Origin of the sequence: Bradyrhizobium sp. ISRA442 (assembly GCF_038085055.1) — a bacterium.
Classification (GTDB): domain Bacteria; phylum Pseudomonadota; class Alphaproteobacteria; order Rhizobiales; family Xanthobacteraceae; genus Bradyrhizobium.
Genome location: NZ_JALGCN010000008.1, coordinates 1 through 57241, shown reverse-complemented (window position 1 = coordinate 57241; position 57241 = coordinate 1). Strand labels below are relative to the sequence as shown.

Sequence of the window (57241 nt, the reverse complement as noted above, 5' to 3'; positions counted from 1 at the left end):
GGCTCGCGCTCGGCCTTCTCCGGATACATCTCGGCGAGCACGTGGGCGATGCTGGAATGCAGCTTGCGCCGCTCGCTGTGCAACAGGCTCGCATGCGCGGCATTCTGGATCATCACGTGCTTGAACGAGTAGAGCGCATCCGGCGGATGACCACGCCGCACGATCAGCCCTGCCCCTTCCAGGTGATTGAGCGCCGCCTCGATCTGATCGGCCGGCGTGTTGGCGACCGCGTGAAGCGTCTCATAGGAGAATTCGCGGCCGATGGTGGCGCCGATCTGCGCGATCCGCTTGAACGGCCCCATGCGGTCGAGGCGCGCCATCAGCGAGTCCGTCAACGTGGCGGGGATCGCGAGCTGGCGCCACGGGCCCGACAGCACGTAGCGGCCGTGACGCTCGGTCAGCACGTTGGATTCGAGAACGGTCTTGGTCAGCTCCTCCAGGAACAGCGGCACGCCGTCGGTCTTGACGATGATCTCCTCGACCACCTCCTTGGGAAGCTCCCGGCCGGCGACGCGCTCGACCATGGTCGCGCGCAGCGGCCGGCTCAGGCGGTTCAGTACCAGCGTGGTGATGTGCGAATGCGCGTTCCAGCTCGGCTGGAATTCGGAACGCGCCGTGATGATGACGAGGATCGGCCGGTTCTGTGCGCGGTCGACGAGGAGATCGACGACCTCGCGGGAGGTCGGATCGATCCAGTGCAAGTCCTCGAGGGCGATCACCAGCGGCATGTCGCGCGCGAGGCCCAAGAGATGATTGACCAGCGCCGCGACGGTCGCGTCCTTCTGCTGCTGCGGCGACAGATCGAGCGGCGAATAGCGGTCTGCCGTGGGAATCGACAGCAGTGCGGCCAAAAGCGGCGTCACCTGCTCGACATCGCCATGGGCGGCGGCGATCGCGGACTCGAGGTTCGTCACCGTCGCGCCGGACGTGTCCTCGCGGTCGAGGCCGAGGGAGAATTTGAGCTGCTCGATGAAAGGATAGAATGCGGTCGAGGTGTGATAGGGCGAGCACTGGAACGAGACGTGTCCGTGCCGGTCGCCTGAAATCCGTTCGAAGATCTCCTGCACGATGCGCGACTTGCCGATGCCGGGTTCGCCGAACTTGACCACGACCTGGCCGTCGCCGTCCTTGACCTGTTGCCAGCGCCCCATCAGCAGTGCGATCTCCTCCTCGCGATTGACGAGCGGGGTCAGCCGCGTGCCCATGACGGCGGCAAAACGGGTCTCCACCCGCGATGCGCGCACCACATGCCAGGCCTGAGTCTTTTCCGAGATGCCCTTCAGCGCATGGACGCCGAGATTGCGGTAGTCGAATTTCCCCTTCAGCAGCGATTGCGTCGACGAAGAGATCACCACGCCGTTGGACGGCGCCAGACCTTGCAGCCGCGCGGCAAGATTGACTGTTTCTCCCACCGCGGAGTCGCGCTCCTCGGTACCCTGGCCAACGAGGTCGCCGACCACGACGAGGCCGGTCGCGATGCCGATGCGAACGGCGGGCGCATGGCTGAGTGCGCCGCGCGGCTCGATCGCGCGCGCGGTCGAGAGTACCCGCACGATCTCGAGCCCGGCGCGCACCGCGCGTTCGGCGTCGTCCTCATGCGCGGTCGGATAGCCGAAGTAGACCAGGATACCATCGCCGACGAAGCGGGCGGCAAAGCCTTCGTAATGCTTCACCACGCGGACGCAGGTCTCGCGGAAGCTCGCGATCATATCGCGCACGTCTTCCGGATCGAACTGGGCAGAGAGCGAGGTGGAATCCACCATGTCGCAGAACATGGTGGTGAGCTGGCGCCGCTCGGCGCCGACTTCGGCCCTAGCCTGCGGACCCGCCGCCGCACCCGGCTTCTCGGCCGTTTCGGCCTGAAACAGAGCCGTCATCGCCCGCTGCAGCCGCTTGCGATCGCCGAGCGGCAGTCCAAGCTCGGCCAGATCGGCCTCGGTCAGGTCGCCCATGACGTCGAGATCGAGGCGGTGCTGTACGAAAAGATCGTTGTAGTGGCCGAGACCAACGTCTTCGAGCCAACGCTTCAAGGCGCCTTCCGTCCCCCTGTCCAGCTCGTTCTCCAGCATGGTGATTCTGCCCGACCATCACTCCGTCGAAGCGCTTTAAGGCCCCTCAACCACAGATTTTGGGGCCTAAACTTCACCTCAGACTGGACGCATTGCCTAAGTTCTTGGAAGAATAGCCCAATCAAACCAAAAAGGAATGGCATTGTCGGAGGCTGCACACCCGGCGCCGGACCGGTTGGCCAGCACGCTGGCCGAAACGCGAAGCGTTGCGCATATCGGCGGCCTCCTCGAGGTGTACGCCCGGCAGACTCCGGCCGCGCCCGCCCTGCTCGCCCCGGACCGGCCACAACTCACTTATGGCGAGCTCGGCGCCCGGATCCAGCATCTGGTTCGCACGTTGCGCGGGCTCGGCATTGCGCCTGCCGACCGTATCGCCGTTGCGTTGCCGCGCGGCGCCGACAGCGCGCTGGCGCTGATCGCGGTCGCAACGGCCTGCGCCTGCGTCCCCGTCAATCCCGATCTGACGGCGGACGAGCTGCAGCGCTACTTCAGCGAATTGAAGCTAACGGCACTCGTCACGCGGTCCGACATGAACTCGCCGAGCCGCGATGTGGCCAAGGCGCTCGGCATCGCGGTGATCGATTTCGTGTCGGGTCCGGCGGACAACCTCGGCGGCTGCGAGCTGATCGGTCCGACCGTCGGCCCTGCCAACAGCAGCGGCGTCTCGCGCGCTGATGACGACGCATTCATCTTGCTGACCTCAGGCACGGCGGCGCGGCCGAAGATGGTACCGCTGACACACCGCAATGTGTGCCTCTCCGCCGAAAATGCCGGCCGTGCGCTGTCGCTCACCGCGCACGACCGCCTGCTCAACGTGCTGCCGCTGTTTCATGCACATGGACTGATCTCCGGCCTTTTGACCGCGCTCGCCGCAGGATCGAGCGTCATCTGCACCAACGGCTTCGACGCAGCGTCGTTCTTCGGCTGGATGCGGGCGCTGCAACCGACCTGGTACACGGCGGTGCCAACGATTCACCGCGCACTGCTGACGGCGGCGGAAGTGGACCCGGACCGCGCCCGGTCGTCGCCGCTCCGCGTGATCCGCTCGGCCTCGGCTTCGCTTGCGCCTGCCATCCTTGAAGGGTTGGAGGCCACCTTCGGCGTCCCCGTACTCGAGACCTACGGCATGACCGAAGCGGCCTCGCAGATCGCGGCCAATCCGTTCGAGATGCGCAAGGTCGGCTCGGTCGGCCGCGCCGCGGGCCCGGAGATCGCGATCATGGACGAGGCGGGCCGCATGTGCACTAGCGGCGTGCAGGGCGAGATCATGCTGCGCGGCGCGAACATGACCCGCGGCTATTACAATGACGATGCGGCCACACAGGCAGCATTCCGCAACGGCTGGTTTCGGACCGGCGATCTCGGCTATCTCGACGCCGACGGCTATCTCTTCATCGTCGGCCGCATCAAGGACGTCATCAACCGCGGCGGACAAAAGGTCTCGCCGCTCGAGGTGGAGGAGGTGCTGCTCAGCCATCCGGCTGTGCTGGAGGCCGGCGTGTTCGCCATTCCGCATCTGAAGCTCGGCGAGAACGTCGCGGCCGTTGTGGTGCTGCGGCCGGGGTCCAATGCGACGTCCGATCAGCTCCGCCAGTTCGCGCGAAAGCGGCTCGCGGCCTACAAGGTGCCGAGCCTGATCCGCAGCGCGGCGGCGCTGCCAAAGGGCGCCAGCGGCAAGGTCAAGCGCAACGCACTGGCCGGACTGATCGCGATCGATGCCGACGGCGACGAGGCGCGGTTGCCGCGCAACGCGCTGGAAACCCAGCTTGCGGAAATCTGGGCCGGCCTCCTCGAGCTTCCGCAGGTTGGCATCGATCAGGACGTCTTTGCGCTGGGCGCGGACTCGCTTGCGGTAACGCAGATGCGCTCGCGCCTGCGCGAACGTTTCAACGTCGATTTCTCGTTCGAGGACGTCTTCGATTGCGCCACCGTGGCGGCGCTTGCGGCCCGGCTCGAAACCGCCACCACCAACCGCGAGATGAGGCTGCCGTCATGGCACCGCGCCGCGGAAGGCCACGCCCCGCTGTCGTTCCAGCAGCAGCGGATGTACCTGCTCTCGCGGCTCGATCCGACGCGCTACAACTACAATGTGGTCGAGGTGGCCCTGCTCACGGGGCAGATTGACGTCACTGCGCTTCGGGCGAGCATTGCCGCAATCTGCGAACGCCACGAGGTGCTGCGCTCAGTCTTCGTCGAACAGCGCGGTGAACCGATGCAGCGGGCCGTTCGATCGGCGCCCAGCTTCGAACGGATCAAGCTCAGACCATGCCCGAAAGACAAGCGGATCGCGACCATCAGGCGCGAGGCTCTCAAACTTGCGCAATATCCATTCGATCTCGCGCGCGAGGTGCCGCTCAAGGTCATCCTGCTCTCGTTCGACAAGTCCGGCCACGCGCTGGTGATCAACATTCATCACCTCGTCACAGATGGGTGGTCGCAAAGCCTGTTCTGGGAGGAGCTAGCCGCGCATTATTCCGCCGCGCGTAAGGGAAGTGCGGTGGCGCTGCTCCCACCCGCCTTCCAGTACCGCGACTTTGCGTTCTGGCAGCAAACATGGGCGCAGTCGCCGGCCGCGAAGGAGCAGCTCGATTATTGGCGGACCCAGCTCGACGGCGTGACCACGCTTCCGCTGCGGACCGACCGGCCGCGACCGCAGGTCTGGAGCGGTCACGGCGCCCGCCATTATCTCGACTTCTCGAAAGCCCTGTCGGCCGATCTGCGATCCCTGAGCCAAGACCAGGGCGTCACGCCCTTCATGACGCTGCTCGCGGCCTTCCAATGCCTGTTGTTCCGCCACACCGGGCACGAGGACGTCGCGACCGGCTCGCTGATCGCGAACCGCAACCAGATCGAGAGCGAGCGCCTGATCGGACTGTTCGCCAACACGCTGATCCTGCGCAACGATTTTGGCGGCGATCCGAGCTTCGGCGAAGTCTTGCGGCGCGTTCGCCAGGTCACGTTGGATGCCTATCGCAATCAGGACCTTCCGATCGAGGAAGTGTTGCGGGCGCTGCAGATCACACGCCGGAGCGACGGCAATCCGCTGTTTCGGATCATGTTCATCCTTCAGAACGCATCGATCGAGGCCGCACGCTGGCCCGGCCTGTCGACGCGCCGGCTGGAGGTCGACCCAAAGGTCGCGCGCTTCGACATCACGCTCGAACTGGTCGAGGTCGACGGCCGCTTCGCCGGCTTCTTCGAATATGCCACCGACCTGTTCGACGCCGACACCATCGCAGAGATGGCCGCGCAGTTCAAAACCCTGCTCAAGGCCGTCATCGCCAACCCGGAGCAGCGCGTCTCCTGCATGCCGCTGCTGACGGCGCCCGAGCTCCGGCGGTTGCTGGCGATGGGCCATGGCATGCCGGCCAACTTCACTGCGCGCGGCAATCTTTGCGACCGCTTCGACAGGCAAGCCAAGAAAACGCCGAACGCCGTGGCGGTATCCGACGGGAGGGTATCGCTCAGCTATCGCGAGCTCGCCCGCCGCAGCCAGGCGGCCGCACGCTGGCTTGCGCGTGAAGGCGTCGGCGCCGAGACAGTCGTCGCGCTGCTTGCGCATCGCGGTCCGGACCTGCTGGCTGCGATGATCGCCGTGCAGCGCGTGGGCGCGGCGTTTCTCAACCTCGATCCCGACCAGCCTCCGACGCGGCTCGCGACGATCCTCGGATCGAGCGGCGCCCGGATGCTGCTGACGGCGCGAGCGCAATCCGCCATGGTCGAACCGCTGCTCGAGCCGCTGGTCGAGCGCATCCCGGTGGCCGAGCTCGAGGACGCGCTGGCGCAGGGATCGACGAAGCCGGCCCGCGCGGCGCGGCGTCCGGCAGCGAGTCTCGCCTATCTCATCTACACGTCCGGCTCGTCGGGTGCGCCGAAAGGCGTCATGATCGAGCAGCGCGGGCTGTCGAACCATCTGGCGTCCCTCATTTCCGAGCTCGGCCTGTCGGACAAAGATGTGATCGCGCAGACCGCGCCGCAGAGCTTTGTGATCTCGGTCTGGCAGTTCCTTGCCGGCCCGATGATCGGCGCGCGCGTCCATATCTGCGGCAATGAGATTGTGCAGGATCCCATCCTGCTCGCGCGCGAGATCGAGCGCGAACGGATTTCGGTGCTCGAGATCGTTCCCTCGCTGCTGCGCGTCATCGTCGAGCGGATGGAGGAAGCGCCCATCCTGCACGCCTTCTCGAAATTGCGGCTGTTGATCTCGACCGGCGAGCCATTGCCGGTCGATCTCTGCCGTGCCTGGTTCGCCCGCTGCCCGAGGGTGCCGCTGATCAACGCCTATGGCGCGTCGGAGTGCTCCGACGACGTCTCGCTGCATCGCCTGACCAAGGCGCCGGCGGCGGTGACGACCAACGTCCCGGTCGGCGTACCGCTGCCCAACACCCAGCTCTACGTGCTCGATGCGCATCTCGAGCCGCAGCCGGTCGGCGTGGTCGGTGAGCTCTGCGTCGGCGGCGCCGGCGTCGGCCGCGGCTACATCAACGATCCCGCGCAGAGCAAAGCACGCTTCCTGCCCGATCCCTTCGCGCGCCAGCCCGGTGCACGGCTGTACCGAACCGGCGATCTCGCCCGCCGCCGCGCCGACGGGACGATCGAATGCCTCGGACGCGCCGATCACCAGGTCAAGATTCGCGGCTATCGCATCGAGCTCAAGGAGATCGAGAATGCGCTCGCCGATCATCACGCCGTACGCGCCGGCATCGTCGAGCCGCGCCGCGACGGAAGCAGCGATGTCAGGCTGATCGCCCATATCGTGGCCAAGGCGGGCACGCCGATCAGCGCCAACGAGCTGCGCGACTTCCTGAAGAGCCGGCTGCCGGACCATGCCGTCCCGTCGGCATTCCTGTTCCTGGAGCAGGTGCCGCTCAACGCCCACGGCAAGATCGATCGGTCCGCCTTGCTCGCGTCAGCGCAGCAGGAGCCCTCCCGCGCGGATATCGCCGTGCCGGCGCGCCGGTTCACCGAAAAGGTGCTGTCAGACATCTGGATCGACTTGCTGAAGGTCGAGAGCCTCGGTGTCACCGACAATTTCTTCGATCTCGGCGGCCATTCGCTGCTGGCGGGCAAGGCAATGGCGCGTGTCGCCCGCGCGCTCGGCGTGTCGCTGCCGATCAAGACGATCTTCGAGGCGCCGACAGTCGAGGAGCTCGCCCGGCGCGTCGACGAGGCCCTTGCGACGAAGCCGCCCAAAGCTACCGCAAGCGCCCCGCGGCTCACGGAAAGCGGCCCTCCCGCACCGTCGATCGCGCAGGATCAGATGATGCGTATAGAGCAGAACCTGCCGGATCTGCCGCTGTTCAATCTGCCCTTCGCGTTCCGCCTGCAGGGGCCGCTCGATGCGGTCGCCCTGGCGCAGGCGCTCGATGACGTCGTCAGCCGGCACGAATCGCTGCGGACGGCATTCGGCTGGAACGGCGATGAGCCGGTCAGCCGCATCGCCGCGTCGGGCAAGTTAGGCCCGCTGCTTGCCATTGAGACCATCGGCAATGGACGGCGACAAAACGACAAGCGGCTCAAGGCGCTCCAGCTCAGGAAAGTCAAGCTGTTGGCCGGGCAGGAAGCCGTCACGCCGATCGACACCACACGAGCGCCGCTGTTGCGGGCACGGCTGTTGAGGCTTGAGGCCACCGATCATGTCCTGCTGCTGACGCTGCATCATGCCATCGCCGACGGCTGGTCGATCGGCGTGCTGTTCGAGGAATGGTCCATCCGCTATGCCGCGCGCTCCGGACGGCCGTCCGGTTCGCTAGCGAAATTGCGCCTCGCCTTCTCCGACGTTGCGCGCTGGCAGCGCTGGTGGTGCGGCACCGATGCGGCGCGCCGGCAGGCCGCGGAGTGGACGAACCATCTGCGCGGCGCGGCTCCTGTCTTCGACGGCGAGGCAAGCCCCGGCGCGTCCACGGGCCACCAACCGGTCAACCTGGAGCACGAGCTGATCGCGCGGCTCACCGCGTTTGCAAGCCAGCACAACGGCACGCTGTTCATGGCTCTCCTCACCGGAGTGAAGGCTCTGCTGTTGGCGCGGACCGGGCGCACCGATATCTCGGTCGCCACCGCCATCGCCAATCGCACCGAGCCGGACACCGACGGGATCATCGGCCCGTTCGAGAACACGGTGATCATCCGTACCAGGATCGCGCCTGATCTATCGTTCGTGCAGGCTTTTGCGCGGATACGCCAGAGCGTGCTCGACGCGTATGCCCGGCAGGAGCTGCCATTCAACATCCTTGCCGACCATCTGCAGCAGGAGGGGATCGATCCGGCCTCGCTGATCCAGGTCTATTTCACGCTGCAGAATCCGCTGCGAAAGCCGCTCGATCTGACTGATATCGGGGTGCGATCGATCGGAAACATCGCGCGCGAGGGCCAGCCGGTGCTGCCGATCGACCAGACATTTCTGTCGTTGATGCTGAAGCAGCGGCCGACCGGCATCACCGGGTCTTGCAATTACAAGGGCGAGCTGCTCGACGGCCGGATGGTTGGTGAATGGATGGAAGATCTCGTCGCGCTGCTGACAGCGGCCGTCGCGCAGCCAAACGCGTCGCTCGGACGATTGCTCAGTCGCAGGGCGGCCTGAAACATTCCGCTTCTGCCGGAGGAAAAACCCGCTCACTCGCCAAAGCTGTGAGTGCTCAAGTTGCATCTTGATTATTTGGCGCTACCGCGCAACATTATTCCCGCGTTGCTATTTGGACTATTATTTTCAAACGGGGGAGTGCGTTATGGGTTTCATCAGATTTACCAAGGGCGCCTCGCTGAGCGACAAGGACCGCAAGTCGCTGCAAAGGCTGCTGACGGACGAGAAGAAGAAGCTTCAAGCCGCCCTGAAGGACGTCGACGCCAGCCTTACGATGCTGGGCGCCAAGAAGAAGAAGGCCAAGAGGAAGAGATAAGATTCGGTCGGCACGGACGCCGCACGGTTCTGCTGACTTCTCTCTTCGACAAGGGCGGCTCGCCTGTCGAGCTATGGGCTCGTGCAGGCTTGCGCCCGAAAAGCCGGCCGGCAAGATCGTCAAGAATATGCCTGGGTGAACCGCTAGAAGCGGCCCGCTCATTTGATTCTTGCGTCTTGGCTGGAGATTCGAGCCTCCGCCTGACGCCAAGGGCCCAATTGATTGATGGCAGACGACAGAATTGAACTGTATGTCGGACTGATCGACACCATCGATACGCCGGGAGCGGTGGATGTGTGCCGGCGATTTCTGTCGGTGAACGAACGCACGCGCGCCGATCGCTTCATGTTCGAGCGTCATCGCCGACAATACGTCTTCGCGCACGCGCTGCTGCGCCTGGCCTTGTCACACGCCGCGCCCAATGTCGCCCCCTCGGATTGGTGTTTCGGCACCGGCCGCTACGGGCGGCCCTTTGTCGCATCGCCCGCGACCGCGCTGCATGTCAGCCTGTCCCATGCCGACGGCTGCGTCGCCTGCGTGGTCTCGAGACACGAGGCCGTCGGCGTCGACGTCGAGACCGTGTCGCGGCGTGTCGCGCCGCTGTCCACGGCGCTGCGCTTCTTCGCACCGGAAGAGGTCGAGGCGCTGCGCGGATTGCCGGAGCCCGATGCCACCCAGCGCTTCTTCGACTATTGGACGCTGAAGGAAGCGTATCTGAAGGCCAGGGGTTTCGGGCTCGACCTGCCGCTCGACGGATTTGCGATGCGGGTGTCGCAAAAGACCATCGAGATCAGCTTCGCGCCCGACATCGCCGACGATCCCGATGGTTGGCGCTTCTCGCTCAGCTCGCCCTCGCCCTCGCACCGGCTGGCGATCGCCGACGGCTCCCGGGCGGCCGGCGGCCTTCCGATCAGCCGTCATGCCTGGCCGCTGCAGGGTGCGGCTGAATGATGCCTTCGAGACTTCGCATCTTTCCGGCGATCTCGCGCAATCGCGATCCGCAAAAATATGTCGACGAATTGATGCGTGTGGCGCAATTCGCCGAGCGCAACGGCCTCGCGGGCATTCTGCTGTTCGAAGGCAACGACGTGTTCGTCGAACCCTGGGCGATGGCCCAGCACATCATGGGACAGACGAGGCGAAGCTCACCGCTGATCGCCGTCAATCCGGTCTACATGCATCCGTTCACCGCGGCAAAATTTGTCTCGTCGTTCGCGCAGCTCTACGGCCGCAAGGTCTATCTCAACATGATTACGGGGACTGCAGTCAGCGACCTGCAGGGGCTCGGCGACGATCGGCCGCATGCGGACCGCTACGTCAGGCTCGGCGAATTCGTCGCCCTGATGCGTCAACTCCTGGAAAGCCCGCGCCCGGTCAATTTCAAAGGGCGGTTCTATCGCGCGAGCAATTTGCAGCTCCATCCGCGCCTAACGGCGGAGCTGATGCCGGAATTTTTGATCGCTGGCCAGTCGGAGGCTGCGCAGCGCGTGGCGAGAGAGACCGGCTGCATCAAGATGCAGATGCTGCCGCCCGATCTCGATCACCGCCTCGACGCGCCCGGGATGAATTTCGGCATCTTTGCGCGCGAGACCCGCGACGAGGCGCGGCAGGCGGCGAAGTCGCGTTTTCGCGACAATCCCGACGACCGCGAACTGCTCTCGCTGACCATGGAGAACACCGACTCCGCGTGGAAGCGGCACCTCTATGACGGCCAGAGCGGCGAGCTCCGGGAGAACGGCTATTGGCTGTTGCCGTTCCTGACCTTCCAGGCCGACTGCCCCTATCTCGTCGGCAGCTACGCCGAGATTGGAGCTCGGCTCAAAGATTTTGCGGCGAAGGGCCTAACCACGATCATGCTCGACATGGTCGCCGACGAGGCCGAGATGCAGCACGTCCGCAAGGCGCTTGCGGCCAGCGGGGTGTTTTAGAGTCCTCTCCCGCGGGAGAGGCGAAGAGCGGCCTCAGCGCGCTTCCTCAAAACCGGCCAGTACTGAGGTCAAATTGGCGCCGAGGATGTCGGAGAGATAGCCGCCCTCCTGCACGAACACGGTCGGCAGGCCCATCCGCGCGATCGCCTGGCCGATGCGGCGGAAGCCCGGCGTGGTGACGGCGAAACCGCGAAGCGGATCGTGCTCGGAGGCGTCCAGACCAAGGGCAATGACGAGGGCGCCCGGCGCGAAGGACTCGATCGCCTTCCGCGCCACATCCATCGCCTGAATGTAGCCGTCATCCCCGGTGCCGATGGCTAAGGGGATGTTGAGATTGGTGCCGAGGCCGGGACCTTCGCCACGCTCGTGGGCATAGCCCCACACGAAGGGATAGTAGGCGGTGGGGTCGGCGTGGATCGACACCGTATAGACATCAGGTCGCGCGTAGAAAATGCCTTGCGTGCCGTTGCCGTGGTGGACGTCGACATCGAGGATCACGACGCCCTCGTGCTTGAGCCGCAGATGCGCTGCCGCGATCGCGCTGTTGTTGAGGAAGCAGAAGCCGCCGGCCATGTCGCGATAGGCGTGATGCCCGGGCGGACGGCACAGCGCGTAGGTCGCGTCCTCGCCGTCCATCACCATCTGCGCCGCCGTGACGGCCACGTCCGTCGCCGCGCAGGCCGCAGCCCAGGTGCCGGGACCGATCGGCGCCGCCGTATCGGCGGTGTGCCAGCCGAGCTTGCCGACGATGTGGGTGGGATAGGTTGCCGCATGCCGGACCGGATGGATGTTGCCGATCATCTCCGGACCGGAATCGCCGAGCGCGGTCCAGGCGTCCCAGGCCTCGCTGAGGAACGACAGATATTCCGGGCTGTGAATGCGTGCGCGCGGCCCCTGCCCAAACTTGGTCGGCTCGACCAGTTGATGCTTGCCGTCTTTGAGCCCCTTGAGCAGACGGTCGGCGCGCTCGGGCTGTTCGGTGGTGCGCTTGACGACGCCGCGGACCAGGAAGAATTGCGGATCATGGCTGCGATGCAGCTCGGTATAAACGGCTTTCACTCAAACACTCCGTGGTCGCATGCGCTTTGACGTGCAGCAGATGTCTTGATCGCTGCCGCGACGAGATGCAAGCAAGAAGAATGCCGGCCGCGCAGCACCGCTCTGCGCCGGGAGCAGACCGCCTTTGAATCGTTTGAGCTCAGCAGCGTCCGTGCTGGAGGCAGTGCTCGCGGCCCTGCTGGTCGGTGCGGAAGGACTCGATGAAGCCGCCCTGGCGCTGTGTCACGAAGACGGTCTTGCCGTCGGCGCCGCCGAAGGCGAGATTGGTCGGCTCCTTGCCCTTGAGGAGTACCTCGCGCTCGACCGCGCCGTTGGGCTTCATCAGCGCGACCGTGCCCTTGAGAAGGCGTGCGATATAGAGGCGGCCGGTGACGTCGGTGCGCAGCCCGTCGATGGTGTCGGGCTGGAATGCTTTCACGAGCTTCGCATCGGTGAGCGTGTTGCCGCGAACGGTGTAGGACCAGACTTGGCCGCTGCTGGATTCGCCGACATAGAGTGTCTTGCCGTCGGGGCTGAGATCGATGCCGTTGGTGGTGCCCATTGAGCGTTGCGCCGCCATGACCTGCCCTTGCACCGAGCCATCCGCTGCCTTCGCGATGCGCCAGATGTGGCCTTCGCGGCCCTTCCAATTCGGATCGCTCGCATAAATGGTGCCGTCGCGCGCGATGGTGATGTCGTTGGGCTGGCTCATCTCGTCCGAGTGAAACCAGACGGCAGGCTCGATCCCGCCTTTCGCAATCGCGAAGATGTTGTGCTTCTTGTAATCGGCAATGAACATCGTTCCGCTGCGATCGAAGCGGATGGCGTTGCCGACGCTGCCCGCGGGAAGGGCGATGAATGGCTGCGAGGCCGCGCCGCCCGCGGGCAATTTCCCGATGGTGCCGGGCTTACCGAAATTGACCACGAAGAGATTGCCGTCGAGGTCGGCGGCGGGCCCCTCGATGCCGAACGTGTATTCGCCGGCGGGCGTCACCTGCGCGCTTTCGAACAGCTTCGTCTCGGCTTTGGCCGCCGATGCCGCAATGACGAGAAGGATGCTACTGCACAGGCACCAGAAATTCCTGCCGGATGTAATAGCCATCGTCGTCGGTGCACTCGCCGTCCAGATAAGGGTCGGCCGGCCGGAAGAAGCGGCTGAAGCCGGGTCTGTCTACAGCGTTCCTTTGTGTCACCACGACGACCTTGGCGGCCGGTATTTCGCCGCATTCCTTGTTCGCCTTGCCGAAAAACTTGCGCTGCGGCGGGCCGGGTTTGATGCGCATCCGTGTTCCCGGAACCATCTTTGCCACTAACGAATCCGCATAGTCGAGCAGGCGCCCATAGCCGGCGTCCGTCTTCGGCAACTTCTCGCCGCCCGGCGGCATCAGCTTCTCCGCACCCAGGCCGCGCAGCCGCGCGCGTAGCTTGCCGGAGTCGGGATCGCCCGGATAGATCCAACCATCCTGCGACAGCATGAAGCGCAACACGGTCGTGTCCTTGTCGACGTCGGATTGACCCGGCTTCAGACCGAAATCGGAGTGGCAACCCATGCAGTGCTTCTCGACCAGGCCCTTACGCAGTGTGGCGAGGCGAACGCGGTTCTGGGCGTCCTTGGCGACGAACGCCGTGAGCTGATCGATCTGCGCCGGGCTGCGCGTGTCGCAGGACAGCGGCTGCGGCGCATCGTTCGACGCGCGATCAATCCGGATCACGGTTTGGTTCTTGTCCTCGACCAGCCAAATCGCGCCGTCCTCGGCGACCGTCATCCCGACGGGCGCGCCTTGCGGCCGCGTGCCGTTGACCCGATGCCAGCCCGCGATCAGCTCCTCGAACGGCGCGGCGGCAACCTCGCCGCCGTCGGTCTGGAAGCTGCGCGTCGCCTCCGCCGCGCAACTGACATGGTAGCGCACCGGCGCCGGGCTCGGCTTCGGGAAGCCGTGATCGTCCACGTCGTAGATGAGAACGCGACTGCCGGTCGGGCGATAGCCGTGCAGGCCGACCAGGAGCTTGCCCTCCAGCTCCGGAAATTTCGCGCCGTGATAGTAAAGCATCGCCAGCGGCGCGCCGTGCGGCGGCATCAGCGAGAGCGGCGCCTTGTACAGCGCCTTGCCGGTGCAGAGCGATCTGTAAGGCCCGGACTGCAGCACGCTTTTGAATTCCGGGCTCGGCGTCGACAAGTCGTAGCAATAAGGCCAGCCATAGTGCCTGCCTTGCTCGATCGCGTTGATCTCCTCGTTCGGCTTGAAGACATCGGGCAGATCGCGGCCGTTCTCACCCTGCAGGAAGGCGTAGCCTGCGTCGGGAAAATTCGGGTGCAGCGCCAGCGCCATCGAGTTGCGCAAGCCCCGCGCATAGACCCGATGCGGCGGATCGGGATCATTCGGCTTCAACGCCGGGAAGACGCCGCCAGCAGGCGGCGTGAACAGCCAGATCGCGGCCATGGCCTCAGCGCCTTCGGCCGCTGCGCAGGGCTTTCTGATCGGTGCCGGCGTGATGCAGTCGTCGCTGTGCGAGCCGATATTGACGAACAGGCGTCCGTTACGGTCGAAGACGAATTGCTTGAGCGGATGCGCACTTTCGTCGAGCCCGGTGCCGTCAGGCAGCGTGATCCGACGACCCGGCAGGCGATGGATGATGGTCTCGACCGTGCTGCGCGGATCCTCTGCGAGCGGATCGAACCTGAAGATCGTCTCGGCGGTCGATGCATAGAGCTTCTTGTCCGGGCCGAGCACCAGCCCGAACGGATATTCGAGCTTCGTCAGAAGCTCCTTGAGTCGCTTGCCCTCGGAGGCATGCGGATCGAGCAGCAGCAACCGTCCATCGGTGTGGCCCCAACCGCCCATATCGGCGATCACGAACAGATCGCGGCCGGGCACCTGGATGATCGAGCGTGGAAACTTCAGGCGGTCGTCTTCGCTGGCGACGAGGCCGGCACAGAACCCCGCCTTCATGTCGAGCTGGATCCGGGGAAAGGCGAGATCGCCGCTGCCGCAGGTCTCCGCGCCGATCGCGTAGCCGCTTCTCCTGACCGGCTCCGACCAGGCCACCGAGGCAAAGCCAAGCAGGACGGCAGCGAAGACAGCCGTAATCGATCGCCGGCTTCGACGTTGGCACTGCAATGTCAAGTGGTTCACGCTCCCTCCCCCGACTTTCGTCGAATCGAGCGTTCCACGCCGGCCGCGCGCCGTCCAGTCGATCCATCACCCCCCTGTGATCAAACCCACCGAGGCCGAGGTAGCGACCAATATCCGTAGATTCCCTTACCGGGCTTAGCCCGAATGTCTTTCGGTAGTTGCGGATGGTATCGATTTGCCGTCCAAATCGCTTTCTACAGGAGGCGTATATGGTTCAGGTGTATTTCCACTGCTCCAATACTGACGGCACGCTGATCGACCGCAACGGCACCGCCGTTGCCAACCTGACCGAGGCGCGCGACCGTGCCGCGCAGATCATGCGCTCGATGATCCTCACCCCCGGCGCCGAAGACTGGCGCGACTGGGTGATCCATATCAGCGACGACGACGGCGAGGAGATTTTCGATCTTCCCTTCACGTCGATGCTCGGCAAGCCGCATTGAGGTGATGCCATGCTGTACGCTTCATTGAGCCTGCTCTGCCAGCCCCTGAACTTCGTTGCCACCAAGTGGCAGAGACTGGTGCGGATTGCAGCCAACTCCTACCGGCCCGAGCTTCACTACATGCGCGGCCCCGGACCGAAATGGCACGCTAAGCATCAGGCCCGCCGTCACGACGGCTTGCTCTGAGAACTGCTGCTTCGCTCCTTTTCGTTTAGCCAATCTCGCAACTTGTCATGCCCGGGCTTGTCCCGGGCATTCACGTCTTAGCCTCTACGTCAGAAGAACGTGGATGGCCGGGACCCGGCTCCGCCGAAAGGCTTCGCCGGGCTGTTCGGTACTCGGCCGGCGAAGCTTTAGCGAAGACGGCGAGCCCGGCCATGGCGGCGCAGAGCGAAAGATCCCAACCGCGCCATCCCGCGCGTGTTTCACACCAGCCATGTCGCTCCTCCCGATGGATGTTCTCGTTCCCGGCAATGTGCCATTGTCGTTCCGCTTCGCCAATTGCGGAGCTGAGACGTCAATGCAACGAAGCCGACAAACGAAGCCAAGCAAACAAAGCCAAGACGACATCATGCCTCACCAGTTCAGCCTCGCCCAGGACATCCGCAAACCTGCCCGCCGCGCCAAGGGCGGCATCGTTGCCGCGCAGTCGCGCCGCGCAGCCGAGGTCGGCGCGCAGGTGCTGGCGGCGGGTGGCGACTGCGTCGACGCGATCGTCGCGACCACCTTCGCGCTGAACGTGCTGGAACCCTGGATGAGCGGCATGGGCGGCGGCGGCGCGATGGTGCTCTTCCGCGCCAAGGACAATCGCTACGAGGTGATCGACTACGGCATGCGGTCGCCGCAGAGCCTGCGCCTCGCCGACTATCCGCTCACCGGACAGGGCGCGGCCTCCGACCTCTTCCCCTGGCCGCGGGTGAAGGACGACCGCAATCTTCACGGTCCCGGCTCGATCGCGGTGCCCGGGGTCGTCGCCGGAATGGAGGAGGCGCATCGCCGCTACGCCAAACTGCCGTGGAAGGATCTGCTTGCGCCGGCAACGAAGCTCGCCGGCGAAGGGCTCTTGGTCGACTGGTGGACGACGCTGATGATCGCGAGCACCGCCGTCGATCTACGGCGCTATCCCGCAAGCGCCGAAGCTTTCCTAAAGGACGGCCTGCCGCCGAACGCGCCCTGGGGCATCAAGGCCGAGACGCGGCTGCCGCAGGACAAGTTGAAGGCAACGTTGTCGCACCTCGCCGAGGCCGGCGCCCGCGACTTCTACCAGGGCGATCTCGCCAGGAGCATTGCGTCCGATATCAAGACCGATGGCGGCTCGCTTTCGGTGGAGGACCTCGCTGCGTTCCGTGCGCATTTGCGCGAGCCGCTGGCAATCCCCTATCGCGGCGGCAAGGTCTATGCGACGCCGGAGCTGACGGCCGGGCCGACGATGGCGCATGCGCTGCGCTTGTTGCAGCAGAATCTGCAGCCGGGCGCAACGCCGGATGCGGCCGCCTACAGCCAATATGCGTTCGCTCTGCAATCGGCTTATCGCGAACGGCTCGACGACATGGGCGATGCCGACGGCAAGCGCTCGCTCGGCGCGGAATATCTGGCGCCGTCCTGCACGACGCACTTTTCGGTGGTCGACCGCCACGGCAACATGGCCGCGGTGACCCAGACGCTGCTCTCCACCTTTGGCTCGAAATATGTGACGCCGCACACCGGCATCACCATGAACAACGGCATCATGTGGTTCGACCCGACGCCGGGGACGACCAATTCGCTCGCCCCCGGCAAGCGCTGCCTCACCAACTACACGCCCGTCATCGCCGAGACTGGGGACGGCAAGCGCCTTGCAGTCGGCGCCTCCGGCGGCCGGCGTATTTCGCCGGCTGTGATGCAGCTTCTCTCGTTCATCATGGATTTCGGGATGGACCTCGATGCCGCGATCCATCAGCCGCGCATCGACGCCAGCGAAGGCGCGGTCGTGATCGGCGACGCGCGCCTGCCGGCGGACGCACGCAAAGTCCTGGCCGCCCGCTTCGACTATGAGGAGACTCAGGTGCAGGCCCTGCCGATGAAGTTCGCCTGCCCGAGCGTGGTGATGCGCGAGGATGACATCAACTCCGGCGCGGTCGAGATCTTCCAGCCCTGGGCTGATGCGGTGGCGGAAGGCTGATCGTCACGACTCCTCCATATTTGCACGCGACACCGCGATCGATGTCCTTTCATCGAACGGACAGATGCGTGCCTAACAGGAGAGAATTAGGATGAAGAAGCCTGCGCTCGCCGCAACATTGATCATCGCGGCCGGCTTCGCGATGCCCGGCGCGGCATTCGCCAGGGGCGGCCATGGTCATGGTTATGGCCATGGTTATGGTCACGGCTATCACGGCGGATACCATTCACATCGCCATGCCGTGCCACCCGGCTGGTATCATGGGCGCAAGGTTGGTTGGCGCGGCCACGGCTGCCCGCCCGGACTATGGAAACAGGGCCGCTGCTGACGCCACCATCTCCAATTCATGCGAGGCGCCGCCCGTGACCGGGCGGCGCCTTCTCAAATTCCGAGCCGGTCTCGCACGCGGCCCGTGATCACCGCGCTGGTGACGGCCACCGGCCAGAGCGCATGCATCGGGATCGGCGTGATGCCTGTGACGGGCATGTCGATCTCGGTCTTGGCGCCGCCGATCAGGCGGCGCGCGAGCTGCGCGCCCATCGCGGTCGAGAGTGCGACGCCGCGGCCGTTGCAACCGAGCGAGATCAGGACGTTGTCCGCCGGCTCATGCACGTGCGGATAATGATCCCTGGTGATGGCGAGCCGGCTGTTCCAGCCGTGAGTCCAGGAAACGCCCTTGAGCTGCGGCCACAGCCGCTCGGCGTAACGGATGAGATAGGCGACGTCTAAGGGCGAACTGATCCAGCGCATCGGTCCGCGGCCGCCCATCAGCAGGCGATTGCGCTGGTCGATGCGGTAGTAGACCGTGATGTGGCCGCTCTCGTAAAGGACGGGCCGCGTCGGCATGATCGAGCGGGCGACCTCGTCCGAGAGCGGCGCGGTGGCAGCGATCGAGGAGAACACCGGCACGATGGTGCGGCGGAGCGCGGGCCAGAGATCGTCGGTAAAACCGTTGGTCGCGAGCAGTACCTTGTCGGCGCGCACGACGGCGCGCGGAGTCTCGATCCGCCATCGGCTGCCTTCGCGGCGCAGCGACAGCGCCGGCGTTTCGCCATGGACCTTCGCGCCTGCGGACATCGCCGCGCGCGCGAGCCCGCGGGCGTAGCTCAAGGGATGCAGATCGCCGCCGCGGGCATCGAGCATGGCGCCGATGTAGCGGTCCGTGCCGGTCATCTCGCGCAACTGGTCGCGATTCAAGAACGACACCGGCATGCCGCGGCGAATGCACTGCTGCGCGGTCGTCTCGATCGCGGCGGCGCTCGCCTCGTTGTAGGCCGCGCGCAGCGTGCCGTTTTGCCGTGCTTCACAGGGGATCTGGTAGCGGCGAATCAGGTCATGCGTGAAGTTGGTCGTGCCGTATGAGAACTCGATCATGCGGCGGCCGAGGTCGGGGCCGAAATCGACCTCGATCTGATCGGGATCGTGCTTCAAGCCCGGATTGGTCTGGCCGCCATTGTTTCCGGAAGCGCCCCAGCCAGGCTCCTGCGCCTCCAGCACCAGCGCCTCGACGCCCTGCTCTGCCAGATGCAGCGCGGTGGAGAGGCCGGTGAAGCCGCCCCCGACGATGGCGACCGAGACCCTCTTGTCGGTGTCGAGCGGCGGCGTCGCAGCCGGCGCCACGGCCGTGTCGGCATAGAGTGAGGGCGGCAATGGCAGGCGGGCAGCAACGTTCATGGCGAAGACCGATCAGAGCGGGTGCAGCACGCGCCGCAAAAAATCCTGCGTACGCGGATGCTGGGGTTGATTGAGCAGCGCCCTGGCCGACCCCTGCTCGACGATGATGCCACCATCGATGAACAGCACGCGATCGGCGACGTCGCGGGCAAAGCCCATCTCGTGGGTGACGACGACCATGGTCATGCCGTCGTCGGCGAGCTTGCGCATCACGCCGAGAACATCGCCGACGAGCTCGGGGTCGAGCGCCGACGTCGGCTCGTCGAACAGGATCGCCTTGGGCTGCATCGCAAGCGCGCGTGCGATCGCGACGCGCTGCTGCTGGCCGCCAGAGAGCTGCGGCGGATGAGCGTCCGCCTTTTCGACAAGTCCGACCTGCGCAAGCAGCGCGCGGCCGCGTTCGAGCGCTGCGGCGCGCGGCTCTTTCTTCACGTAAAGCGGCCCCTCGACGACGTTCTCGAGCGCGGTGCGATGCGGAAACAGGTTGAACCGCTGGAACACCATCGAGACTTGGGTCCGGATCGCCACGATCGACGGTGCATCGCGGTCGACCTTCAGGCCCTCGACGCTGATCTCGCCGCGGTCGTAGCTTTCGAGTCCGTTGATACAGCGCAGGATGGTGGACTTGCCGGAGCCGGAAGGGCCGATGATGCAGACCACCTCGCCCCTTTGCACAGACGCCGTGATGCCCTTGAGCACCTCGACCTTGCCGAAGCTCTTGTGGACGTTGCTGAGCTCGATCATCGCTTGCCGGCCCGCTTCTCGAAGTGACGGACGAGCAGGATCAGCGGAATGCTCATGGTGAGATACATCAGCGCCACGAGCGTGAACACGCTGGTGTTCTTGAAGGTCGACGACGCGATCAGCTTACCCTGGAGCGCAAGCTCGGCGACCGTGATGGTCGAGGCCTGCGAGGAGTCCTTCAGCATCATGATCATGACGTTGCCGTAGGGCGGCAGCACGATGCGCACCGCCTGCGGCAGTACGACGCGGCGCATGGCGAGCCACCAGCCCATGCCGATCGACTGCGCCGCCTCGATCTGCCCCTTGTCGATCGCTTCGATGCCGGCACGGAAGTTTTCGGCCTGGTAGGCCGAGTACGCAATCCCGAGCCCGAGGATCGCCGCCTGCAACGCGGTCAGCGAGACGCCGAGATCCGGCATCACGAAGTAGAGGTAGAACAGAAGCACGATGATCGGGATGCCACGGATCACGTTGATCAGGCTGGCGCTGAGCCCCGACAGGAGTCCGATGCCGGACACCCGCATCATCGCCCAGACCAGGCCAAGCACCGTTGAGAGCAAGAGCGAGCCGATGGTGACGACGATCGTGAGCGCGACGCCGTTCAAGAGGATCGGGAAGAACTCGACGGAGTCGTGCCAGAAGCCTTTCATCGGGCGGCCTTCTCAGCCTCTGTTCTTCAGCCTTGCGCCTTCAGGCCCCATTTATCGAGGATCTTGTCGATCGTGCCGGCGGCCTTCAGCTTCGCAAGCGAGGCGTTGATCTTGCCGAGCAGCGCGGTCTCGCCCTTGCGCACGCCGATGCCGACCGAGCCGACGGTGACGGGCTTGTAGCCATCGACGAGGCGCACCTCGGGAAAACCGCCCTGCTTCAGATTGTAGGCGAGGATCGGATAGTCGGCGTAGCCGGCCTTGAGGCGGCCGGTGTTCACATCGCGCAGGATGTCGGGAATGGTGTCGTAGGCCTTGACCTCGGCAAACAGGCCGGACTTCCTCAGCGCGTCGACGAAGGCGGTGCCGACCTGGGCGCCGACCGTCGCGCCCTTCAGATCCTCCTGCGAGGCATAGGCTTTGGCGTCGCCCTTCGGCACGACGAGGCCTTCACCATAGGTGTAGATCGGGTCGGAGAAGTCGACGACTTCCTTCCGCGGCGGCGTGATGAACATGGCAGCCGCAATGACGTCGATCTTGCTCGAGGTGAGCGACGGGATCAGCGCCGAGAATTGCATCGGCTCGATCTGCACGTTGAAGCCGGCATCCTTGCCGATCTCGGTGATGAGATCGACCATGATCCCCTGGATGGTGTTGGTCTTGGTGTCGAGGAAGGTGAAGGGGATGCCTGTCGGCGTCGAGCCGACCTTCAGCACCTGCTGCGCGGAGACCGGCATCGCGGCTGCAATCGCGAGCGCCGCGACGGCGGCCTGAACAATACGCTTCAACGACATCGCATCCCCCTGGGTTCGGGCCGATGGCGGCGCTCGCGCGTGTCGTGATCGCAGACGTTGCCGGAGAGGCCGTTTCGGCTTATTTTCACCAATATGAAAATTTGGTCACACTTTCGCAGCCTTGGCAAGCGGTTTTCACGCACATGAAGAAAGCGGCCTGACGTGAGCGGTGGCAAAAGAATGCGCAAACCAGCCTCGCCAAGGCCGGTGAAGAAGGCGAAGGCGCGGCCCGCCGAGCCCGCGATGGATGTCGCGGTCGGCCGCCGCATCCGCGATCTCCGGCGGGTCAGGCAATTCTCGCTCGAAACGGTGGCCGAGCGCGCCTCACTTTCGATTGGCTTCCTCAGCCAGATCGAGCGCGGTCTATCGTCACCCTCGCTGCGCGTGCTGGCGACGCTCGCCGACGTGCTCGGCGTCGGCATCGCCGCACTGTTCGGCGCGAGCCCGAGCAGCGACGGCGCATCCGATCAGGTGGTGACGCGCGAACTTCAGCGCCCCGAGCTGAAGCTGTGGCGCACCGGCGTTTCAAAACAGTTGCTGAGCCCGGCGAGCGCCGAGAACCGGCTCAACCTGTTCCTGGTGCATCTGGAGCCCGGCGGCTCCACCGGCGATGAGCTCTACACTCATGACGGCGAGGAAGCCGGTCTCGTGCTCGAAGGCGAGATGATGCTGACGGTAGATACAGAGACGTGGTCGCTGAAAACCGGCGACAGTTTTCGTTTTGCGAGCCGGCGGCCGCACCGGTTTTCCAACCCGGCGCAGGATGCGAAAGCGGTGGTGCTGTGGGTGAACTCGGTGACGGGGGCGGGGTAGCTCGCTCTACTCCCTCTCCTCGTTCTTACGGGGGCGCGACGAGCTTCGCTCGCGCCGAGAGAGTTGGGGTGAGCGGCTCTCTCCGCCCGCGGGGAGAGGCAAAAAGGCCTCGATGCTCCCACATCGTCATTGCGAGCGAAGCGAAGCAATCCAGAGTCCTGCCGCGGAGAAAGCCTGGATTGCTTCGCTGTGCTCGCAATGACGAGCGGATGGATTCTCACCCAAACCGGTGAGCGTAACGATCCACCGTGAGCTCGCTCACATCGATCTCCGGTTTCTTCCCCGACAGCATGTCCGCCAACACGCGGCCGGAGCCGCAGGACATGGTCCAGCCCAGCGTGCCGTGGCCGGTGTTGAGATGGAGATTGGCATAGCGCGTCGGGCCGATCACGGGCGGGCCGTCCGGCGTCATCGGGCGCAGGCCGCTCCAGAACGTCGCCTTCGACAGATCGCCGCCGCGCGGGAAGAGATCGGTCAAGGAATGATCGAGCGTGGCGCGGCGTGCGGGATAGAGCTTGCTCGAATAGCCGGAGATTTCCGCGGTGCCGCCGACGCGGATGCGGTCCCCCAAGCGCGTGATCGCGACCTTGTAGCTCTCGTCCATCACGGTCGATTCCGGCGCGCCGCTGGCGTCCTTGATCGGCACCGTGATCGAATAGCCCTTCACCGGATACACCGGCAGCGAGATGCCGAGCGGCGCGACCAGCCGCGACGACCAGCTTCCGAGCGCAAGCACATAGGCATCAGCCTGCAGCAGGCCGGCACTAGTTGCCACACCGGTGACGCGCGTGGCATCGGTCACAATGCCGTCGATGCCGGTATTGAACATGAAGCGCACGCCGAGCGCTTCGGCGTGCTTGGCCAGCGCCTGCGTGAACATGTGGCAGTCGCCGGTCTCGTCCTGCGGCAGCCGCAGTCCGCCGGCGAATTTCTCCTTCACGCCGGCAAGCGCGGGCTCGACGGCGATGCAGCCCTCGCGGCTCAGCACCTCGTAGGGCACGCCATATTGCTTCAGCACGGCGATGTCCTCAGCCGTCCCGTCGAGTTGCGCCTGATAGCGGAAGAGCTGGAGCGTGCCCTGCGAGCGCTCGTCATAACGAATGCCGATGTCGCGGCGGAGGTCGCGCAGGCAATCGCGGCTATACTCTGCGATCGGGATCATCCGGCTCTTGTTGACCGCGTAGCGCTCGGACGTGCAGTTGCGCAGCATCTTGAGCAGCCAGATCCACATCACGGGATCGAGCTTCGGCCGCACCACCAGCGGACCGTGCTTCATCAACAGCCATTTGATCGCCTTCACTGGCACGCCGGGGCCGGCCCAGGGCGAGGAGTAGCCGGGCGAGACCTCGCCGGCATTGGCAAACGAGGTTTCCAGCGCCGGCTGCGGCTGACGGTCGACAACCGTCACTTCATGGCCGGCGCGCGCAAGGTAGTAGGCAGAGGTGACGCCGATGACACCGCTGCCGAGGATCAGGACTTTCACGCTTCGTCAAACTCCCGCGGCGTCACGCGCCGCTACCAAAACAGAAAACACCGTGAACCGCGGGAGCAATTATCAGGCCACCCGCTTGATGGCGTCGCCAAGGATGGAGACCATCTGGTCGATGTGGCTCTTCTCGACGATGAGCGGCGGCGACATCGCGAAGGAATCGCCGCTCGTGCGCAAGTAAAGACCGCTGTTGAAGCAATCGACCATCACCTCATAGCCGCGCGCGCCGATCGCGCCCTCGCGCGGCGAGAGCTCGACCGCACCCATTAGGCCGCAATTGCGGATGTCGATGACGTTCGGCAGGCCCTTCAGCGAATGCAGCGCATCGCGCCAGTATTCGGCGAGCGACGCACCGCGCGTGAGCAGGCCTTCATCCTTGTAGATGTCGAGCGTTGCAAGCCCGGCAGCGCAAGCGACGGGATGCGCCGAATAGGTGTAGCCGTGGAACAGCTCGATCTGGTTCTCCGGGCCGGTCATCAGACCGTCATGCACCTTGCGGCTCGCGAACACGGCGCCGCAGGGCACGGTGCCGTTGGTGATGCCCTTGGCCGTCGTCATCAGATCCGGCGTGACGCCGAAGAAGTTGGCGGCGAACGGCGTGCCCAGACGGCCGAAGCCGGTGATGACCTCGTCGAAGATCAGGAGAATGCCGTGCTTGTCGCAGATCTCGCGCAGACGCTTCAGATAGCCCTGCGGCGGCGGCAGCACCGCAGTCGAGCCCGGCACCGGCTCGACGATGACGGCTGCGATGGTCTCGGCGCCGTGCAAGGCCACCAGACGCTCGAGGTCATCGGCGAGCTCGGCGCCATGGGCCGGCTGATCCTTGGCAAAGGCGTTGCGAGCGAGATCGTGGGTGTGGCGGATGTGATCGACGCCGGGAAGGTGGGTCGCGAACGCGCGGCGGTTCGCCACCATGCCGCCGACCGACATGCCGCCGAAGCCGACGCCGTGATAGCCGCGCTCGCGGCCGATCAGGCGGGTGCGCGTCGGCTGGCCGGTGGCGCGGTGATAGGCGAGCGCGATCTTGAGCGCGGTGTCGACCGATTCAGAGCCCGAGTTGGTGAAGAAGACGCGATCGAGCCCCTTCGGCGCGATCTCGGCGAGCCGCTCGGCGAAGTCGAAGGCCAGCGGATGCCCCATCTGGAACGACGGCGCGAAGTCCAGCGTCATGAGTTGCTTCTCGACCGCGGCAGCGATCTGCTTACGGCCGTGGCCGGCATTGACGCACCACAGACCGGCGGAGCCGTCGATCACCTTGCGGCCGTCGACGCTGGTGTAGTGCATGCCCTCGGCCGAGGAGAACAGGCGCGGCGTCTTCTTGAACTGCCGGTTGGCCGTGAACGGCATCCAGTACGAATCGGTCTTGATGGTGTTCGGAATCTGATGAAGGGTCACGGCCGCGCTCCTTTGCTGACCCGTTAGCAGAGCCACGGGGCCTTAAACGCAACAAGTCCTTTTCTGGTTGCCGACAACCCATTGATTTGATTGGGTGCGTCGGTCCATATTTGCGCGATCCGCAACACCTGCAACAGGGATTTGGGCATGAGCGTCGACATCGGTGGACGGCTGCGATTCATCCGGGCGCGCCACAAGCTGTCGCAGCGGGAACTGGCAAAACGCTCCGGCGTCACCAATTCGACGATCTCGCTGATCGAGTCCAACCAGATGAATCCGTCCGTCGGCGCGCTGAAGCGCATCCTCGACGGGATTCCGATGGGCCTCGCCGAGTTCTTCGCGCTGGAGCCGGAGACGCGGCGCAAGATCTTCTACCGCGCAGAGGAGCTCACCGAGGTCGGCAAGAAGCCGATCTCCTACCGCCAGGTCGGCGACAATCTGTTCGGCCGGAGCTTGCAGATCCTGAAGGAGCGCTATGAGCCCGGCAGCGACACCGGACGGGTGCCCCTGGTCCATGACGGCGAGGAAGGCGGCGTGGTGATCTCCGGCAAGCTCGAGGTCACCGTCGAGGACGAGCGCCGCATCCTCAACCCCGGCGACGCCTATTACTTCGAGAGCCGCCGCCCGCACCGCTTCCGCTGCGTCGGCGGCAAGCCGTGCGAGGTGATCTCAGCCTGCACGCCGCCGACGTTTTGATCCGTAATCTCAGCAGACCGAAACGCGATGATAGACGCGCTCCCCCGGAATGCCTAAGGTCGTGCTGAACTGATGGAGCAGGCTCCAAGCATCATGGCGAAGGTCGCAGAGCACTTTATCGCGCACGATCGCATGACGGAGCCGGGTGCGCTTGGAAGCCTCTACGAGCACCTGCCTCGCGATATCTCTTCGCTGCGCGACATCGTATCAGGCCTCATTGTGCACGTGTCGTGTGCAGACATGTACGGCATTCCGGCCGGCATGCCGCGCCCCCGCGAGACACAGCCAGTTTCCGCCCGCTTGCAACTCATCCAGGAATCGTTCGCTGGACCGTTGGAGGTGCCTCGCCCTCCGCATCAACGGACGTTCGGCACATGCCGTGACTACTCGCTACTACTCTGCAGCATTCTGAGACATCGCGCGGTTCCTGCACGCATCCGGTGCGGATTCGCAACCTATTTCGATGCCGCGCCCTACCAGGATCACTGGATTTGCGAATATTGGGCAGCAGCAGAGCAGCGCTGGCGTCGTATCGACGCACAAATCGATGAGATGCAGCAAAGCGACCTTGGCATCGCATTCGATCTGACCGACCTGCCGAATGAGGCCTATCTGACGGCGGCTCAAGCATGGAGGCTGGTGAGGAGCGGCAGCGCCGATCCGGATAAGTTCGGACACGGCGATGCACGCGGCCTTTGGTTCATGAATGTCAGTCTGCATCGCGATTTGCTGGCCGTCGCAAACCGGCAAATGTCGGTTTGGGATACTTGGCGCAGTGCGACAGCGCAGGATAGATGCCTGGACGACACAGACATGGCCTTTGGCGATCGGATAGCCGTGTTGATCGAGATGATTGAACGATCTGAAGACGGCTTGGATGAGCCGACAGCGCTTATCAGAAGCCCGCCATGGATTGATAGCCCTAGCCTTTAGCTACTTCTCTGCAGCAACCGTAGTGCGACCGCATATACGAATGCGGGGCGTCATGCCCGGGGCTTGTCCCGGGCATCCACGTTCTTTGTACTGCGGGGCGAGACGTGGATGGCCGGGACAAGCCCGGCCATGACGATGCGGAAGCTTCAGCACCCTAAGCGCTAGCGTTATTTACGATACCTCCGCAAGCGGGAGAGATAGATCGAGCGCGCGGCCACGTCGGTCCGATACATCTCGTCACAGCCCCGTCAACAGCTCCTCGATCTTGATCGGGAAGCGGCGCACCCGCACGCCGGTCGCGTGCCAGACAGCGTTGGCGACCGCGCCGGCACTGCCGGTGATGCCGATCTCGCCGACGCCCTTGATGCCGAGCGCGTTGACGTGCGGATCGTGCTCCTCGACCGTGATCACGTCGAGCGGCGGCACGTCGGCATTCACGGGGATATGGTACTCGCCGAGATTGGCGTTCATGATCCGGCCTGTGCGGCGGTCGGTGATCGCCTCCTCGTGCAGCGCGAACGACATGCCCCAGATCATGCCGCCGAAGAGCTGGCTCTTCACCAGATGCGGATTGACGATGCGGCCCGCAGCGAAGGCGCCGACCATGCGCGTGACGCGGATCTGCCCGAGCTCGGGATCGACCTTCACTTCCGCGAACACTGCGCCATGCGCATGCATCGCGTATTCTTCCATTGCCGCAGGGTTCGGCGCGCCGGTGCCGCGCGCCTCGACCTCGGCGACGCCCGCGCGCGCCAGAATCTCCGCGTAGCTCTCGCCGCGGCTCTCATCGTCGCGGCGGAACAGCGTGCCGTCGCGCGCGATCACGCCGGCATTGCCGGCGCCGAACAGCGGCGAGCGCTCGTCATTGGTCGCGAGATCGGCGAGCTTGGCGATGACGGCCGCGCCGGCATTGTGGATCGCTGCGCCCGCGGTTGCCGTATGCGCCGAACCGCCGGCGATGCCGGCATCGGGCAGATCGGACGTGCCGGCCTTGAACGCGACGCGGTCGACATCGAGGCCGAGGCCATCGGCCGCGATTTGGGCCAGCGCCGTCCAGGCGCCCTGCCCCATGTCATGCGCGCCGATCTCCATGGCGCCGGTGCCGTCACGGCGGATCGTCGCGCGCGCCTCGGCCTGGAACATCAGCGCCGGGAAGGTCGCGGTGCCCATGCCCCAGCCGACCAGCAGACCGGCATCGTCGCGCATCTGCCGCGGCTGGATCGTACGCTTCGCCCAGCCGAAGCGCGCCGCACCCCGCTCGTAGCAAGCGCGCAGCGCCTTCGAGGAAAACGGCTTGCCGGTGATCGGTTCGACCTCGGCGTAGTTCTTCAGGCGGAAGTCGAGCGGATCGATGCCGCAGGCCCAGGCCATCTCGTCGATCGCGCTCTCCAACGCGATCGAGCCGGTCGCTTCCCCAGGCGCTCGCATGAACAGCGGCGTGCCGGTGTCGACGCGCACGGCATCGTGCGAGGTGCGAATCGCCGGGCTTGCATAGAGTGTGTGCGAGGCATCGGCCGCGGGCTCATAGAAGTCGTCGAACGTGCTCGACACAGTCCGCGCATGATGATCGATCGCGGTCAGGCGCCCCTCGTCGTCGGTCCCCATGCGCAACCGTTGCCGCGTCGGTGCGCGATGCCCGACCGGGCCGTACATCTGCTCACGCCGCAGCACGAGCTTGACCGGCTTGCCAACGAGCTTCGCGGCCATGATACCGAGGACCTGGGGACCAGCCATCAGCCCCTTGGAGCCGAAGCCGCCGCCGAGGAACGGACTGCGGATGTGGATCTTCTCAGGCGCCATGCCGAACAACTCGGCGACGCGAGCGCGCGACAGGAACAGGCCCTGGGTCGGCATGTCGATCGACAGATTGTCACCGTCCCACGCGACTACGATCGCATGCGGCTCCATGGCGTTGTGATATTGCGGCGGCGTTTCGTAAGTTACCTCGATCCGCTTCTCGGCCGAGGCAAGGCCCGCCTCGACATCGCCGCGCTGATTTTCCGTGGGGTTACCGACGCCGACGACGGGCGGCATAAAGCTTTCGCCGGCGTCGAGGCCGACGCGCGCGGGCAGCGTCTCGTAACGCGGCGCCAGCAGCGCCGCGCCTTCGGTCGCCGCCTCAAGCGTTTGCGCGATCACGACCGCGATGGGCTGGTTGGCGTAGCGGACCTCATCGCTCTGCAGCACTTCCATCCGGAACACGAACGGATTGGTCTTGATCTCGGGATCGATCGCGAGTGGCGGCTTGTGGCTCGAGGTCATGACATCGACGACGCCGGGATGGCGCCTGGCGGCGGCGACATCGAGCGAGATCACACGGCCGCGCGCGATGCTGGAGACCGCCATCACGGCAAACAGCATGCCGGGCGGATGATTGTCGGCGGCGTAGGTCGCCTGCCCCTTGACCTTGAGGATGCCGTCGCGGCGGGTCAGCGGCTGGCCGATGTTCGAGCCGTGCCGCAAGTGCGCGGGAGCGGAAGTGAGACTGAGCTCAGGCATGGAGGACTCCGGAAGTCGAGGCAAAGGGAGAGGCCGGCAACGCGGGCATGCGCGCTGGTGTTCCGACCGCGGCAAGTGTCAGCGCGCGCACGACGATGCGGCGCGCGAGCTCGATCTTGAAGGCGTTGTCCCCGGACGGTTTTGCGTCGGTCAGCGCGCGCCGCGCGGCTTCCTGGAAGGCTGCCGCATCAGGCGCGGCGCCCTTGAGCACGTCCTCCGCGACGCGGGCGCGCCAGGGCTTTGCGGCCACACCTCCGAGCGCGAGCCGCGCTTCCGTGATTTTTCCGTTCTCGATCTGCAAGGCTGCGACAGCAGAGACCACGGCGAATGCGTATGACGTGCGCTCACGAACCTTGAGGTAGCGCGCATGCGCGGCAAAGCCGCGCGCCGCTGGCGGCAGACGCACCGCGACGATCAGATCGCCGGGTTCGAGCGCGGAGTCACGCTGCGGCGTATCGCCGGGCAGGCGATGCAGGTCGTCGAGCGCGATCTCGCGCCGGCCGTTTCTGCCTTCGATCTCCACGACGGCATCGAGCGCAAGCAGCGGCACGCAGAAATCGGACGGATGCGTGGCGATGCAGCTCTCGCTCCAGCCGAGCACGGCGTGAGTCCGGTTCTCGCCGTCGCGCGCGTCGCAACCGCTGCCGGGCTCGCGCTTGTTGCAGCGGCTGGCGGTGTCGTAGAAATAGGCGCAACGCGTCCGTTGCAGGAGATTGCCGGCCACGGTCGCCGCATTGCGCAATTGCGCGGACGCGCCGGAGAGCAGCGCTTCGGCCACGGCCGGATAGGACTTTGCGAAGTCCGCATCATGCGCGAGATCGGCATTGCGCACGAGCGCGCCGATGCGCAAGGCGCCATCAGGAAGAGGCTCGATGCGATCGAGGCCCTTGAGATGCATGACATCGACGAGACGATCCGGTCGGCTGACGCCGCCTTTCATCAGGTCGAGCAGGTTGGTACCGGCGGCGAGATAGGCCGCGCCCGGCTGGGCGGCGGCGGCAACGGCCTCCGCGACCGTGGCGGGCCTGATGTAATCGAACGGTTTCATGCGGAGCGCCTCTGGTTGGCTTCGTTCGCGCCTCCTTGCGCCTCGAGCACGGCATCGACGATGCCGGCATAGGCGCCGCAGCGGCAAAGATTTCCGCTCATACATTCGCGGATGCGCTCGGGATCGTCACCGGCCTGGCCTTCGCGCATCATCCCGATCGCGCTCATGATCTGGCCGGGCGTGCAGAAGCCGCACTGAAAGCCGTCATGGGCGATGAAGGCAGCCTGCACCGGATGAAGCTGATCGCCGCGCGCGATGCCTTCGATCGTGAGGATGTCGGCACCGTCATGGCTGATGGCGAGCGCGAGGCAGGAGTTGATGCGCTTGCCGTCGACGAGAATGGTGCAGGCGCCGCACTGGCCGCGGTCGCATCCCTTCTTGGTTCCGGTCAGATGGAGGCGCTCACGCAGGAGATCGAGCAGCGTGACGCGCGGATCGTCGAGGAAGAAATCGCGCCGCGCACCGTTCACGGTGAGGCTGATGGAGTGGTTCATACAAGGCTCCGATCAGATATGGACATGAGTAGTCGCGCGGCGCGCCACCGCCGTGGGCGCCGTCGATTCCGCGCAGCTCGCACATGATCCGAGCCGACGTGTCAGCGAAGATACGGAGGCACCCTCCGCTTAACAAGGGCTGTCGAAAAATATTGGAATCCGTCAAAAGCCCGTGCGCAAACAACGCGATGCGGCGCGCAAAGGGTTCAATCTAACCAGATCGTGATCTAGATTGAGCGGATGGACGACCACGCCGACCAGATCCGAAAGCCGCGCGCCGATGCGGTACGCAATCGCGAGCGCGTGCTCGAAGCGGCCAAGGCCGTATTCAGCGCCGGCGGGCCGGAGGCGAGCCTCGAGGCCGTTGCCAAACGCGCCGGCGTCGGCATCGGCACGCTCTATCGGCATTTCCCGACCCGCGAGGACCTGTTCGAGGCGGTGTACCGGCGCGAGGTCGAGCAACTCAGCGAGCTCGCCGAGCAATTGCGCGGCGCAAAGGATCCGGTCGACGCGCTGCGGCGCTGGCTGCGCTCCAACGTCGAATTCGTTGCCACGAAAAAGGGCATGTCGGCCGCGCTGGCGCTGACATTCCAGAGTTCGTCGGAGCTCGCCGCGTTCTCGATGGAGCGGCTGACCAAGGCGATCGGCTCGCTGCTCGACCGAGCGGTCGCGGCCGGCAAGATGCGCGCCGACGTCAGTGCGCAGGACCTGCTCCGCGCCCTGATCGGCATGTGCTACATGCACGACCAGCCCGGCTGGCAATCGTCGGTGCTGCGCATGCTGGACGTGTTCGTCGACGGGCTACGCGTGCAGCATGCCGCCAAGAAGACGCGCGCCATCAGGCCCACGAGGGCCGTGGCGAAGCGGAAGCGATAGCGCGGCGCCGCCTGTTGCGGGGGAAGGCCGGGGCAACTTTTCCGGTTTAGATTGCGAAGCCCGGCCCTGTCCTGACCGAATTCATCCGTGACCGGATCAGCAACGCCACGACGATACCGACATTGAGCGCGTTCCACGCCACGCCATTGGCGAAGGCGGCGGCATAAGATCCGGTGGCATCGAAGATCACGCCCGACACCCAGCCGCCAAACGACATGCCGAACACGGATGCGAAGATCACGATGCCCACGCGCGTCGCCGCCTCGCTGGCCGGCATCGCCTCGCGCACGATGATGGCGTAGCTCGGCACGATGCCGCCCTGGAACAGGCCGAACATCGCGGAGATGAGATACAGCGAGGTGAGGCTGTCGAAGAACAGGTAGAACACCAGTGCAAAGCCTTGCGCCAGTGAACCGACCAGCAACGTGCGGATGCCGCCGATCTTGTCGGCGAGGAAGCCGGAGCCGATGCGACTGACGATGCCGCAGGCCATCATCAGCGACAGCATCTCGGCGCCGCGCGCCACGCCATAGCCGAGATCGCCGCAATAGGCGACGATGTGCACCTGCGGCATCGCCATGGCGACGCAGCAGGAGATGCTGGCGATCGAGAGCAGCACCGTCAGCGTATTGGTCGAGAGCTTGAGATCGACCCGCGGCGGCGGCGCATTCGCGTGGTTGCGGATATGGTCGTCGCCCATCTGCGTGCGCAGGACCAGCACGAGGATCGTCATCAGGCTCGCGCAGACGATGCCGATCCCGATATGGGTCACGCGCCAGTCCGCCGTTTGCACGCCCCAATTCACGATCGGCGGCCACATCGTGCCGGCGACATAGTTGCCGCTCGCAACGATGGTCACCGCAAGACCGCGATAGCGCTCGAACCAGTGCGAGGCCTCCGCCATCAGCGGCGCGAAGGTCGCCGACGTGCCGAGGCCGATCAGGAAATAAGCCGCCACGAATTGCCAGAGCTGGGTCGACAGCCCCGCCAGCACATTCGCAACGCCGAGGAAGGCGATGCTGATCGCCATCGCCGGCACGATGCCGAACCGGTCGGTGATCTTGCCGGCGATCACGCCGCCGAGGCCGAAGCCGAACATCATCAGGGTGAAGGCCAGCGACACCGCGCCGCGCGTGGCGCCGAATTCAGCCTGCACCACGGGAATCACGACCACAACCGCCCACATGCCGACGGCACCGATCGAGCCGATCAGAAGCGCGATGACGAGTCGCACCCAGGCCTGACGGGAGTCAGGGGTGAAGGAAGACGGTCGCTGTCCTGGAAGATTCGGTGCGTGCACGGGCAGGACCATGTTCGCTGATCGCCGCGGGGTCAAGCATTGTGCCGCGATATTGGGCATGCGCGGTGCACTGCGGTAATAAGAGCTTGGCGGAACCGCGCTTTGCCATTAGGTTGCAATCTGCGTGTGCAGCATTGCCGCGCAGTGATCGTTCGGGCGGATGTCGTTGCAACTGAAAAGGTCGATGCGAACGCGGGTGGGGTGGCTGGTCGCCCTTGCCTATCTGTTCTGCATCCTCGCGCCGGCCGCGGCTCTTGCCTGGAGCAACGATCCCGCGCCGTGCCTCGGCGACGACGTGATCCTGGCCGATCTCGTGCCGATGCATCACCAGATGCCGGCAAGCCATGTGCATGGCGGCTCGCATGACCACGACGGGATGCACGCTCATCAACACACGGCCGCGCAGGACGCGCCGGCCCAACATCATCCTGACGGCAAGGGCGCACCCGGTCCGTGCTGCGCGATGCTATGCGTGAGCGCGCTGCCGGTCGCGCTGCCCGATCTCGCCAAGCCGATCCAGCCGGTCTCCGCCTGCGCCCCGGAGATCGTCGCGAGCCTACGCAGCGAGGCGCCGTCCCTGCTCTACCGCCCTCCCATCGCCTGACGTGACGTGACGTGACGACGTGAGGCCGCGCGCGTTCTGGCGCGCGTGCGCCTTTGGTCCTCCGACAGTTCAGGGATTACCCATGGCTACGCTTCTGGGGGCGAGGTTCGCCGCCGCATCTTCGGCGCGTGGACGACACTTGCGATTCAATTGGCCGCTGCTGGCCGCGCTCGCGCTCGTATTGGCCGGCTGCATGCCGGTAACCGCGCCGCTAACTGAGGCTGGCCCCGCCGATCCGAGGGCCAGGGTGGCGCGCGTCGACTATCGCTCGACGATCGCGCCCTACACGAGCCTGCGCCCTGCGACACCAGCGCCATGGCGTGAACGTAACGACAGCGTTGCGCCTCAGCTCAAGCCCGACCGGTAGGAGCACGCCATGGTACATCATTTTGTACGCGGCCTGCTTGCCCTTGCCGCATTTGGCCTGTCCGGCTGCGCCGCGTTCTCACCGGACAGCGGCATGACGGCGGTGTCCGAGCTGACCAGCCGGAGCATCGGGAAAGACGTCGCCTTCGTGCGCTCCGCCGATGGTGAGGTGGCGGTGAACGACACCGTCCGCCGGCTGCTGTCGCGCACGCTGAGCGCCGATGCCGCGGTGCAGATCGCGCTCCTCAGCAACAGGGGACTCCAGGCCGCCTATAACGAGCTGGCACTGGCCGAAACCGATCTGGTCGAACAGAGCCTGCCGCCCAATCCCGTCTTCTCCGTCTCGCGCATCAGCGGCAATGGGGCGAGCGAGATCGAGCGCCAGGTCGTCGGCGACATTCTTGCGCTGGCGACCCTGCCGTTCCGCTCCGACATCGCCCGCGACCGTTTCCGCCAGGCGCAACTGCGCGCAGCACTTGCCACCTTGCGGCTCGCGGCCGAGGTGCGCCGCGCTTACGTCCGCGCTGTCGCCGCCAACGAAATGGTGGTGCTGCTGACCGACGCGAAGTCGACGGCGGAATCGACCGCGCAGCTCGCTGTCAAGCTCGGCGAGACCGGATCGGTCAACAAGCTCGACCAGGCCCGCGAGCAGGTATTTTACGCCGAGACCACTGCCGACCTCGCCAGCGCGCGTCAGGCGGCAACGAGCGGGCGCGAAAGGCTCGCGCGCCTGATGGGGCTGTGGGACGATGGCCTCGATTTCCGTCTCCCCAACGCATTGCCGCCACTGCCGCGCCGGCCGCTCGCGCTGCCCACAATCGAGGCCGATGCGGTGGCTCATCGCATCGACCTCCAGATCGCGCGGCTGGAGTTGACGGCGCTGGCAAAGTCGCTGAACCTCACCGAGGCGACACGCTTCGTCACCTTGCTCGATCTTGCCGGCATCTCCCGCCGCACCCAGGATCCGGAAGGCCCGCCGTTTCGCGAACGCGGCTTCGACGTGCAGTTCCAGATCCCGATCTTCGACGGCGGCGAAGTGCGCGTGCGGCAGGTTGCGGAGACCTACAACCTCGCCTTCAATCGCCTGACCGAGCGCGCCGTCAACGTTCGCTCGGAGGCGCGCGATGCCTACCGGGTCTACCGCTCCACCTACGACATCGCGAGCCACTATCAGCGCGAGATCCTGCCCTTGCGCAAGATCATCACCGAGGAAATGCAGCTCCGCTTCTCCTCTATGCAGGTCGATATCTTCGCGCTCCTGACCGAGGCGCGCCAGCGCCTCGCCTCGCTGCGCGGGGCAATCGACGCCAAGCAAAGATTCTTCCTCGCGCAGTCCGACCTGCAGACCGCCGTCAATGGCGGCGGCACGCCCTCGGGCGGCAGCGACAACCCGACAACCATCGCCGCGGCAGCGCCTGCCGATGGCGGACACTGAACGGAGGCAGCGATGTTTTCCCGCCGAGGATTTTTGGGCACCGCAGCGCTTGCCAGCGCATCGGCAATCAGTGGCCGCGTCCAGGCCGCAGCGATTCCGGAAGCCCCGCACATGGACAAGGTGGTGATGCAGCCGCCGCTATATCCTGTGAGCGGGCCGGACTATCGCCCCGTCGTCACGCTCAACGGCTGGACGCTGCCGTTCCGCATGAATGGCGACTGGAAGGAATTCCATCTCGTTGCCGAACCGGTGGTACGCGAATTCGCCGAAGGCATGAAGGTCAATCTGTGGGGCTATAACGGCCAGTCGCCCGGCCCCACCATCGAAGCGGTCGAAGGCGACAAGGTCCGCATCTTCGTCACCAACCGCTTGCCCGAATACACCAGTGTGCACTGGCACGGCATGATCGTGCCGAGCGGCATGGACGGCGTCGGTGGGCTCAACCAGCCGCATATCCCGCCCGGAAAGACCTTCGTCTACGAGTTCGAGATGAAGAAGAGCGGGACCTTCATGTACCACCCGCATTCCGACGAGATGGTGCAGATGGCGATGGGCATGATGGGCATGGTCGTCGTGCATCCGCGCGATCAAAGCTTCCGTCCCGTCGACCGCGACTTCGTCTTCGTGATGAGCGCCTATCTCGTCGACCCCGGCACCTATTTGCCGAAGGTCAACGAGATGACCGACTTCAACATGTGGACCTGGAACGCGCGGGTGTTTCCCGGCATCGATCCCTTGCCGGTCAGGCTCGGCGATAAGGTGCGGGTGCGCATGGGCAATCTCAGCATGACCAACCATCCGATCCATCTGCATGGCCACAGCTTTGCCGTGACCTGCAGCGACGGCGGCTGGATTCCGGAAAGCGCGCAATACCCGGAGACCACTACCGATGTGCCGGTCGGCGCCGTGCGCGTGTTCGACGTCCTTGCCGACAATCCGGGCGACTGGGCGTTCCACTGCCACAAGTCGCATCACACCATGAATGCGATGGGCCATGACATGCGCAACATGATCGGCGTGTCGCGCAAGGATCTGGCGCGCGCCGTCGGCAAGCTCGCGCCCGACGCCATGGTGATGGGCCAGACCGGCATGGCGATGGGCAACATGGAGATGCCCGCTCCCGACAACACGCTGCCAATGATGACCGGCGCGGGTCAGTTCGGCCCGATCGAGATGGGCGGCATGTTCACGGTAATGAAGATCCGCGCGGGGCTGGCGCGCGACGACTATCGCGATCCCGGCCCCTATCAATTCCCGCAAGGCACCGTCGCCTACGAGGTCGCCTCGCCTGCGACGGAGCCGGCGCGGCAACCGGGCGCGCCGGCGCACAAGATGAAGATGTAACCGGGCCTTTCGACGAACCAGCAACTGGAGACCAAGATGAAGAAGAAAACGATGATCACACTGGCGGCACTCTCGCTTTTGGCCGCGCCCGCCGGCGCGCACGAACAGCACCGGCACGAGAGCTTTTCGGCCGGCGAGCCCGGTGATCCCAAGAAGCCCGCGCGCACCATCGAGATCGCGATGAGCGAAATGGACTATGAGCCCTCCAGCATCGAGGTCAAACGCGGCGAGCAGATCCGCTTCGTGCTGCGCAATGTCGGCAAGGAGGATCACGAATTCCTGCTCGCCACCAAGAAGGAGAATCTCGCCCATGCCGAGGTGATGAAGAAGCATCCGCACATGGAGCACGACGATCCCAACGGCGTGCGGCTCGCGCCGAGCAAGACGGCCGAGATCCTCTGGAGGTTCACCAAGGCCGGCAAGTTCGAATTTTCCTGTCTGATCCCCGACCACCGCGACTACGGCATGGTCGGCCACGTCACCGTGAAGTGAGCAATGGAGAGAATCATGAAATCGATCGCCCGTCTGACCACAGCCCTCGCGCTGACGCTGGGCCTCGCCCTGGGCTCAAGCGCACAGGCGCCCTCCATCAGCGGCGAGGTGAAGAAGATCGACGAGGCCGCCGGCAAGATCACGTTGAAGCACGGCCCCGCCAAGAGTCTCGGCATGGATGAGCCCATGACCATGGTCTACCGCGTCAAGGACCCCGCCATGCTCAGGCAGGTGAAGGTCGGCGACAAGGTTACGTTCGAGGCCGAGGAGGCGGCGGCGGGGTATACGGTGACCCGCATGGAGAAGGCGAAGTAGGGTCGTCGGTATTCCACCATGGTCATTCCGGGGCGCGCCTCTTGGCGCGAGCCCGGAATCGGTTTTCTCCACGTCGATTGCAGCACGATGGATTCCGGGTTCGCGCTACGCGCACCCCGGAATGACGGGCAAAAACACCCCGGCCCGTCCCCTCCCGCGCCCTCCGTTAACCCTTTGCTAACCATACACCGGGCAAAAATTGCCGGGTGAAGTCGAGTGTCGTCGGCCGCGTAAAACGGGAGAACCCCCGTGGACGCCAGTGCGGTGCCTCACTTTCGGAGCGGTGGCCCATCGGCCGCCGCGCAGACGTTTGGCGCGCGTGGGCGGCAATCGCGCGGGGAGGCAGCAACCATGGTCGACGTCACCGCGGGACAAGGCGTAGGCGCCGCGAAGCCCAGCATCCCTTCCCTCGCCGAGATCGGTAACATCCTCAAGCGCGGCGACATTGCGCTCGCGCTCGGCATCCTCACCATCCTGGTGGTGCTGATCCTGCCCCTACCCTCGATCGTGCTGGACCTGTTCCTGGCGATCTCGATCACGCTCTCGATCCTGATCCTGATGACGGCGCTTTTCATCCAGGCGCCGCTGGAATTCTCCGCCTTCCCGACCATCCTCTTGATCTCGACCATGCTGCGGCTGTCGCTGAACATGGCCTCGACCCGCCTGATCCTGTCGCACGGGCACGAGGGCACGGACGCCGCCGGTCACGTCATCGAAGCCTTCGGCAGCTTCGTGATGGGCGGCAACTTCGTCATCGGCATCATCGTCTTCGCCATCCTGATCATCGTCAACTTCGTTGTCATCACCAAGGGTTCGGGCCGCATCGCCGAAGTCGCCGCACGCTTCCACCTCGACGCCATGCCGGGCAAGCAGATGGCGATTGACGCCGACCTCTCCGCGGGCCTGATCGACGAGAAGATCGCCAAGGAGCGGCGCAAGGCGCTGGAGGACGAGAGCGGCTTCTTCGGCGCCATGGACGGCGCCTCCAAATTCGTCCGCGGCGACGCCATCGCCGGCCTCCTCATCGTCTTCATCAACGTCGTCGGCGGCATGATCATCGGCGTGGCGCAGCAGGGCCTCTCCTTCGCCGACGCCGGACGCAGCTATACGCTGCTGACCGTCGGTGACGGCCTCGTCACGCAGGTGCCGGCGCTGATCGTCTCGACCGCCGCAGGCCTGCTTGTCTCCAAAGCCGGTGTCTCCGGCGCGGCGGACAAGGCGTTGATGAAACAGTTCTCCGGCTATCCTCAGGCCCTCGCAATGTCCTCGGCCGTGATGCTGGTGCTGGCCGCGCTGCCGGGCATTCCGACCATCCCCTTCCTCGCGCTCGGCGCCGGCGCCGGCGCACTCGCCTGGCAGGCGCGCAACCACAAGAAGACCGTCGTCAAGGCCGAGGAAACCGCCAAGGCCGCACCGGCCGCCGGAACGCCCGGCGCACCGGGCGCCGCGGCAGCGGAGGAGCCGATCTCGGCCGCGCTGAAGATCGACGACCTCAAGATCGAGCTTGGCTATGCACTGCTGCCGCTGGTCAACGGTCCCGACGGCACCGACCGCCTCACCGAGCAGATCAAGGCGCTGCGCCGTTCGCTCGCGATCGAGATGGGCTTCGTGATGCCCGCGGTGCGCATCCTCGACAACGTCCAACTCGAGGCCAACACCTACATCATCAAGATCAAAGAGGTCGACGCCGGCACAGGCAAGATCTGGCCGAACCAGTTCATGGTCATGGACCCCGGCGGCAACCAGGTCCAGGTGCCTGGCATCCACACCACCGAGCCGACCTTCGGCCTGCCTGCGACCTGGGTCGACGCCAGCCTCAAGGAGGAGGCCTCGCTCAAGGGCTACACCGTCGTCGACGCCGCGACCGTGCTCTCGACCCACCTCACTGAGCTGCTCAAGGCCAACATGTCCGACCTGCTCTCCTATGGCGAGGTGCAGAAGCTGCTCAAGGAACTGCCGAAGGAGCAGAGCGAGCTGGTCAAGGACATCGTACCGGGGCAGGTCACGGTCTCCGGCATCCAGCGCGTGCTGCAGCTCCTGCTGGCCGAGCGCATCTCGATCCGCGACCTCTCCACGATCCTCGAAGGCATCGCGGACTCGCTCGCCTTCTCGCGCAATCCCGCCACCATGGTCGAGCAAGTCCGCGCGCGGCTGGCGCGGCAGATCTGCGCCCAGAACACCTCCTACAACGGCTACCTGCCGCTGATCGCGCTGTCAGCGAGATGGGAGCAGGCTTTCGCCGAGTCCATTGTCGGTCAGGGTGAGGAGCGCAGTCTTGCGATGCAGCCCTCGAAACTGTCGGAGTTCATGACCGCCGTGCGCGAGGCGTTCGAGCGCGCCGCCCGCGAAGGCGAGGCGCCGGTGCTGGTCACCTCCGCGGCAATCCGTCCATTCGTGCGCTCGCTGGTCGAGCGGTTCCGCGCCCAGACCACCGTGCTGTCGCAGGCCGAAATCCACCCCAGGGCGAGATTGAAAACGGTCGGAAGCGTCTGATTTGCCTTAAGAAGCCGTGTGTTTTTCAGCCACATGCAAATGATTTTTGAGTTTCCGGCGCGCTGTGGACTAGAGGTCGATGAGGCGGCTTACAGGCACATTACAGCTTTGAAATAATTATATTATTGAACCATCAACGAGCGGCTTTCGATCGCGGCCGTTCACGTAATTTCACGCTCTTGTGATCACCCCTTGGGAACGAATCCACCCAATACTAGGTTGATGGGCACCGGAAGCATGAACCTTCCCGAATAGGGTAGCGACTACTTCGGGTAGATGGCGGCAGGAGGCTTCCATGAACCACTCGATCTACAGCGCGGATCGCTCGACCCATCTAAAGATCGTGGTCGTGGCGCTCGTCGCAGGGATCGCGGTGGCAGGCCTCGGCATCGCGGCACGCACGGGTACGGACGATGGCCTGACCCAGACCGCCCGAGTTATCAAGGCCGGCAAGCCGGTCGCTATCACAAGCTCGAACGCATCTCTCGTTCGCTAAGGAGTTTTGACGAGTTTCAGGAATTCACGCGGCTCTTTACCAGCCCCCCAAAGTCGCCACGTGGATATGTAGACGACCCCAACCCCAAGTCGACTACAGAAAGCGCCCGCCCCCCACGGGCGCTTTCTCATGTCTGGGGTGATGATTGCGCTGCGAATGCGGCATAGAGCCGCCCCAAATACCGTTGTCATTCCCCGCGAAGGCGGGGAATCCAGTACGCCGCAGCTTCTCCGTATCCCTTCACTGCCGCTGGAATACTGGATCGTCCGCTTTCGCGGACGATGACGCCGCGGGCTTGGCAAGAGCTCCCCGTCACACGATCAGCGCAGATGATGCGGCCTAACAAGAGTCCGACACTACCGCGCCCCATAGGTCGGCGGCGGGGCCTGCACGGTTGGCGCGGCGGCGGCGAAGAGATCGTCCTTGCTTCCCGAGAGCGGCGGATAGATGCGCTTGCGGTTGATGGTCTGCTTGGTCGCCTTCGCGGCTGCACCAATCGTGCGAACCTCGCGGCTCCATCCTTCGGTGTAGAGCGCGCCCCAATCGCCGAGATCGAGCACGGTCACGTACCAGTCGATCCGCAGCGGCAGCAGCGGCTGGCCCGCTAGATCGGCCACCACATTGTGACCGGCGAAGCGGCCCATGGGACGAGCGAACTGACACGACATCACGGTCGGATGCAGCCCATCGATCACGCTCGAGGCGACGTCGCCGGCGGCGAACACGCCAGGCAGATCGGCAACTCGCATGAAGGGATCGACCAGCAGGCGGCCGAGGCGATCCCGCGCGCCGGGCAGGCTTGTAGCAAGCGGACTTGCGCGCATGCCGCCGCACCAGACCACGGTTTGCGTGGCGATGACCTCGCCCGAGCTCAGGCGAATGGCGGCAGCCTCGACGGCCTCGACCAGCACGCCAAGACGTATCTCCACCTCGAGCGACGACAAGGCGGTCTCGATGACGGGACGCGCGTGGTCGCCGATGGTCGTGCCCACTACGGGGTTGGGATCGATCAGGATGACGCGGCGGCTGCCGGTGATGCCGGCGCGCGTCAACCGTTCCGGCATTTCGGTCGCAACCTCGATGCCGGTGAATCCCGCGCCTACGACCACGACCGTCGCGAGTCCCGGCGACGGCGCGCTGCGGCCGAGCGCCGTGAGATGGGCCTGGAGGCGTAACGCCGCGGCGTAGGTGTCGACATCGAAGCCGTGCGCGGCGAGGCCGGGAATGTCGGGGCGCATCACCTCGCTGCCAAGCGCCAGCACGAGCCGGTCATAGGCCAGCGTCTCGTCGCCGCGGCCCGTGACCAGCGAAATCTCGCGCCGCGCCGGGTCGATGGCGTCGACCTCGCCGATGCCGTGGCTAATACCGATCGGATCGAGCAATTGCGGAAGCGGAATTGCGACCTCGCTGAGGTCGACCTCGTAGTTGCGCACGCGGATGTTGTGATAGGGATTGCGATCGACGAGGTGAATGTCGATGTCGGTCGCGCCGATCTCCTCGCGCTTGCGCGCGGCGCCGATCGCCGCCCACAGCCCTGCAAACCCGGCGCCAAGCACGACGATACGCGCCATGTCCGTTTACCGCTTTGTTCTCGGGGAGATCCGAAAATCCGTGTTAATCGGTATAGCGCAGAGGGCGCGGCCGACCAACTGCGACGGCACCGATCGGCGATGCAAAGTTGCGGCATGGGGCTTACGCCCCGCGCAATTCCGACGGCGTTGCGCCGAAGCGCTTGCGGAAGGCGCGGTTGAAATAGGACAGATCTGAAAAACCCGCCGAATGGGCGATGTCGCTGATCTTGCGCGCCTTGGCGCGGGGATCGCCGAGCAGCTTTCGCGCGAGCAGTAGGCGCTGCTCCAGCACGAATTCGGTGAAGGTCGTGCCGGCCTGCTCGAACAGTCGCTGCGCCTGGCGCGGGCTTAGCCCGTAGCGCGCCGCAACCTCGGACAGGCAGAGGTCGTTACGATTGAGTGCGGACATCACGTCGGCGCGCATCAGATCGAGACGGGCCGCCGCCTGTCCGCGTCCGCGCGCGAGATTCGCGTGCTCGGCGTCGGTGCCGAGCAGGAGGCCGACGAGGTCGATCATGTGCAGTGCGGTCAGACGCTGGCCGACGGCATCGAGATGCGGGCCGTGGTCGGCGGCGAGCGCGTGATAGCGGAAGATGGTTTCGGCGACCGCGCCGTCGGAGAGGACCTGCGAGAGCTTGTCCTCGGCGCGTGGGCTGATCTCGAGCAGCGCGCGGCGCGGCATGCGGATGGTAGTGAAACGGTCTTCATCGGTGTGGCCGACCGTGCCGCTGACGCTCATGTCGGCGAGCATCATCTGCGACGGCGCGAGCTCGATGGTGCGGCCGTTCTGCCCGATGCGGACGAGGCCCGCATGCGCCGATATCAGCACGAGATCGTCGCTGCCGTCGGCAAGGCTGCCCTGTGTGCGCGAATATTGTGCCGACGCGCCTTCGGGAACGGCGAGTGCGATGTCGCCGATCACGCTGATCCGCAGTCGGCAATCGATGCTGTCGCCGCGGCTCGGTCCGACATCGAGGCCGCAGGGCCCGCAAGCCCTGTCGCGCCATTGCTCGAACGCGGGGCCGCGCGGCAGCCCTGCATATTGATGAAAGAAGATGCCCGGCGTCTTCGCTGCATCCATCTGACTTCTCGCCCTCTCCAGCGCAGCAAATTGCAGCGCCAACTCTCAATTGCGCGCATTTGACGCCACAAATTGCGTGGAGGTTCAAAGCGCGGCGAGGAGAAGAGGGTAGACTTGTCGGAGTGCGACGGAGGACTGGACCATGGCGACATGGTCAAAGATGAGCAAGGCTTGGAGGCGCGACCATGCCTTCCCGACGTCGTCCTGGCGAAAGCCAGGACGACCGTGAAGCCGACCCCTACTTCCTCGCCGGAGCCTGCGGCTGGGGCGGCGGCACGGTCTCGATCAGCTTGCCGGAAAACACCGGTGCCGAGGTCGGCTGGCCGCTCGGCGAGCCGCCGGCCTGCTCGACGGTGACGGCGTAGGTTGCGGTGTTGACGACCTCGGCATCGTAGGAGGCGAGCACCGGACGCGCGGTGAAGTCGTTGGCGCCGATCACACCGAGCGAACGCGGGCGCGGCAGCTTGTCGGAGATCAGCCAGAGCTCAAAGCTCTTGCCGGGCTCCGGCGTCGCGCCGACCTTGCGCACGGTGAAATTCCTGGTCGCCCCGTCAATGGTGAGGATGAAGGCGGGGCCTCCATTCGGACCTTGCAGCAGCGCGACATATTGAGAGGGCGGCGCGAACGGCGCCGCGGGCGTCTTCACCTCGACCGTCCGGATGACCGGTGCGGGACGAAGCGCGACAGGCAGCGCGTCAGGCTGGAAGATCTGCAGCGACAGCGTCACGAGCAGCGCGGCCGCGAGCGCGCCGGCAGCGGACGCGATGCCGCGCCAACGCTTCAAGCGGCTTTCGAGGCGGATCACGTTGCTGCCGTCGACGACCGGAATGCTCGTGACCGGCGCGACGTGAGGATCGGGCGCATGAACCTGCGGCACGAATTGCGGCACGAAGTCCGACGTGACGTCCGAGGCGGCCTGCTGCGCCTCCCGGACCGGCTCCGGCGCCACCGGCGGCGGCGCATCGAGCAGCGGCGTCGGCTCCTGAGTTGCAGGTGGCTGCTGCGCGACTGGCGGCTCCTGCGCTGCCGACGGCTGCTGCGATGCGGCGGCCTGCGCGATCGCGAACCTGATGTTGTCCCACACGATCGGCCGCGGCTCGACCGATCCGACCATCTGATTCAGGGTGCCGAGGCGGAATTCCCAGGCCTGCACGATCGCGGCGAAATCCTTGTCCACCGCCATCATGGCCTCGACCTGCGCGCGCTCGTCCGCCTCGAGCGTGCCGAGTGCATATTCGGCTGCGAGCGCGATATGGTCTTCCGTGTCGGCCATCAATTACAGTCCAAAATCCTCACAGCGGCACCTTCAAAGTCCGAGACACTCACGGATATCCATCATGCTGCGCCTCAGCCACGTTTTCACCGTGTTGACCGGCGCGGCAAATTTCTCCGCCAATTGCTCGCGGCTCCAGCCGTTGTAATAGGCGAGAAGCACGAGCCTTTGACGGTCCGGCTCGAGGCGGCCGATACATTCCAGGAGCCGCTTCAACTCCTCCGTCATCTCCCGGCGCGCCAGGGGATCGGGACTGTCTGCCGCGACTTCCATCGCCTGAGGCTCTTCCTCGATGGAAGCTTCCGTCTTCTTGCGCACGAGGTCGATGGCACGGTTGCGCGCGATCGATGCCATCCACGTGATCGGCGACGACAGCGCGGGATTGAACTGGCCCGCGCTGTGCCAGATCCTGACGTAGGTCTCCTGAATGACCTCCTCTGCAAGATCCTGTCGGCGCAAGATACGGAGCACGACGCCATAAAGTTTCGCGCGCGTGGCGCCATAGAGGCGCTCGAATGCCGCCTCATCGCCCTTCGCCACTGCTGCGATCAGCCCGACCAGCTCTGCTGGCGTCAGCATTCAGCCCCCCAACGCGCCGCCCTCTTCACCTCTCCCCGACGGGGAGACGTCGATTTGCGCAGCAAATCGGGTGAGGGGGCGCAGGACTCACGGGAGACCGTGACCCCTCACCCGGCGCTCCGCGCCGACCTCTCCCTAAGGGAGAGGTGGACACCTCCGTCGCTGGCACAGCTTTCATTCGCACTACCATAGCGCGCAGCGAAGCCCGTGACCAAGGGGCGGGGGTGTCACACTGTGGACAGTAAACGCGAAAACCCGGACCTTGCGGGCCCGGGTTGGCTAATTCTCGGCGATCGCGCGGCTGCTGCGCCCTAGGCGATGGCACCCATGCGGGCGCGCATCAGGCCGATGCTATCGAGATCGGCCTGCTCGCGGGCGCTTTCCTCGGCGCGTTCGCGGGCCTGATCGCGCTCGTCCAGGAGCTCGACCTTCTTCAGCTCCTCGAAAGCCTCGCCCAGCGCGGCCTTGGCCTCTTCGAGCTGGCCCTTCAACTCGTCGGCCGAGCGGGTCAGGTTCTCGCGGCGCTGGATCGCGGCCTTGGCATAGGTCGGATAGGCAAAGTGCGAGGGATCGTTGATCCCGGCGCGCTCCTGCTCGGTCAGGATCTCGCGTTCGAGATCGGTCGACATCCGCTGAAAGTCGGCGATCATGGTCTCGATCTGGGCGACCCTGCGGCGCTTCTCGTCGACCTGAAACTTCTTCAGGCGGATGAGGGTTTCACGTGACTTCATCGACTCGTACTCCCCAGAAGTCCCCTAGCTGCACGTGGGACGACACCGGTCTCCCCACAGGCCCGATTGGGACCCAGACCGGCTTGGCTACTCTGTGGGATCGGATGATGAACCGACAAAGTTAGCGTTCCGTTTCCAAATTGGCGAGGATTTGCGCCAACTGGCGGTAGCCGTCCGCGAGCGATGCACTTTCGTCCTTGCGCTGCCGCAAGAAGGCTTCGAGCGGTTCATGCAGCCGGATTGCCTCGTCGACCTCGGGGCTGGAGCCGGCCCGGTAGGCACCCAGCCGGATCAGCTCCTCCATATCGGCATAGGTCGCCATCACCTGGCGCGCCCGCTGGATGGTCGGCCAGAACTGCGGGTCGGCCGATTTCGGCATCGTGCGCGAGACCGATTTGAGGATGTTGATTGCGGGGTAGCGGCCGCGCTCGGCGATCGAGCGCTGCATCACGATATGGCCATCGAGAATGCCGCGGACCGCGTCCGCGATCGGCTCATTATGATCGTCGCCGTCGACCAGCACCGTGAAAATCGCGGTGATGGCCCCCTCCCCTAAGCCCGGACCTGCGCGCTCCAGCAGCTTCGGCAGTTCAGTAAAGACGGTCGGCGTGTAGCCCTTGGCGGTGGGCGGCTCGCCGGCGGAGAGCCCGATCTCGCGCTGGGCCATGGCAAAGCGCGTCACCGAGTCCATCAGACACAGCACGTCCTTGTCCTCGTCGCGGAAATATTCGGCGACGGCGAGCGTCAGATAGGCGGCCTGCCGCCGCATCAAGGCCGGTTCGTCCGAGGTCGCGACCACAACGACGGAGCGCGCCAGCCCTTCCTCGCCGAGATCGTCCTGCAAGAACTCCTGCACCTCGCGGCCGCGTTCGCCGATCAGCCCGATGACGCTGACGTCGGCGTCGACGTTGCGCGCGAGCATCGAGAGCAGCACGGATTTGCCGACGCCGGAGCCCGCGAAGATGCCCATGCGCTGGCCGCGGCAGCAGGTGAGAAAGGTGTTCATCGCGCGCACGCCGAGATCGAGCGGGCTGCCGACGCGCTTGCGCGAATGCGCCGGCGGCGGCGCGTTGCGGAACGGCATCGGCGAGGTCCCCTGCGGCAACGGCCCCTTGCCGTCGATCGGCTCGCCCAGCGCATTGACGACGCGGCCGAGCCAGGCCGCAGACGGCCGCACCTGATTGGCGGCGTTGGCGATGACAGCCTTGCAGCCGCGGCGCACGCCGTCGAGACCCGCGAACGGCATCACGACAGCATTGCTGCCGGAGAAGCCGATCACCTCGCAGGGAATGGAGCGGTTGGCGCCGGTCTCAATCACGAGCCGCGCGCCCACTGACATGGCGTGAATGGGACCGGCGACCTCGACCATCAGGCCGCGCACGCCCACAACGCGGCCATATATATTGACGCCGTCGATATCGCCGATCTGTTCGGCAAGCGCCTTCATGCGGCCAGCGCCTTGATGAATCTAGACTTCATGGCGAAAACCTTAAGTTTCGCCATATTTCTGAACGGCGCTTAACTTCGTGTTTACCCGCATCATTAATCATTGCGTCACTTGTCTTTGTGACTGAGCGTGACTCCCTTTCAGAAGAAGGCTGAGTCGCGGGAGTCGGTTAGGCCCGTCTCTTAAAGTGGAGCTTGAACGGAACTGGGTGACGAAAGCTGCTTCGTACACAAGACCTTAGGGCGATTCGACAAAAATTGCACCCGCGGGACTTGCGTTCCAGAATCAGATTTTGTTAACCATCTCACGTCAGGATCCGAATCAGTTGTTCAAAGGCGTTTTGTTGAGTGCCGCGAATGCGGCCGACCTGACGCCCGGAGCGGCGACTATGGGGAACTGGCATGCGCGTTTTGCTGATTGAAGATGACAGCGCCGTCGCGCAGTCGATCGAGCTGATGTTGAAGTCCGAGAGCTTCAACGTCTACACGACCGACCTGGGGGAAGAGGGCGTCGATCTTGGTAAGCTATACGATTACGACATTATCCTTCTCGACCTCAACCTGCCCGACATGTCCGGCTACGACGTGCTCAAGCAGCTCCGGGTCTCCAAGATCAAGACACCTATTCTGATCCTCTCCGGCCTCGCGGGCATTGAGGACAAGGTCAAGGGTCTCGGCGTCGGCGCCGACGACTACATGACCAAGCCCTTCCACAAGGACGAGCTGGTGGCGCGCATCCACGCCATCGTGCGCCGCTCCAAGGGCCACGCCCAGTCGGTCATCCAGACCGGCGACCTCGTCGTCAACCTCGACACCAAGACGGTGGAAGTCGGCGGCCAGCGCGTGCATCTGACCGGCAAGGAATACCAGATGCTGGAGCTGCTCAGCTTGCGCAAGGGCACGACCCTCACCAAGGAAATGTTCCTCAACCATCTCTATGGCGGGATGGACGAGCCGGAGCTGAAGATCATCGACGTCTTCATCTGCAAGCTCCGCAAGAAGCTCGCCAACGCCTCCGAAGGCCGCAACTTCATCGAGACTGTGTGGGGCCGCGGCTACGTGCTGCGCGAGCCGCACGAGGCCGACGAGCGCATCCCCGCCTGATCTTGGGTTACGTCGCGAGCCACGGCTCGCTCCTCCCAGCCTGGACCCCGCCGCAAATGGCGGGGTTTTTGTTTTTTGGGACTCGCGAACGTGGCCGGACAGGCACGTTTCTGAACCGACCTTAGGCACCGGCAAGCACGGGTGCGGCCAGCACCGGGCGCTTGACCGGGCACCGCGCGGCCGCCTCGCGAAGGCGTCCGATCATCGCGTAACCGACGATGAATCCGAATGCGAAGGTCGGAAGCACGAAGGAGGCCATGAACCTCCATCCGGCGACGCTATCGACGATCTCCATCACCGGCATGTGGACGAACTGGTGAATGGTAAGCAGCATCCATAACATCACGGTCATGCCAGCCCCGAAGACGAGGCCGTCTCTGATCCGCCTCGTCTGCCTCGACCGCCTGCCCCAGGTCGAATCCTGCACCAGGAGGGCCGTCATCGCGCCGATGCCCCAGGGGAAGATCAACAGCGGTAGTTCATGCAGCACCACGTCGCCGAAGGACCGCTCCGGAAACTGGTAGAGGTCGAACGTCGCCTGCACCGGGAAAACGATCAGCGCGCTGACGACGCCTATCGACAGAATGAACCCGACCGGGAGCCGGCCGAAGATGCTCTCATTCGCGAACGCGTAGTGCCGCTTGAAATGGTACACTAGCGAGAAGTTCACGATGAACTGGAGAGGAGTCGTGAGCAACGTCCGCAGCATGCCGACGGTTTGATCTCCGGGAAGATGAACGATCTTTCCAGATCCGAGCAGCCACAGGAGGCACCAGCCGGACGTGAAGGCCGCAACGATCGCCACGAACTTCAGGATGCCCGGCGAGGACGGATCCAGTGTGAACCCGATCGCGCCCAATCTTCGCTTGCTGTCCGCGAGCGTCCATTCGCCGGCCAGAGCTGCGCGTGTGGCGAAGAGGAGGAGGTTGTTGAGCAGGGAATCCATGTCCTTGCGCAAGTCTTCCAGCATGCATCCCGCCGCCGTCTGGGCCGCAAGCTGGAGCTGGCTCACGGTGCTGTGGCGGGTCGAGAGGGAGTCCAGGGCCTGCCAGTCGTTCGGCTCGACCTCGCTGTCCTCCATGATCGCGCCGTAGATCTCGCCGCTGCTCTTGAGCACGCGGACGGTGCGGAAGCACAAGGTGTCGTAGACCGCCAGCAGTTCCGCGTGGAGATCGGCGTTACGCTCCATGAAGCCCTCGCGCTGTCCGGCGCAGCGCTCGAGATGGAGCATCAGCGCCGAGATCTTGAGGAAGCGCGACTGGATGGCGGTCGATTGGACAGCGCGGAAATCATCGATTTGGTAGCCGATCCTGGACAGCTTGCGCTGCAGGATCGGCATGTCGCTGGCAGGGACCTGGAATGGCGATGCGGCCAGCGTATCACGCAGTGCGAGCGCGCTGACGGGAATGCCGGCCAGTTCGTGGCAGAAGCCTCGCCACCATTTGGGAACGATGGGAATGATCCAGATGAAGATCAGTAGCCAGATCGTGGCAAGCGGCGACAGCTTGTGCGGGAGCAGCGCATAGGCGGCCAGGAACGGCGTGATGAAGACGGCGACGCCGAACGCGAACAGAGGCCTCGTCGTAAAGGAGCGGGTACCCTTGAGCGTGTGAAACCTGAACCAGTAGAACAGAACGACGACAAGCGGCCCGCCGAAGGAGCCGAAGATCGAATTCAGGGCCACAACGAAATTGTCGAGCGTCACGATGAACTCCTATCGCTAGGGTTCGCTGGTGGAAACACGCCGGACGCCACGGCATCCGGCAGTCCCTGATGAAATGTCATGCGGCCTGCGCCACGATCTTGGCCTTCTGGATCACAAGGTCGATGTTGTCGGGCGCAAGCGCAATTGCGCTGTCCATGTCGTCCCGGGCCTTCGTAACGTCCTTGATCTGCGTATAGGCGTTGGCCCGCGACACGAAGTATTTCGGCTCGTTCTGGTTCAGCTCGACGGCTTTGCCGAAAGCCTTGATCGCCTGCTCGAGATAGCCGCGCTTGTCGTCGGTGCCCGCCGCCGTCATGCTGACGATGCCCTTGATCCAGTAGAACTCAGCGTCCGCCGGCTTGAGCTTGATCGCTTCGGTGATGTCATTCAGCGCGTTCTCGTAGAGGCCGACCGTCACGTTGAAATTGGCCCTGCGCACGAAATATTCGGGCTTTGCCGGATCGAGCTTGAGCATGTAGGCGAAGCTGGCGGCAGCCCTCGGGATTTGCTTCTGCTTGTGCTGAAGCGTCCCCAGATCGTAATACACCTTGGCAAGCTGGACCGAGAGCTCGTTGTCGCCAGCCAGCAGGCTGTGCAACTCCTGTCCCCGCCGCGTTAGATCCTCCAGCGCCTCGATCGTTGCCGGCGCGACGGCGAGTGCCTCCATGAATTGGTCGCGCCGCCACAGCAGCGCCTCCTTCGACGGGCGCCCTCCGTCGGCCGGGCCCGCCGGCCTTGGCGGCGTTTGGACATCGAAGATCCTGCCGTCGGACGAACGCATGTAGAGAACGGGAATTCCCCATTCGACGCGTGACTTCTGCTGGATGAATTTGCGGGCGAGGGTCACCGCATCGTCGATGGGACGGTTGCCGGCCAGCGCAGCATAGAATCCTTCCGACATCGAGATCGCCGCGTTGTCGGTGATGGGGAACTGCATCGCCACCACTGCCGGTAACCACCCCGTCTTCATCAGTCCGATCGCCGGATTCCCAAAGCGATCGCCGACATTGATCCTGGCGCTCTCGCAGCAATTGAGAACGATCAGGCGAAGGCTCCTGCGCGCCTCCGTCAGCATCGTCGCGAGGTCCGAGGCGAACTTCTTCACCGGCTTGCCGTCCTCATCGACCATCACGACGAAACCGCGTTCATCGAAGCCGTCGGTCTCAAGGCCTGGCGAAGCCTCATCGACGCCGCCGTGACCGATGAAATGGAAGATGTGCCACTCTCCTTCGAGCAACTTCTTCATCAGGTCTTTTCCGGTCCCGCCGGGGACCCACTGGAAATCGACCCGCCCATCGTGCTGGAGCGCGTCGATGCCTTTGTTGATGCGGTCGCGCTCCCTGACGACATCGAGCTTGGGCCATTCGCTGGTCGAGGGATCCGCGATCATGCCGAGGATACGCAGTGGTCCCTTGACGCCCATCCGGCCAACGCCGCCCGCTGTATCGAGATGCCGCACGACAGGGCGTGTCAAGCTGACGAAGCCTTGCACGTCGCTCTCGTCGAAGAGATATTCCCACGGCAGCCCGGCCAGCTCGGCCGCCTCGATCCGCAGCTTGATTCTCAAGTCCTGCGACGCGCCCTTGCTGCGGTCGTAGACTTGCTGGATCAACGGCACCTCGGTGAAGACGCTGCGGAAGACGCCCCGTCCGAAATCCCGCAGCACCTGTTCGCCCCGCGTCTTCGGGCCTTGGAGATTTTTCTCGTCGATCTCCAGAACGGCGCTTTCCAGCTCACCGCGTAGCTTTGCCAATTCGCCGGGCGCACTGAACCAGAACTTCACCTGGCTCTTCGGCGCCTCGCCACCCGGCGATTTGACCACCCGGCCGTAATATTGCTGAGGGCCCCCGCCCGCCGGCAGGTAGGAGCCGATCTCGAGCTCGAAGTCTTCGTATTCGGCAACGGGCATTTTGAACCTCACTCAAACAAGACTTCTTATCTGAACGAAGAATGCCTCGAATTTGGATGGTCACTTCGCCACGGCAGCGCGAGCTTGGCGACAAACATCGCAAGCGGTCAGATCATGCTGGTCTGATCGTTCATGCGCCGGAGAGCAAAATCTCATCGAGGGCCCAATTCATGGACACCTCGAGGACAACGGCAACATCACTGAGCCAGACTATCACACACAACTTCAAGACGCATTTGTGAAGCAGCTCTCACATAGCCCGAAAAGTTTGTGCAGCACGCCCGCCATTCCGGACGAATTCGTTTTTTGGGGATCGAACTGATCCGGTCGCTGCGGCGACCAAACGATCGTGCCAGAATTCGCGCGATAACAGTCGGATCCCACACAATGATTCTGCAATCGCTCGCCGGTCTGCCTGCCTTCCTGGTCTATTTCTGCACCGGGCTGATCGCGATCGTGGCGTATCTGTTGGTCTATACCCGCATCACCCCGCACAACGAATTCCAGCTCATTCGCGACAACGATCCCGCCGCGGCGATTGCACTCGGGCTTAGCCTGCTCGGCTTCGTCGCGCCGCTGGTCAGCGCGATCGCGCATTCGGCCAATGTGCTGGACTGCCTGATCTGGGCGGCCATCGCACTGGTGGTCCAGGTCATCGTCTTCTACCTCGTGAGGGTACCGGTGCCGAACCTGTCTGGCCGGATCGCCGCCGGCGAACTCGCGCCGGCGATCTGGCTCGGTCTTTCCTCACTTGCGGCAGGCCTGCTGAATGCGGCCTGCATGATCTACTGATCACCTAGACATGACCGCGAAGCCTCCCACCAAGGACTTTGGCAGGCGCCGGCCGGCACCCGTGCCACCGCCCGCACGTGAGCCGGTGAAGCGCTCCGGCCATGTCGCCCTGCTGGTGATGGGCACGATCGCGGTCGGCACGACCGCCTACACGCTGATGCCACGCCAGAATTGCGATCCGCCGCCTCCGGGCGGTGCGGCACCGACGCAGACGACCACCGCCTGCGCCAGCAGCAGCCGCGGCTCCTCCGGCAGCGGCGGCTCGCGATGGTCGTCGCGCTCGAGCTTCTTCAGCAGCGATTCCATCAGCCATTCGTCGTCGGGGACCTCGTCCGACTCCGGCTCCAGCGGCGTCACCCGCGGTGGCTTCGGCTCCTTTGCGCATTCGTTCTTCTCGGGTGGCGGCTGACGCATGCAACGCATCATCTGTCCCGAACGCGACGACTGGCGGCAGACCGCCGAACAATGCGGCTTCGACTTCCACACAATCGACAGTGAACGCTATTGGGACGAGCGCGCCTACTACGCCTTCACGCTCGACGAGATCGAGCGCGCCGTCGAGGCCCCGACCGGCGAGATCGACGCGATGTGCCTGGAGCTCGCCGGCCGCGTCATCGGCGACGAGCGCCACCTGCGGCGATTGCAGATTCCGGAGGCGTTCTGGGATCTGATCGCAACGAGCTGGGAGCGCGACGACCGCAGCCTCTACGGCCGGCTCGACCTGAAGTTCGACGGCGAGACGCCGGCGAAGCTGCTCGAGTACAACGCGGATACGCCGACCTCGATCTTCGAGGCCGCGGTGTTTCAATGGACCTGGCTCGAGCAGGCGATCGAGCGGCGCATCATCCCTGCACGCGCCGACCAGTTCAACTCCATCCATGAGCGGCTGATCGACGCCTGGAAGACGATCGGTGCGGGCCGTCATCTGCATCTCACCGGCAGCACCGCCAACGACGAGGACGCCGGCACGCTCGCCTACCTCGAGGACACCGCGCGCCAGGCCGGGCTTGCGACCACGCTGGTCGACATCGAGGAGATCGGCTGGCGCGACGCAGGCGGCGGCTTCGTCGATCTCGACGACCGCGACATCGCGCTCGCCTTCAAGCTGTACCCTTGGGAATGGATGTTCCACGACGACTTCGGCGCAAAGCTTGCGGATGCGCCGACGCGCTGGATCGAGCCGCCCTGGAAGGCGGTGCTCTCCAACAAGGGTATCCTGCCGCTGCTCTGGGAGATGTTTCCGAACCACCCCAATTTGCTGCCGGCCTTCTTCGAGGGCGATCCGCGCGCCGCCGAGCTCGGCACGTCCTATGTCCGCAAGCCGCTGCTGTCGCGCGAGGGCGCGAATGTCACGCTGGTCTCGGGCGGCGTGCCGCTCGACGAGCACGAAGGCCCCTACGGCGCCGAAGGCTTCGTGCGCCAGGCGCTGTCGCCGCTGCCGAATTTTTCAGGCTTCTACCCGGTGGTGGGAAGCTGGCTGGTGAATCACGAGCCGTGCGGCCTGTCGATCCGCGAGGACGAGAGCCCCATCACCGGCAACAGCTCGCGGTTTCTCCCGCATGCGATCTTGTGAGCTCTTCTCTCTCTCCCCGTTCTTACGGGGAGAGGGTTGGGGTGAGAGGCTCCTTCCACAAAAAGTGGTGACACATGGACTCGCGGAGAGTCCCCCTCACCTGAATTCGAGCTGCGCTCGAATTCGACCTCTCCCCGCAAGCGGGGCGAGGTGCACAATCACCTCGCTGCGGCGATCTTCAGCGGCTGCGGCATCAATCCACCCATCGGGCGACCGGAGCGCGCCGGGTTGAGCTGGTAGAGGCCGCGGCGCTCGGTAACGGAACGGAAGGCATCGGTGATGCCGACGACCGATTCGGCGGCACCGAGCAGCAGCGTGCCGTCGGCCTCAAGGCTCCTGGCCATGCGCTCGAAGATCACCGCCTTGGTGTCCTGATCGAAATAGATCAGCACGTTGCGGCAGAAGATCACGTCGAACGCGCCGAGATGGGAAAAGTCCTGCAGCAGATTGAGCTGACGGAACTGGACCATGGAACGGACGTCGGCATTGAGCTGCCAGATATCGCCGGACTGCGTGAAATACTTCACCAGAAGCTGGATCGGCAGGCCGCGCTGCACCTCGAACTGGCTATAGACGCCGGCCTTGGATTTCTCCAGCACCTCCTGCGACAGATCGGTGGCGACGATCTCGATACGCCAGCCGGCGAACGCCGCGCCCATCTCCTTCAGGCACATCGCGATCGAATAGGGCTCCTGCCCAGTCGACGACGCCGCCGACCAGATGCGCAGCGATTTGCACGCCGCGCGCGCCTGGATCAGGCTGGGCAGAATGGTGTCGCGCAGATGATCGAACGGCACCTTGTCGCGAAAGAAAAAAGTCTCGTTGGTGGTCATGGCCTCGACCACATCGGTGGCAAGCCGGCCGTCGCCGCCCCTGATCTTCAGCACGAGGTCGGGAATGCCGGACAGGCTCGCCCTGCGGGCGAGCGGCAGCAGCCGGCTCTCGACCAGATATTGCTTGTCGGCGGAGAGATCGAGGCCGGATCGCTCTTTCAGGAACTTGCGCAGGTACTCATAGTCGGTGGGAGTCACGAGCGGTCTCCCGCAAACAGGCGATTGACCTTCGCACCGATCTGGTTGAGCGGCAGGATCGCCGCGCAGATGCCGGCATTGGCGGCTGCGCCCGGCATGCCCCACACCACGCTCGAGGCTTCGTCCTGCGCGATCACGCTGCCGCCGGCGGCGACGATGTCTTTGCCGCCGCGCATGCCGTCCGAGCCCATGCCGGTCAGGATCACGGCGAGGATGCTGCCGTGCCAGATCTCGATCGCCGAGGTGAAGAGCGGATCGACCGCAGGCTTGCAGAAATTGACGGCGGGGCCGTCGTCGAGCGCGATCGCGACATCCGTGCCGTTGCGCACGACGCGCATGTGCTTGCCGCCGGGCGCGAGATAGATCCGCCCCGCTTTCACCGGCTCGCCGTCGACCGCTTCATGCGCGGGCCGGCGGCTCGTGCGCGCCAGGTGCTCGGCGAGAATGGTGGTGAAGGTCGGCGGCATGTGCTGGGTGATCAGCACCGGGAAGCGGTCGATCACCGGACCGAGCTCGGTCACCAGTGTCATCAGTGCCTGCGGGCCGCCGGTCGAAGAGCCGATCATGAGCACCTTCGGCGCCTGGGCCGAGAACGGGCGTGTCGCCAGCGGGGCTGATGGGGCATGCACGACAGGCGCCGGCGCGGCAGGCCGCGCTGGCACCAGCGGGGCATGGGCCGCGGGTGCCAGCGGCGGGCTCGCAACCGCGGGCTTCCTGCGGAGCCGCGCGCCGAGATGGCGGATCTTCTGGATCAGGTCGTGGTGGAAAGTATCGGCGGCCGAGGCTTCGCGCGTCGATTCCGGCTTCGGAATGTAGTCGGCCGCACCCAGGGACAGCGCCTTGAAGCTGATCTCCGCGTTGCGGCGGGTCAGCGTCGAGGCCATGATGATGACGAGGTCGCGCTTCTTGGCGAGCAACTTCGGCAGCGCCGAGAGGCCGTCGAGCTCCGGCATTTCGATGTCGAGCACGGCGACGTCGGGTTTGATGCGTTCGATCTGGTTGACTGCCTCAAGTCCGGTACGCAATGAGGCCGCGACTTCCATGTCGTGCTCGGCACCGATCCAGCGCGAGATCAGACCGCGAATGACGACGGAGTCGTCGACGATCATCACCCGCAGCGGCCCCGCTTCTCGCGATGGGCTCGTGGTCGAATTACCGGCGAACGCAACACTCATTACTCACCAACTCAGACTGAAACGGTTCAGTTAACAACAAACGCCGAAGGATCCGCTCAGCCTCCGGTCGATCATTCAGATCAGGCCGACTTCCTGGAACTTCGCCGTCACGATGTCCTTGTCGAACGGCTTCATGATGTACTCATTGGCACCGGCGTGCAGCGCGCGCGCGATGTGCGCGACATCGTTCTCGGTGGTGCAGAACACCACCTTGGGCTGGTCGCCGCCGGGCATGCGCCTGAGATGGCCGAGGAACTCGTAGCCGTCCATCACCGGCATGTTCCAGTCGAGCAGCACCGCGTCCGGCAGCCCGCGCTTGCAGGCCTCGAGCGCCTTCTCACCGTCCTCGGCTTCGAGAATCTGGAAGTCGAGGCCCTCCAGGATCCGGCGCGCAACCTTGCGGATGACGCTGGAATCATCAACGACGAGACACGTTCGCATGTGAACCTCTACTTCTATCCCCTTGGGGGGCACTTCCAATTGCAAGTCCGTCGGCGGCTCGCCGCCGTATCAGGCCGCCATCATGTCCGGCGCCAGCTCGAGAACGCGATCGACGTCGAGGACGACCATGAGCTGTCCGTCGAGGCGATGGACGCCGCCGGCGAGCTTGGCCATGCGGGGGTCGAGGTTGACGGGGTTGTCCTCTTTGCTGTCC

The 57241-nt window shown here is 64.9% G+C and carries 49 protein-coding genes and 1 pseudogene (1 of these 50 cut by a window edge); 24 read left to right on the top strand and 26 right to left on the bottom strand.

Annotated features, from left to right (window positions below; genetic code table 11):
• A protein-coding gene (locus tag MTR72_RS18455) for an ATP-binding protein (protein ID WP_280969308.1) crosses the window boundary here: on the bottom strand, window positions 1–2069 show its 5' portion. The gene continues 1405 nt to the left of window position 1, outside the view; the window shows 2069 of its 3474 coding nt (coding positions 1–2069); the start codon lies at window positions 2067–2069; the stop codon falls past the left edge of the window.
• A 136-nt stretch (window positions 2070–2205) separates the two neighbouring features.
• On the opposite strand from MTR72_RS18455, the gene MTR72_RS18450 reads away from it, so the two are divergent.
• The 4 genes from MTR72_RS18450 (at window position 2206) to MTR72_RS18435 (ending at window position 10893) form a co-directional block, all read left to right on the top strand.
• A complete protein-coding gene (locus MTR72_RS18450) occupies window positions 2206–8649 on the top strand; it encodes a non-ribosomal peptide synthetase (protein WP_280969307.1) in 6444 nt (2147 codons plus the stop codon).
• 145 nt (window positions 8650–8794) lie between these two features.
• A complete protein-coding gene (locus tag MTR72_RS18445; protein WP_280969306.1) occupies window positions 8795–8965 on the top strand; it encodes a hypothetical protein in 171 nt (56 codons plus the stop codon).
• A 225-nt stretch (window positions 8966–9190) separates the two neighbouring features.
• Window positions 9191–9916, top strand: a complete 726-nt coding sequence (locus MTR72_RS18440; RefSeq protein ID WP_280969305.1) for a 4'-phosphopantetheinyl transferase family protein — start codon at window positions 9191–9193, stop codon at window positions 9914–9916.
• Window positions 9913–10893 (top strand): LLM class flavin-dependent oxidoreductase, encoded by a 981-nt coding sequence (locus tag MTR72_RS18435; protein ID WP_280969304.1) that lies wholly within the window; start codon window positions 9913–9915, stop codon window positions 10891–10893. The genes MTR72_RS18440 and MTR72_RS18435 overlap by 4 nt, the downstream gene beginning before the upstream one ends.
• Window positions 10894–10926: 33 nt before the next feature.
• Here the strand turns inward: MTR72_RS18435 and MTR72_RS18430 are convergent, their stop codons facing one another.
• From MTR72_RS18430 to MTR72_RS18420, 3 genes are all read right to left on the bottom strand, one after another.
• A complete protein-coding gene (locus MTR72_RS18430) occupies window positions 10927–11952 on the bottom strand; it encodes a histone deacetylase family protein (RefSeq protein ID WP_280969303.1) in 1026 nt (341 codons plus the stop codon).
• 139 nt (window positions 11953–12091) lie between these two features.
• On the bottom strand, window positions 12092–13033 hold the full coding sequence (locus MTR72_RS18425) for an SMP-30/gluconolactonase/LRE family protein (RefSeq protein WP_280969302.1): 942 nt from the start codon (window positions 13031–13033) through the stop codon (window positions 12092–12094).
• On the bottom strand, window positions 12990–15056 hold the full coding sequence (locus MTR72_RS18420) for a PQQ-dependent sugar dehydrogenase (protein WP_445819608.1): 2067 nt from the start codon (window positions 15054–15056) through the stop codon (window positions 12990–12992). Before MTR72_RS18420 ends, MTR72_RS18425 begins: the two co-directional genes overlap by 44 nt.
• A gap of 218 nt (window positions 15057–15274) precedes the next feature.
• On the opposite strand from MTR72_RS18420, the gene MTR72_RS18415 reads away from it, so the two are divergent.
• The 4 genes from MTR72_RS18415 (at window position 15275) to MTR72_RS18400 (ending at window position 17997) form a co-directional block, all read left to right on the top strand.
• Window positions 15275–15508, top strand: a complete 234-nt coding sequence (locus tag MTR72_RS18415; protein ID WP_280969300.1) for a DUF6894 family protein — start codon at window positions 15275–15277, stop codon at window positions 15506–15508.
• 9 nt (window positions 15509–15517) lie between these two features.
• Complete coding sequence (locus tag MTR72_RS18410) at window positions 15518–15694, top strand: hypothetical protein (protein ID WP_280969298.1); 177 nt, start codon at window positions 15518–15520, stop codon at window positions 15692–15694.
• A 385-nt stretch (window positions 15695–16079) separates the two neighbouring features.
• Window positions 16080–17669: a gamma-glutamyltransferase gene (locus tag MTR72_RS18405; protein WP_280969297.1), complete on the top strand. Its 1590-nt coding sequence runs from the start codon at window positions 16080–16082 to the stop codon at window positions 17667–17669.
• Between the two features lie 91 nt (window positions 17670–17760).
• Window positions 17761–17997: a hypothetical protein gene (locus MTR72_RS18400; protein WP_341510815.1), complete on the top strand. Its 237-nt coding sequence runs from the start codon at window positions 17761–17763 to the stop codon at window positions 17995–17997.
• Between the two features lie 53 nt (window positions 17998–18050).
• Here MTR72_RS18400 and MTR72_RS18395 read toward each other — a convergent pair whose 3' ends face one another.
• From MTR72_RS18395 to MTR72_RS18380, 4 genes are read right to left on the bottom strand one after another with little or no spacing between them, the layout of a single operon-like run.
• Window positions 18051–19343 (bottom strand): NAD(P)/FAD-dependent oxidoreductase, encoded by a 1293-nt coding sequence (locus tag MTR72_RS18395; protein ID WP_280969295.1) that lies wholly within the window; start codon window positions 19341–19343, stop codon window positions 18051–18053.
• Window positions 19344–19355: 12 nt separating this feature from the next.
• Entirely contained in the window at window positions 19356–20087 is a 732-nt protein-coding gene (locus MTR72_RS18390; RefSeq protein ID WP_280969294.1) for an amino acid ABC transporter ATP-binding protein, read from the bottom strand.
• A complete protein-coding gene (locus MTR72_RS18385; RefSeq protein ID WP_280969293.1) occupies window positions 20084–20737 on the bottom strand; it encodes an amino acid ABC transporter permease in 654 nt (217 codons plus the stop codon). Before MTR72_RS18385 ends, MTR72_RS18390 begins: the two co-directional genes overlap by 4 nt.
• A gap of 26 nt (window positions 20738–20763) precedes the next feature.
• Window positions 20764–21528 carry an ABC transporter substrate-binding protein gene (locus tag MTR72_RS18380; RefSeq protein WP_280969292.1) on the bottom strand — a complete coding sequence of 255 codons (765 nt, stop codon included), beginning with the start codon at window positions 21526–21528 and terminating at the stop codon, window positions 20764–20766.
• Between the two features lie 180 nt (window positions 21529–21708).
• On the opposite strand from MTR72_RS18380, the gene MTR72_RS18375 reads away from it, so the two are divergent.
• Complete coding sequence (locus MTR72_RS18375) at window positions 21709–22341, top strand: helix-turn-helix domain-containing protein (RefSeq protein WP_280969291.1); 633 nt, start codon at window positions 21709–21711, stop codon at window positions 22339–22341.
• A 217-nt stretch (window positions 22342–22558) separates the two neighbouring features.
• Here MTR72_RS18375 and MTR72_RS18370 read toward each other — a convergent pair whose 3' ends face one another.
• Together MTR72_RS18370 and MTR72_RS18365 are read right to left on the bottom strand one after the other, a co-directional pair.
• The gene (locus tag MTR72_RS18370) at window positions 22559–23824 is read right to left on the bottom strand and encodes a D-amino acid dehydrogenase (protein WP_280969290.1); all 1266 of its coding nucleotides are present in this window, start codon (window positions 23822–23824) and stop codon (window positions 22559–22561) included.
• Between the two features lie 72 nt (window positions 23825–23896).
• Complete coding sequence (locus tag MTR72_RS18365; RefSeq protein ID WP_341510814.1) at window positions 23897–25225, bottom strand: aspartate aminotransferase family protein; 1329 nt, start codon at window positions 25223–25225, stop codon at window positions 23897–23899.
• A gap of 147 nt (window positions 25226–25372) precedes the next feature.
• Here MTR72_RS18365 and MTR72_RS18360 point away from each other — a divergent pair, with 147 nt between their 5' ends.
• Both MTR72_RS18360 and MTR72_RS18355 read left to right on the top strand, forming a co-directional pair.
• On the top strand, window positions 25373–25921 hold the full coding sequence (locus MTR72_RS18360) for a cupin domain-containing protein (protein WP_027552747.1): 549 nt from the start codon (window positions 25373–25375) through the stop codon (window positions 25919–25921).
• Window positions 25922–26014: 93 nt separating this feature from the next.
• Window positions 26015–26854 carry a transglutaminase domain-containing protein gene (locus MTR72_RS18355; RefSeq protein WP_280969288.1) on the top strand — a complete coding sequence of 280 codons (840 nt, stop codon included), beginning with the start codon at window positions 26015–26017 and terminating at the stop codon, window positions 26852–26854.
• Window positions 26855–27091: 237 nt separating this feature from the next.
• On the opposite strand, the gene MTR72_RS18350 is transcribed toward MTR72_RS18355, so the two are convergent.
• The 3 genes from MTR72_RS18350 to MTR72_RS18340 are packed head-to-tail and all read right to left on the bottom strand — an operon-like array spanning window position 27092 to window position 30895.
• A complete protein-coding gene (locus MTR72_RS18350; RefSeq protein ID WP_280969287.1) occupies window positions 27092–29353 on the bottom strand; it encodes a xanthine dehydrogenase family protein molybdopterin-binding subunit in 2262 nt (753 codons plus the stop codon).
• Window positions 29346–30401 carry an FAD binding domain-containing protein gene (locus MTR72_RS18345; RefSeq protein ID WP_280969286.1) on the bottom strand — a complete coding sequence of 352 codons (1056 nt, stop codon included), beginning with the start codon at window positions 30399–30401 and terminating at the stop codon, window positions 29346–29348. The genes MTR72_RS18350 and MTR72_RS18345 overlap by 8 nt, the downstream gene beginning before the upstream one ends.
• Window positions 30398–30895 carry a (2Fe-2S)-binding protein gene (locus MTR72_RS18340; protein ID WP_280969285.1) on the bottom strand — a complete coding sequence of 166 codons (498 nt, stop codon included), beginning with the start codon at window positions 30893–30895 and terminating at the stop codon, window positions 30398–30400. The genes MTR72_RS18345 and MTR72_RS18340 overlap by 4 nt, the downstream gene beginning before the upstream one ends.
• Before the next feature lie 240 nt (window positions 30896–31135).
• Here MTR72_RS18340 and MTR72_RS18335 point away from each other — a divergent pair, with 240 nt between their 5' ends.
• Window positions 31136–31771 (top strand): TetR/AcrR family transcriptional regulator, encoded by a 636-nt coding sequence (locus MTR72_RS18335; RefSeq protein WP_280969284.1) that lies wholly within the window; start codon window positions 31136–31138, stop codon window positions 31769–31771.
• 46 nt (window positions 31772–31817) lie between these two features.
• Here MTR72_RS18335 and MTR72_RS18330 read toward each other — a convergent pair whose 3' ends face one another.
• Entirely contained in the window at window positions 31818–33083 is a 1266-nt protein-coding gene (locus MTR72_RS18330) for an MFS transporter (RefSeq protein WP_280969283.1), read from the bottom strand.
• 172 nt (window positions 33084–33255) lie between these two features.
• Here MTR72_RS18330 and MTR72_RS18325 point away from each other — a divergent pair, with 172 nt between their 5' ends.
• From MTR72_RS18325 to MTR72_RS18290, 8 genes are all read left to right on the top strand, one after another.
• A complete protein-coding gene (locus MTR72_RS18325; protein WP_280969282.1) occupies window positions 33256–33675 on the top strand; it encodes a hypothetical protein in 420 nt (139 codons plus the stop codon).
• Between the two features lie 82 nt (window positions 33676–33757).
• Window positions 33758–34042 (top strand): hypothetical protein, encoded by a 285-nt coding sequence (locus MTR72_RS18320; RefSeq protein ID WP_280969281.1) that lies wholly within the window; start codon window positions 33758–33760, stop codon window positions 34040–34042.
• A 9-nt stretch (window positions 34043–34051) separates the two neighbouring features.
• On the top strand, window positions 34052–35476 hold the full coding sequence (locus tag MTR72_RS18315) for a TolC family protein (protein WP_280969280.1): 1425 nt from the start codon (window positions 34052–34054) through the stop codon (window positions 35474–35476).
• Window positions 35477–35488: 12 nt separating this feature from the next.
• Window positions 35489–36820: a copper oxidase gene (locus MTR72_RS18310; protein ID WP_341510813.1), complete on the top strand. Its 1332-nt coding sequence runs from the start codon at window positions 35489–35491 to the stop codon at window positions 36818–36820.
• A 36-nt stretch (window positions 36821–36856) separates the two neighbouring features.
• Complete coding sequence (locus tag MTR72_RS18305) at window positions 36857–37312, top strand: cupredoxin domain-containing protein (RefSeq protein WP_280969278.1); 456 nt, start codon at window positions 36857–36859, stop codon at window positions 37310–37312.
• Window positions 37313–37327: 15 nt separating this feature from the next.
• Window positions 37328–37627 carry a copper-binding protein gene (locus MTR72_RS18300; protein WP_341510812.1) on the top strand — a complete coding sequence of 100 codons (300 nt, stop codon included), beginning with the start codon at window positions 37328–37330 and terminating at the stop codon, window positions 37625–37627.
• Window positions 37628–37978: 351 nt separating this feature from the next.
• Window positions 37979–40120 carry a flagellar biosynthesis protein FlhA gene (gene flhA, locus MTR72_RS18295; protein ID WP_280969276.1) on the top strand — a complete coding sequence of 714 codons (2142 nt, stop codon included), beginning with the start codon at window positions 37979–37981 and terminating at the stop codon, window positions 40118–40120.
• A gap of 295 nt (window positions 40121–40415) precedes the next feature.
• Window positions 40416–40616, top strand: coding sequence for a hypothetical protein (locus MTR72_RS18290; protein ID WP_280969275.1), 201 nt, complete (start codon window positions 40416–40418; stop codon window positions 40614–40616).
• Between the two features lie 356 nt (window positions 40617–40972).
• On the opposite strand, the gene MTR72_RS18285 is transcribed toward MTR72_RS18290, so the two are convergent.
• The 6 genes from MTR72_RS18285 to fliI all read right to left on the bottom strand — a co-directional run bounded on the left by MTR72_RS18285 (window position 40973) and on the right by fliI (window position 47298).
• Entirely contained in the window at window positions 40973–42187 is a 1215-nt protein-coding gene (locus MTR72_RS18285; RefSeq protein WP_280969274.1) for an NAD(P)/FAD-dependent oxidoreductase, read from the bottom strand.
• A gap of 121 nt (window positions 42188–42308) precedes the next feature.
• Entirely contained in the window at window positions 42309–43268 is a 960-nt protein-coding gene (locus MTR72_RS18280; RefSeq protein WP_280969273.1) for a helix-turn-helix transcriptional regulator, read from the bottom strand.
• A 238-nt stretch (window positions 43269–43506) separates the two neighbouring features.
• Window positions 43507–44541, bottom strand: coding sequence for an anti-sigma factor (locus tag MTR72_RS18275; protein WP_280969272.1), 1035 nt, complete (start codon window positions 44539–44541; stop codon window positions 43507–43509).
• 33 nt (window positions 44542–44574) lie between these two features.
• Window positions 44575–45120 carry a sigma-70 family RNA polymerase sigma factor gene (locus tag MTR72_RS18270; RefSeq protein WP_027552729.1) on the bottom strand — a complete coding sequence of 182 codons (546 nt, stop codon included), beginning with the start codon at window positions 45118–45120 and terminating at the stop codon, window positions 44575–44577.
• A gap of 311 nt (window positions 45121–45431) precedes the next feature.
• Entirely contained in the window at window positions 45432–45851 is a 420-nt protein-coding gene (fliJ, locus tag MTR72_RS18265; protein ID WP_280969271.1) for a flagellar export protein FliJ, read from the bottom strand.
• Between the two features lie 121 nt (window positions 45852–45972).
• Entirely contained in the window at window positions 45973–47298 is a 1326-nt protein-coding gene (gene fliI, locus MTR72_RS18260) for a flagellar protein export ATPase FliI (RefSeq protein ID WP_280969270.1), read from the bottom strand.
• 401 nt (window positions 47299–47699) lie between these two features.
• On the opposite strand from fliI, the gene ctrA reads away from it, so the two are divergent.
• Window positions 47700–48401, top strand: a complete 702-nt coding sequence (gene ctrA / locus MTR72_RS18255) for a response regulator transcription factor CtrA (protein WP_016848562.1) — start codon at window positions 47700–47702, stop codon at window positions 48399–48401.
• A 121-nt stretch (window positions 48402–48522) separates the two neighbouring features.
• On the opposite strand, the gene MTR72_RS18250 is transcribed toward ctrA, so the two are convergent.
• Together MTR72_RS18250 and MTR72_RS18245 are read right to left on the bottom strand one after the other, a co-directional pair.
• Complete coding sequence (locus MTR72_RS18250) at window positions 48523–50106, bottom strand: hypothetical protein (RefSeq protein WP_341510811.1); 1584 nt, start codon at window positions 50104–50106, stop codon at window positions 48523–48525.
• Window positions 50107–50182: 76 nt separating this feature from the next.
• A complete protein-coding gene (locus MTR72_RS18245) occupies window positions 50183–52015 on the bottom strand; it encodes a CHAT domain-containing tetratricopeptide repeat protein (protein ID WP_280969268.1) in 1833 nt (610 codons plus the stop codon).
• A 387-nt stretch (window positions 52016–52402) separates the two neighbouring features.
• On the opposite strand from MTR72_RS18245, the gene MTR72_RS18240 reads away from it, so the two are divergent.
• The 3 genes from MTR72_RS18240 to MTR72_RS18230 are packed head-to-tail and all read left to right on the top strand — an operon-like array spanning window position 52403 to window position 54380.
• Window positions 52403–52807 carry a DUF350 domain-containing protein gene (locus MTR72_RS18240; RefSeq protein ID WP_280969267.1) on the top strand — a complete coding sequence of 135 codons (405 nt, stop codon included), beginning with the start codon at window positions 52403–52405 and terminating at the stop codon, window positions 52805–52807.
• Window positions 52808–52817: 10 nt separating this feature from the next.
• Window positions 52818–53216 carry a hypothetical protein gene (locus tag MTR72_RS18235; protein ID WP_280969266.1) on the top strand — a complete coding sequence of 133 codons (399 nt, stop codon included), beginning with the start codon at window positions 52818–52820 and terminating at the stop codon, window positions 53214–53216.
• Window positions 53217–53219: 3 nt separating this feature from the next.
• Window positions 53220–54380 carry a glutathionylspermidine synthase family protein gene (locus MTR72_RS18230; protein WP_280969265.1) on the top strand — a complete coding sequence of 387 codons (1161 nt, stop codon included), beginning with the start codon at window positions 53220–53222 and terminating at the stop codon, window positions 54378–54380.
• A 158-nt stretch (window positions 54381–54538) separates the two neighbouring features.
• Here MTR72_RS18230 and MTR72_RS18225 read toward each other — a convergent pair whose 3' ends face one another.
• From MTR72_RS18225 to MTR72_RS18210, 4 genes and pseudogenes are all read right to left on the bottom strand, one after another.
• The gene (locus MTR72_RS18225) at window positions 54539–55411 is read right to left on the bottom strand and encodes a CheR family methyltransferase (RefSeq protein ID WP_280969264.1); all 873 of its coding nucleotides are present in this window, start codon (window positions 55409–55411) and stop codon (window positions 54539–54541) included.
• The gene (locus tag MTR72_RS18220; RefSeq protein ID WP_280969263.1) at window positions 55408–56586 is read right to left on the bottom strand and encodes a protein-glutamate methylesterase/protein-glutamine glutaminase; all 1179 of its coding nucleotides are present in this window, start codon (window positions 56584–56586) and stop codon (window positions 55408–55410) included. The genes MTR72_RS18225 and MTR72_RS18220 overlap by 4 nt, the downstream gene beginning before the upstream one ends.
• A gap of 75 nt (window positions 56587–56661) precedes the next feature.
• Complete coding sequence (locus MTR72_RS18215; protein WP_007600538.1) at window positions 56662–57027, bottom strand: response regulator; 366 nt, start codon at window positions 57025–57027, stop codon at window positions 56662–56664.
• Between the two features lie 69 nt (window positions 57028–57096).
• Window positions 57097–57241, bottom strand: a pseudogene (locus tag MTR72_RS18210) (chemotaxis protein CheW); the annotation flags it as partial.

What these genes read in the sequence shown, in the direction of transcription:
- MTR72_RS18450 (WP_280969307.1), top strand. Translation starts at nt 2,206, where the DNA reads ATGGCATTGTCGGAGGCTGCACACCCGGCGCCGGACCGGTTGGCCAGC.
- MTR72_RS18445 (WP_280969306.1), top strand. Translation starts at nt 8,795, where the DNA reads ATGGGTTTCATCAGATTTACCAAGGGCGCCTCGCTGAGCGACAAGGAC.
- MTR72_RS18440 (WP_280969305.1), top strand. Translation starts at nt 9,191, where the DNA reads ATGGCAGACGACAGAATTGAACTGTATGTCGGACTGATCGACACCATC.
- MTR72_RS18435 (WP_280969304.1), top strand. Translation starts at nt 9,913, where the DNA reads ATGATGCCTTCGAGACTTCGCATCTTTCCGGCGATCTCGCGCAATCGC.
- MTR72_RS18425 (WP_280969302.1), bottom strand. Translation starts at nt 13,033, where the DNA reads ATGGCTATTACATCCGGCAGGAATTTCTGGTGCCTGTGCAGTAGCATC.
- MTR72_RS18415 (WP_280969300.1), top strand. Translation starts at nt 15,275, where the DNA reads ATGGTTCAGGTGTATTTCCACTGCTCCAATACTGACGGCACGCTGATC.
- MTR72_RS18410 (WP_280969298.1), top strand. Translation starts at nt 15,518, where the DNA reads ATGCTGTACGCTTCATTGAGCCTGCTCTGCCAGCCCCTGAACTTCGTT.
- MTR72_RS18405 (WP_280969297.1), top strand. Translation starts at nt 16,080, where the DNA reads ATGCCTCACCAGTTCAGCCTCGCCCAGGACATCCGCAAACCTGCCCGC.
- MTR72_RS18400 (WP_341510815.1), top strand. Translation starts at nt 17,761, where the DNA reads ATGAAGAAGCCTGCGCTCGCCGCAACATTGATCATCGCGGCCGGCTTC.
- MTR72_RS18395 (WP_280969295.1), bottom strand. Translation starts at nt 19,343, where the DNA reads ATGAACGTTGCTGCCCGCCTGCCATTGCCGCCCTCACTCTATGCCGAC.
- MTR72_RS18390 (WP_280969294.1), bottom strand. Translation starts at nt 20,087, where the DNA reads ATGATCGAGCTCAGCAACGTCCACAAGAGCTTCGGCAAGGTCGAGGTG.
- MTR72_RS18385 (WP_280969293.1), bottom strand. Translation starts at nt 20,737, where the DNA reads ATGAAAGGCTTCTGGCACGACTCCGTCGAGTTCTTCCCGATCCTCTTG.
- MTR72_RS18380 (WP_280969292.1), bottom strand. Translation starts at nt 21,528, where the DNA reads ATGTCGTTGAAGCGTATTGTTCAGGCCGCCGTCGCGGCGCTCGCGATT.
- MTR72_RS18375 (WP_280969291.1), top strand. Translation starts at nt 21,709, where the DNA reads ATGCGCAAACCAGCCTCGCCAAGGCCGGTGAAGAAGGCGAAGGCGCGG.
- MTR72_RS18360 (WP_027552747.1), top strand. Translation starts at nt 25,373, where the DNA reads ATGAGCGTCGACATCGGTGGACGGCTGCGATTCATCCGGGCGCGCCAC.
- MTR72_RS18355 (WP_280969288.1), top strand. Translation starts at nt 26,015, where the DNA reads ATGGCGAAGGTCGCAGAGCACTTTATCGCGCACGATCGCATGACGGAG.
- MTR72_RS18350 (WP_280969287.1), bottom strand. Translation starts at nt 29,353, where the DNA reads ATGCCTGAGCTCAGTCTCACTTCCGCTCCCGCGCACTTGCGGCACGGC.
- MTR72_RS18345 (WP_280969286.1), bottom strand. Translation starts at nt 30,401, where the DNA reads ATGAAACCGTTCGATTACATCAGGCCCGCCACGGTCGCGGAGGCCGTT.
- MTR72_RS18340 (WP_280969285.1), bottom strand. Translation starts at nt 30,895, where the DNA reads ATGAACCACTCCATCAGCCTCACCGTGAACGGTGCGCGGCGCGATTTC.
- MTR72_RS18335 (WP_280969284.1), top strand. Translation starts at nt 31,136, where the DNA reads ATGGACGACCACGCCGACCAGATCCGAAAGCCGCGCGCCGATGCGGTA.
- MTR72_RS18330 (WP_280969283.1), bottom strand. Translation starts at nt 33,083, where the DNA reads ATGGTCCTGCCCGTGCACGCACCGAATCTTCCAGGACAGCGACCGTCT.
- MTR72_RS18325 (WP_280969282.1), top strand. Translation starts at nt 33,256, where the DNA reads ATGCGAACGCGGGTGGGGTGGCTGGTCGCCCTTGCCTATCTGTTCTGC.
- MTR72_RS18320 (WP_280969281.1), top strand. Translation starts at nt 33,758, where the DNA reads ATGGCTACGCTTCTGGGGGCGAGGTTCGCCGCCGCATCTTCGGCGCGT.
- MTR72_RS18315 (WP_280969280.1), top strand. Translation starts at nt 34,052, where the DNA reads ATGGTACATCATTTTGTACGCGGCCTGCTTGCCCTTGCCGCATTTGGC.
- MTR72_RS18310 (WP_341510813.1), top strand. Translation starts at nt 35,489, where the DNA reads ATGTTTTCCCGCCGAGGATTTTTGGGCACCGCAGCGCTTGCCAGCGCA.
- MTR72_RS18305 (WP_280969278.1), top strand. Translation starts at nt 36,857, where the DNA reads ATGAAGAAGAAAACGATGATCACACTGGCGGCACTCTCGCTTTTGGCC.
- MTR72_RS18300 (WP_341510812.1), top strand. Translation starts at nt 37,328, where the DNA reads ATGAAATCGATCGCCCGTCTGACCACAGCCCTCGCGCTGACGCTGGGC.
- flhA (WP_280969276.1), top strand. Translation starts at nt 37,979, where the DNA reads ATGGTCGACGTCACCGCGGGACAAGGCGTAGGCGCCGCGAAGCCCAGC.
- MTR72_RS18290 (WP_280969275.1), top strand. Translation starts at nt 40,416, where the DNA reads ATGAACCACTCGATCTACAGCGCGGATCGCTCGACCCATCTAAAGATC.
- MTR72_RS18285 (WP_280969274.1), bottom strand. Translation starts at nt 42,187, where the DNA reads ATGGCGCGTATCGTCGTGCTTGGCGCCGGGTTTGCAGGGCTGTGGGCG.
- MTR72_RS18280 (WP_280969273.1), bottom strand. Translation starts at nt 43,268, where the DNA reads ATGGATGCAGCGAAGACGCCGGGCATCTTCTTTCATCAATATGCAGGG.
- MTR72_RS18275 (WP_280969272.1), bottom strand. Translation starts at nt 44,541, where the DNA reads ATGGCCGACACGGAAGACCATATCGCGCTCGCAGCCGAATATGCACTC.
- MTR72_RS18270 (WP_027552729.1), bottom strand. Translation starts at nt 45,120, where the DNA reads ATGCTGACGCCAGCAGAGCTGGTCGGGCTGATCGCAGCAGTGGCGAAG.
- fliJ (WP_280969271.1), bottom strand. Translation starts at nt 45,851, where the DNA reads ATGAAGTCACGTGAAACCCTCATCCGCCTGAAGAAGTTTCAGGTCGAC.
- fliI (WP_280969270.1), bottom strand. Translation starts at nt 47,298, where the DNA reads ATGAAGGCGCTTGCCGAACAGATCGGCGATATCGACGGCGTCAATATA.
- ctrA (WP_016848562.1), top strand. Translation starts at nt 47,700, where the DNA reads ATGCGCGTTTTGCTGATTGAAGATGACAGCGCCGTCGCGCAGTCGATC.
- MTR72_RS18245 (WP_280969268.1), bottom strand. Translation starts at nt 52,015, where the DNA reads ATGCCCGTTGCCGAATACGAAGACTTCGAGCTCGAGATCGGCTCCTAC.
- MTR72_RS18240 (WP_280969267.1), top strand. Translation starts at nt 52,403, where the DNA reads ATGATTCTGCAATCGCTCGCCGGTCTGCCTGCCTTCCTGGTCTATTTC.
- MTR72_RS18235 (WP_280969266.1), top strand. Translation starts at nt 52,818, where the DNA reads ATGACCGCGAAGCCTCCCACCAAGGACTTTGGCAGGCGCCGGCCGGCA.
- MTR72_RS18230 (WP_280969265.1), top strand. Translation starts at nt 53,220, where the DNA reads ATGCAACGCATCATCTGTCCCGAACGCGACGACTGGCGGCAGACCGCC.
- MTR72_RS18220 (WP_280969263.1), bottom strand. Translation starts at nt 56,586, where the DNA reads ATGAGTGTTGCGTTCGCCGGTAATTCGACCACGAGCCCATCGCGAGAA.
- MTR72_RS18215 (WP_007600538.1), bottom strand. Translation starts at nt 57,027, where the DNA reads ATGCGAACGTGTCTCGTCGTTGATGATTCCAGCGTCATCCGCAAGGTT.